The 49,874-nt window shown below is 71.0% G+C and carries 46 protein-coding genes; 24 read left to right on the plus strand and 22 right to left on the minus strand.

Features of this window, described 5'->3' with window-relative positions:
* The coding region (locus tag ACWCQM_RS39030; protein WP_450919825.1) for a DnaB-like helicase N-terminal domain-containing protein at window positions 1-756 on the plus strand (756 nt) is incomplete at its 5' end.
* 61 nt (window positions 757-817) lie between these two features.
* Window positions 818-2,188, plus strand: coding sequence for a DUF317 domain-containing protein (locus ACWCQM_RS39035; protein WP_450919826.1), 1,371 nt, complete (start codon window positions 818-820; stop codon window positions 2,186-2,188).
* Window positions 2,189-2,593: 405 nt separating this feature from the next.
* Here the strand turns inward: ACWCQM_RS39035 and ACWCQM_RS39040 are convergent, their stop codons facing one another.
* Together ACWCQM_RS39040 and ychF are read right to left on the minus strand one after the other, a co-directional pair.
* Window positions 2,594-3,481: a DUF5655 domain-containing protein gene (locus ACWCQM_RS39040; RefSeq protein ID WP_450919827.1), complete on the minus strand. Its 888-nt coding sequence runs from the start codon at window positions 3,479-3,481 to the stop codon at window positions 2,594-2,596.
* Window positions 3,482-3,816: 335 nt separating this feature from the next.
* Window positions 3,817-4,905 carry a redox-regulated ATPase YchF gene (ychF, locus tag ACWCQM_RS39045; RefSeq protein ID WP_073744780.1) on the minus strand — a complete coding sequence of 363 codons (1,089 nt, stop codon included), beginning with the start codon at window positions 4,903-4,905 and terminating at the stop codon, window positions 3,817-3,819.
* A 230-nt stretch (window positions 4,906-5,135) separates the two neighbouring features.
* Between ychF and ACWCQM_RS39050 the strand changes: the two genes are divergently transcribed.
* Entirely contained in the window at window positions 5,136-5,759 is a 624-nt protein-coding gene (locus tag ACWCQM_RS39050; RefSeq protein WP_450919828.1) for a DUF6542 domain-containing protein, read from the plus strand.
* A gap of 143 nt (window positions 5,760-5,902) precedes the next feature.
* Here ACWCQM_RS39050 and ppgK read toward each other — a convergent pair whose 3' ends face one another.
* Together ppgK and ACWCQM_RS39060 are read right to left on the minus strand one after the other, a co-directional pair.
* Window positions 5,903-6,640 (minus strand): polyphosphate--glucose phosphotransferase, encoded by a 738-nt coding sequence (gene ppgK, locus ACWCQM_RS39055; protein ID WP_450919829.1) that lies wholly within the window; start codon window positions 6,638-6,640, stop codon window positions 5,903-5,905.
* A gap of 133 nt (window positions 6,641-6,773) precedes the next feature.
* On the minus strand, window positions 6,774-7,814 hold the full coding sequence (locus tag ACWCQM_RS39060; protein ID WP_450919830.1) for a 4-hydroxy-3-methylbut-2-enyl diphosphate reductase: 1,041 nt from the start codon (window positions 7,812-7,814) through the stop codon (window positions 6,774-6,776).
* Window positions 7,815-7,892: 78 nt separating this feature from the next.
* Between ACWCQM_RS39060 and ACWCQM_RS39065 the strand changes: the two genes are divergently transcribed.
* The 4 genes from ACWCQM_RS39065 (at window position 7,893) to ACWCQM_RS39080 (ending at window position 11,885) form a co-directional block, all read left to right on the plus strand.
* On the plus strand, window positions 7,893-9,236 hold the full coding sequence (locus ACWCQM_RS39065; RefSeq protein ID WP_450919831.1) for an APC family permease: 1,344 nt from the start codon (window positions 7,893-7,895) through the stop codon (window positions 9,234-9,236).
* 74 nt (window positions 9,237-9,310) lie between these two features.
* Window positions 9,311-10,522: an exodeoxyribonuclease VII large subunit gene (xseA, locus tag ACWCQM_RS39070; RefSeq protein WP_450919832.1), complete on the plus strand. Its 1,212-nt coding sequence runs from the start codon at window positions 9,311-9,313 to the stop codon at window positions 10,520-10,522.
* A gap of 40 nt (window positions 10,523-10,562) precedes the next feature.
* The gene (locus ACWCQM_RS39075; RefSeq protein ID WP_073746040.1) at window positions 10,563-10,817 is read left to right on the plus strand and encodes an exodeoxyribonuclease VII small subunit; all 255 of its coding nucleotides are present in this window, start codon (window positions 10,563-10,565) and stop codon (window positions 10,815-10,817) included.
* A gap of 477 nt (window positions 10,818-11,294) precedes the next feature.
* The gene (locus ACWCQM_RS39080) at window positions 11,295-11,885 is read left to right on the plus strand and encodes a malonic semialdehyde reductase (RefSeq protein ID WP_450919833.1); all 591 of its coding nucleotides are present in this window, start codon (window positions 11,295-11,297) and stop codon (window positions 11,883-11,885) included.
* Window positions 11,886-11,954: 69 nt separating this feature from the next.
* On the opposite strand, the gene ACWCQM_RS39085 is transcribed toward ACWCQM_RS39080, so the two are convergent.
* A complete protein-coding gene (locus ACWCQM_RS39085; protein ID WP_450919834.1) occupies window positions 11,955-12,476 on the minus strand; it encodes a DUF4245 domain-containing protein in 522 nt (173 codons plus the stop codon).
* 144 nt (window positions 12,477-12,620) lie between these two features.
* Here ACWCQM_RS39085 and glpX point away from each other — a divergent pair, with 144 nt between their 5' ends.
* Window positions 12,621-13,652: a class II fructose-bisphosphatase gene (glpX, locus tag ACWCQM_RS39090; protein ID WP_030561311.1), complete on the plus strand. Its 1,032-nt coding sequence runs from the start codon at window positions 12,621-12,623 to the stop codon at window positions 13,650-13,652.
* A gap of 106 nt (window positions 13,653-13,758) precedes the next feature.
* Here the strand turns inward: glpX and ACWCQM_RS39095 are convergent, their stop codons facing one another.
* The gene (locus ACWCQM_RS39095; protein ID WP_450919835.1) at window positions 13,759-14,355 is read right to left on the minus strand and encodes a TetR/AcrR family transcriptional regulator; all 597 of its coding nucleotides are present in this window, start codon (window positions 14,353-14,355) and stop codon (window positions 13,759-13,761) included.
* 99 nt (window positions 14,356-14,454) lie between these two features.
* Between ACWCQM_RS39095 and ACWCQM_RS39100 the strand changes: the two genes are divergently transcribed.
* The gene (locus ACWCQM_RS39100) at window positions 14,455-15,387 is read left to right on the plus strand and encodes a zinc-binding dehydrogenase (RefSeq protein WP_450919836.1); all 933 of its coding nucleotides are present in this window, start codon (window positions 14,455-14,457) and stop codon (window positions 15,385-15,387) included.
* Window positions 15,388-15,449: 62 nt separating this feature from the next.
* On the opposite strand, the gene ACWCQM_RS39105 is transcribed toward ACWCQM_RS39100, so the two are convergent.
* Window positions 15,450-15,821 carry a WhiB family transcriptional regulator gene (locus ACWCQM_RS39105; RefSeq protein WP_267073853.1) on the minus strand — a complete coding sequence of 124 codons (372 nt, stop codon included), beginning with the start codon at window positions 15,819-15,821 and terminating at the stop codon, window positions 15,450-15,452.
* A gap of 163 nt (window positions 15,822-15,984) precedes the next feature.
* Window positions 15,985-16,656 (minus strand): DUF1707 SHOCT-like domain-containing protein, encoded by a 672-nt coding sequence (locus ACWCQM_RS39110; RefSeq protein WP_450919837.1) that lies wholly within the window; start codon window positions 16,654-16,656, stop codon window positions 15,985-15,987.
* 191 nt (window positions 16,657-16,847) lie between these two features.
* Between ACWCQM_RS39110 and ACWCQM_RS39115 the strand changes: the two genes are divergently transcribed.
* The 5 genes from ACWCQM_RS39115 to ACWCQM_RS39135 all read left to right on the plus strand — a co-directional run bounded on the left by ACWCQM_RS39115 (window position 16,848) and on the right by ACWCQM_RS39135 (window position 24,904).
* Complete coding sequence (locus ACWCQM_RS39115) at window positions 16,848-18,515, plus strand: fumarate hydratase (protein WP_450919838.1); 1,668 nt, start codon at window positions 16,848-16,850, stop codon at window positions 18,513-18,515.
* Window positions 18,516-18,688: 173 nt separating this feature from the next.
* The gene (locus tag ACWCQM_RS39120) at window positions 18,689-20,092 is read left to right on the plus strand and encodes a class II fumarate hydratase (RefSeq protein WP_450919839.1); all 1,404 of its coding nucleotides are present in this window, start codon (window positions 18,689-18,691) and stop codon (window positions 20,090-20,092) included.
* A gap of 44 nt (window positions 20,093-20,136) precedes the next feature.
* Window positions 20,137-20,856, plus strand: a complete 720-nt coding sequence (gene fomD / locus ACWCQM_RS39125; RefSeq protein ID WP_450919840.1) for a cytidylyl-2-hydroxypropylphosphonate hydrolase — start codon at window positions 20,137-20,139, stop codon at window positions 20,854-20,856.
* 392 nt (window positions 20,857-21,248) lie between these two features.
* On the plus strand, window positions 21,249-23,195 hold the full coding sequence (locus tag ACWCQM_RS39130) for a SpoIIE family protein phosphatase (protein WP_450919841.1): 1,947 nt from the start codon (window positions 21,249-21,251) through the stop codon (window positions 23,193-23,195).
* Window positions 23,196-23,440: 245 nt separating this feature from the next.
* Window positions 23,441-24,904: a catalase gene (locus tag ACWCQM_RS39135; RefSeq protein WP_450919842.1), complete on the plus strand. Its 1,464-nt coding sequence runs from the start codon at window positions 23,441-23,443 to the stop codon at window positions 24,902-24,904.
* A gap of 59 nt (window positions 24,905-24,963) precedes the next feature.
* On the opposite strand, the gene ACWCQM_RS39140 is transcribed toward ACWCQM_RS39135, so the two are convergent.
* Window positions 24,964-27,195, minus strand: a complete 2,232-nt coding sequence (locus ACWCQM_RS39140; protein WP_450919843.1) for a transglycosylase domain-containing protein — start codon at window positions 27,193-27,195, stop codon at window positions 24,964-24,966.
* A 222-nt stretch (window positions 27,196-27,417) separates the two neighbouring features.
* On the opposite strand from ACWCQM_RS39140, the gene ACWCQM_RS39145 reads away from it, so the two are divergent.
* The 5 genes from ACWCQM_RS39145 (at window position 27,418) to ACWCQM_RS39165 (ending at window position 32,326) form a co-directional block, all read left to right on the plus strand.
* Entirely contained in the window at window positions 27,418-28,389 is a 972-nt protein-coding gene (locus tag ACWCQM_RS39145) for an SPFH domain-containing protein (protein WP_267073861.1), read from the plus strand.
* Entirely contained in the window at window positions 28,386-28,661 is a 276-nt protein-coding gene (locus ACWCQM_RS39150) for a hypothetical protein (RefSeq protein ID WP_450919844.1), read from the plus strand. Before ACWCQM_RS39145 ends, ACWCQM_RS39150 begins: the two co-directional genes overlap by 4 nt.
* Window positions 28,662-28,785: 124 nt before the next feature.
* Window positions 28,786-29,310: a PadR family transcriptional regulator gene (locus ACWCQM_RS39155; RefSeq protein ID WP_073744739.1), complete on the plus strand. Its 525-nt coding sequence runs from the start codon at window positions 28,786-28,788 to the stop codon at window positions 29,308-29,310.
* Entirely contained in the window at window positions 29,307-29,993 is a 687-nt protein-coding gene (locus tag ACWCQM_RS39160; RefSeq protein ID WP_450919845.1) for an ABC transporter ATP-binding protein, read from the plus strand. The genes ACWCQM_RS39155 and ACWCQM_RS39160 overlap by 4 nt, the downstream gene beginning before the upstream one ends.
* Window positions 29,990-32,326, plus strand: a complete 2,337-nt coding sequence (locus ACWCQM_RS39165) for an ABC transporter permease (protein WP_450919846.1) — start codon at window positions 29,990-29,992, stop codon at window positions 32,324-32,326. The genes ACWCQM_RS39160 and ACWCQM_RS39165 overlap by 4 nt, the downstream gene beginning before the upstream one ends.
* Window positions 32,327-32,359: 33 nt before the next feature.
* Here ACWCQM_RS39165 and ACWCQM_RS39170 read toward each other — a convergent pair whose 3' ends face one another.
* Complete coding sequence (locus ACWCQM_RS39170; protein WP_450919847.1) at window positions 32,360-33,319, minus strand: LysR substrate-binding domain-containing protein; 960 nt, start codon at window positions 33,317-33,319, stop codon at window positions 32,360-32,362.
* A gap of 132 nt (window positions 33,320-33,451) precedes the next feature.
* On the opposite strand from ACWCQM_RS39170, the gene ACWCQM_RS39175 reads away from it, so the two are divergent.
* Both ACWCQM_RS39175 and ACWCQM_RS39180 read left to right on the plus strand, forming a co-directional pair.
* Window positions 33,452-34,006, plus strand: a complete 555-nt coding sequence (locus tag ACWCQM_RS39175) for a peroxiredoxin (protein ID WP_018100933.1) — start codon at window positions 33,452-33,454, stop codon at window positions 34,004-34,006.
* Window positions 34,007-34,017: 11 nt separating this feature from the next.
* Entirely contained in the window at window positions 34,018-34,551 is a 534-nt protein-coding gene (locus ACWCQM_RS39180; RefSeq protein ID WP_073744727.1) for an alkyl hydroperoxide reductase, read from the plus strand.
* 79 nt (window positions 34,552-34,630) lie between these two features.
* Here ACWCQM_RS39180 and ACWCQM_RS39185 read toward each other — a convergent pair whose 3' ends face one another.
* From ACWCQM_RS39185 to ACWCQM_RS39200, 4 genes are all read right to left on the minus strand, one after another.
* Entirely contained in the window at window positions 34,631-36,028 is a 1,398-nt protein-coding gene (locus ACWCQM_RS39185; RefSeq protein ID WP_450919848.1) for an AI-2E family transporter, read from the minus strand.
* A 133-nt stretch (window positions 36,029-36,161) separates the two neighbouring features.
* Window positions 36,162-36,866, minus strand: a complete 705-nt coding sequence (locus tag ACWCQM_RS39190; protein WP_450919849.1) for an aggregation-promoting factor C-terminal-like domain-containing protein — start codon at window positions 36,864-36,866, stop codon at window positions 36,162-36,164.
* Window positions 36,867-37,255: 389 nt separating this feature from the next.
* On the minus strand, window positions 37,256-38,554 hold the full coding sequence (locus ACWCQM_RS39195) for a PhoH family protein (protein WP_267077831.1): 1,299 nt from the start codon (window positions 38,552-38,554) through the stop codon (window positions 37,256-37,258).
* Window positions 38,555-38,912: 358 nt separating this feature from the next.
* On the minus strand, window positions 38,913-39,674 hold the full coding sequence (locus ACWCQM_RS39200) for an isoprenyl transferase (protein ID WP_267077832.1): 762 nt from the start codon (window positions 39,672-39,674) through the stop codon (window positions 38,913-38,915).
* 208 nt (window positions 39,675-39,882) lie between these two features.
* On the opposite strand from ACWCQM_RS39200, the gene mgrA reads away from it, so the two are divergent.
* Complete coding sequence (gene mgrA, locus ACWCQM_RS39205) at window positions 39,883-40,920, plus strand: L-glyceraldehyde 3-phosphate reductase (protein ID WP_450919850.1); 1,038 nt, start codon at window positions 39,883-39,885, stop codon at window positions 40,918-40,920.
* A 311-nt stretch (window positions 40,921-41,231) separates the two neighbouring features.
* Window positions 41,232-42,410: a winged helix DNA-binding domain-containing protein gene (locus tag ACWCQM_RS39210; protein WP_450919851.1), complete on the plus strand. Its 1,179-nt coding sequence runs from the start codon at window positions 41,232-41,234 to the stop codon at window positions 42,408-42,410.
* 150 nt (window positions 42,411-42,560) lie between these two features.
* Here ACWCQM_RS39210 and ACWCQM_RS39215 read toward each other — a convergent pair whose 3' ends face one another.
* The 3 genes from ACWCQM_RS39215 to ACWCQM_RS39225 all read right to left on the minus strand — a co-directional run bounded on the left by ACWCQM_RS39215 (window position 42,561) and on the right by ACWCQM_RS39225 (window position 44,831).
* Window positions 42,561-43,016: a hypothetical protein gene (locus tag ACWCQM_RS39215; RefSeq protein WP_450919852.1), complete on the minus strand. Its 456-nt coding sequence runs from the start codon at window positions 43,014-43,016 to the stop codon at window positions 42,561-42,563.
* Between the two features lie 103 nt (window positions 43,017-43,119).
* Window positions 43,120-43,956, minus strand: a complete 837-nt coding sequence (locus ACWCQM_RS39220) for a methyltransferase domain-containing protein (RefSeq protein ID WP_450919853.1) — start codon at window positions 43,954-43,956, stop codon at window positions 43,120-43,122.
* A 71-nt stretch (window positions 43,957-44,027) separates the two neighbouring features.
* Entirely contained in the window at window positions 44,028-44,831 is an 804-nt protein-coding gene (locus tag ACWCQM_RS39225) for a prepilin peptidase (RefSeq protein WP_450919854.1), read from the minus strand.
* 105 nt (window positions 44,832-44,936) lie between these two features.
* On the opposite strand from ACWCQM_RS39225, the gene ACWCQM_RS39230 reads away from it, so the two are divergent.
* Window positions 44,937-45,326 carry a DUF192 domain-containing protein gene (locus ACWCQM_RS39230; RefSeq protein WP_450919855.1) on the plus strand — a complete coding sequence of 130 codons (390 nt, stop codon included), beginning with the start codon at window positions 44,937-44,939 and terminating at the stop codon, window positions 45,324-45,326.
* Here the strand turns inward: ACWCQM_RS39230 and ACWCQM_RS39235 are convergent.
* The 5 genes from ACWCQM_RS39235 to ACWCQM_RS39255 all read right to left on the minus strand — a co-directional run.
* Window positions 45,298-46,083, minus strand: coding sequence for a hypothetical protein (locus tag ACWCQM_RS39235; protein WP_450919856.1), 786 nt, complete (start codon window positions 46,081-46,083; stop codon window positions 45,298-45,300). The genes ACWCQM_RS39230 and ACWCQM_RS39235 overlap by 29 nt on opposite strands.
* Before the next feature lie 84 nt (window positions 46,084-46,167).
* Window positions 46,168-47,355: a hypothetical protein gene (locus tag ACWCQM_RS39240; protein ID WP_450919857.1), complete on the minus strand. Its 1,188-nt coding sequence runs from the start codon at window positions 47,353-47,355 to the stop codon at window positions 46,168-46,170.
* A 512-nt stretch (window positions 47,356-47,867) separates the two neighbouring features.
* Entirely contained in the window at window positions 47,868-48,365 is a 498-nt protein-coding gene (locus tag ACWCQM_RS39245) for a hypothetical protein (protein ID WP_450919858.1), read from the minus strand.
* Between the two features lie 65 nt (window positions 48,366-48,430).
* Window positions 48,431-48,790: a DUF7674 family protein gene (locus ACWCQM_RS39250; RefSeq protein ID WP_450919859.1), complete on the minus strand. Its 360-nt coding sequence runs from the start codon at window positions 48,788-48,790 to the stop codon at window positions 48,431-48,433.
* Window positions 48,790-49,874 (minus strand): polymorphic toxin-type HINT domain-containing protein (locus tag ACWCQM_RS39255; RefSeq protein WP_450919860.1); only part of this gene is annotated, 1,085 nt, incomplete at its 5' end. The genes ACWCQM_RS39250 and ACWCQM_RS39255, both read right to left, overlap by 1 nt.

Consider the following 49,874-nt stretch of genomic DNA (forward strand, 5'->3'; position numbering starts at 1 on the left):
CGCCGTCTGGCCGCCGCCGCCCAGCGCCTCACGCACACCGCCGCGGACACCTCACTCCCCCAGCGCGTGGCCGCCACCCTGGACGAGGCTGACGCTGTTTTCACCGTGGTGGACGACATCGCCGCCCGCTTCCCCCCGCATCCCGGATCCCTGCCCCGCACGGCCGCTCCCGCGCCGGTACCGACCGTGGATGAAGAAGCCTCAGACGACGAGCGGCTGCTCCTCGCGACCGTGACCGCCAGCCCCAGCGGCATCGAGCAAATGCGGTGGCTGACGCCCGGCGACTTCACGCACCCGCTGCACGCCGAGCTGTGGCAGTGCCTGACGGCCCTGGACCGGCGCGGCACTCCCATCGACCCCGTGACCGTCCTGTGGGAGGCACAGCACCACGGGCTCCTGCATCCGGGGGCCGACCCGCGCGAGCTGCTGGGGCTCCTGTCCGGGTCGTTCGGTTCCCCCGAACACTGGGGCGAGCGCGTCGTCCAGCGCTCCCTCCTCTCCGCCGCCGACCACGCTGGCCGGATCATCGAGGCGTTCACCGACGACGCGGCCAGCACGCCCTACCAGCTCGTCGTCGGCAGCCGCCGCGCCCTCGCCGACCTGTCAGCCGTGCGTACCCGATGGCGACACGCCACCTCCCCCTCTCCTCAGCCGGCCGACCGGACCCCCCGCGCACGGGCCACGAGAGCCGCAGGCGTGCCCCGCGCCGGCCCCCCGCAGACCACGGCCCCCTCCGCCACGCGCAGTCCCCGCTGACCCCCACCCGCCGGTTGTCGGGCCCTTCGCGTCCCGGCAACCGGCAGGAACGAGACCCCGCATGACAACTCCCTCCATCGACGCCCATGTCCGCCTTGACGTCCACCCTCACCACTCCAGTGCCGTGACCGCCGTCCTGACCGGTTCCCAGGCCCATATCGCCCACGCGGCCCTGGAGGCCGGCAACTGGAGCGCCGTGGGCAACAGCACTCTTGTTCTGGCCCGCATCGATCACGAGGAGCCTTACTGGGCCGAGTGGGCAGCCGAGCAACTGGCCGCTGACGGCATCACCGTCGAGATCACCCCGAAGCTCCGGGAAGCCATGGACGAGGAATGGACCTGGGCCAACTACCCGATGCACTGGTGCACCCGCAGCGAGATCCGCCAGGTCTCCGACGACGCCCAGAAGATCCACGACGACATCCGCCACGGCCATCTCCTCATCCACGCCCACGCCCACGATGGCCACACAACAGTCGCGGTCGGCACATACCTCCACCGGAACGGCAAGTCCGTCTACCTTCACGGCGAGAACCATCTGCGGCAGGTCGCCGACATTTTCGACTCACCCGCTGCAGCCCTGGTCGCCTTCGAAAAGGCCCACGGCGCCGCCATGCGACCCGGCCCAGCTCCCCTGACCGACACCGAGCAGGACACCGCCCAAGCCCGAACCTCATTCGGCCCACCCACCGCCAGAGCTGAGTCTTCGCGCCCGGAACCGGAAACCGTCCCCGCATACGCGGCCGACGCCGGCAACCACGACGCCCTCCTGGAAACCTTTCTCGAAGATCATCGCGACTGGCAGAAGTGGCGCACCTGGTCCGACGACACGACCCACGCCATCCACGAGGACCAGACCCTGCGCATCGAGCACGTCCACGAAACGCAGGCCCGCGAGACCGCCTGGACCATAGCCGCCTACGAGAGCCCCGTCTCCGACCGCATGTGGGTCCTCACCGCTTCCGGCGCCACCCCTGCCCCGGTGATGCGGGAGCTGCTGAACCAGCTCGCCGACGGTGACGGCTTGGACACAGCCATCGGTACCCCGGTGGACGAGAAAATGGTCACCGCGGCCACGCAGCCGCTATCCGACGCCGGGTGGAAGCACACCGTGGATGGGCGATGGATCCGCTGGACATCCCCCGGCGGTGATGCGGGCATCCGCTTCGACGCCTTCACCGCACAGCACCCGAGCCAGAACCTGGCCACATGGACCGTGTGGGCCGGCTCTGATCCGGACAGCCCCATTTGGACCGTCACCGCGTCTCCGCACACCCCCAGCTCACTGCTGGCGGACCTCACCGAGAACCTCGCCCACGGAATCGGCACGCGCAAGACGCCAAAGACATCCCGGCGCATCGCCACGACAACCACCGTGCCTCCCGGCCTTCCACGGGTCTACAAGCACCAGCCGGTCGGCAGGAGCTTGTGACGACCGGCCCATCGCCCAGCCCGGGGCGCCGGGTGCCGCGAAGGCGACCCGGCGTTTTCGACTGGCTGGGCCCAACTCAAGACTCTCGTACCGCCAACGGCGCACTTCAAGTCCCCTTCTCCCACCGCTATGGCGACAGAGCACAGCACTAGAAGGACGGCCTGGACGACCACGGAGCACGCCGACAGATGTTTCAGCGCATCCCCGCCCACAGACGCGCTGACGCGAGCCACCAATGACTGGGGCACGGCCGCGCAACATAGCGCGGGATCGCCGGTTAGCCAAACCGGCGATCCCGCGCATCATTGATAGTCCACCGCCACGTCCCACCCACACGTCGAAAGGCGCCACCCCACGACTGCAGAGCATCCACGAAGCAGCCACGGCCAAGAGGCCGGCAAGCGATCACGCCGCCGCGTAGCTCAACCGGAACAGATCCTGCGCCCGCTCTACGTCCCTCGGTGTACGGAGCTGGACCTCAAGATCGCCCGTCCCGTGGTGACCGAGCCCAGACACGTCCCGGGTAAAACCCGGAACGAGGTTCACGTCCGCCGGGTCGACCTTCAGGTAGACCAGCAGCTTGCTCCGTTGCGGCGGACACAGGCAGGCGAAGTTCCGCAGGCGCTGGTACGCCCGGTACTGCTTGCGATCCACGCGGTTCACGCCGTCTCCGAGCCCGAGCAGTACCTCGTCGACCGCGCCCGCCAGCTCCATCATCGCCGTCTTCCGGACGTCCGCCGCGGCGTGGGTGACAGAGGGACGCCGCGCCCGGCGTGACACTTGCGTGTCGCCGCCCACCGAGGCCACGGTCTCAAGGCCGAGCAGGTCGCTGCCGAAGAGTCGGTAGCGGACCAGGTCGATCGAGCGCCGGTGCTCACGCACGGCATGCACGTCGTAGCGAGTGAAGTCGCCGGCGATGCAGATGAGGCGCGGGCCGCTCCATAGCACCTGGGACGCGGCCGTCACCCCGAGCCGGTCGCGGACCAGGCGCTCGAACTCAGCCCGGTGATCCATCAGCCAAGCCAGGTAGAACAGGCCCTGATGGATCACACCGGCATCTGTGCCGCGCTTGTACTCGACGATGACAGGCGACCCGTTCTCGTCCAGCCCTAGCGAGTCGATCCGACCTCCGTGGACCTGTCCGGTGCGGTGCTCGCTCGCCAGGAACCGCACCCCCAGCAGCATCTCCATGTGCGCCTCGACAAAACCCTGCACATCCGCCTCGACATCAGCAAGATGCGGCGTGACCTCGGTCACGCCGCCTTTTGTGTTGAACAGCTTCAGGCCCGACACCTTCCCCTCCTCGGCTCAGAGTTCATCAACGCCGAGTGAGCACAGGTTTGTTTCCGTGAGCGGCCTCGCGGCCGTGAAAGAAGTGTGTGCGGATCGCTCGACCGCGCACTGTTACCCCTCTTCACGACTGCCGCCACAGGGTCTTGAGGAGCCTCTCCAGGATCCAGCACCGATCCAGCACCGTGCGGGTGATGAGGGGTGACGACAGGTGACGAGGGGTCAGATTATCCAGCACCGATCCAGCACGGGAAAAAACTAGGGGCCCGACTCCGAAGAGTCGGACCCCATCTGACCTGCAGGTTTGCCAGATCATCGACGTGGTGGTATGTCACCCGCTACACATTGAAGCGGAACTCCACGACGTCCCCGTCCTGCATCACATAGTCCTTGCCCTCCATGCGCGCCTTGCCCTTGGCGCGGGCCTCCGCGACCGAGCCGGTCTCGACGAGGTCCTCGAAGGAGACGATCTCCGCCTTGATGAAGCCCTTCTGGAAGTCGGTGTGGATCACACCGGCCGCCTCCGGGGCCGTGGCGCCCTTCTTGATCGTCCAGGCGCGGGCTTCCTTCGGGCCTGCCGTGAGGTAGGTCTGGAGGCCCAGGGTGTCGAAGCCGACGCGGCCGAGGGTGGCGAGGCCGGGCTCTTCCTGGCCCATGGACTGGAGGAGTTCGAGGGCCTCCTCGTCGTCCAGCTCGATCAGCTCGGACTCGATCTTGGCGTTGAGGAAGATGGCCTCCGCCGGGGCGACCAGGGCGCGCTGCTCGTTCTTGAAGTCCTCGTCGACCAGCTCGTCCTCGTCGACGTTGAAGACGTACAGGAAGGGCTTCGTCGTGAGCAGGTGCAGCTCGTGGAGCAGGCGGCCCTTCTCGGTGCCGGCGGTGATGCCCCGGGAGAAGAGGGTGTCGCCCGCTTCCAGGATCTTCTGGGCCTCCTCGACGGCGGCGAGGACCGCGACCTTGTCCTTCTGGAGGCGGGACTCCTTCGTCAGGCGCGGTACGGCCTTCTCGACGGACTGGAGGTCGGCGAGGATCAGCTCGGTGTTGATCGTCTCGATGTCGTCCTTCGGCGAGACCTTGCCGTCGACGTGGACGACGTTCTCGTCCTTGAAGGCCCGGATGACCTGGCAGATGGCGTCGGACTCGCGGATGTTCGCGAGGAACTTGTTGCCCAGGCCCTCGCCCTCGCTCGCGCCCCGCACGATGCCCGCGATGTCGACGAAGTCGACGGTGGCGGGGAGCAGCTTCTGCGAGTTGAAGATCTCGGCGAGCTTGTCCAGGCGCGGGTCGGGGACGCCCACGACGCCGACGTTCGGCTCGATGGTGGCGAACGGGTAGTTGGCCGCCAGCACGTCGTTCTTGGTCAGGGCGTTGAACAGGGTCGACTTACCGACATTCGGCAGGCCGACGATTCCGATCGTGAGCGACACTTTGGCGACTTCCTGAAGTGAGGAGAGGGGGCTGTGCGGGCGGGCCGCGCGTGGACCCGATTCTCCAGTTTACGGGCGGGGCGGCGCTGCCCGTCACGGGTGCGGGGGCGGGACGGTCCCGGGGCCGAACGGTTGTCTTTCGGCCGTGTGGCATCGAACGCAAGGCCAAGGTCATCCAAAGGGCGTGTCCCGCACCCGCGAGGGGCCGTCCCGCGACCTAGGTTGTCGGGGTGGAGCAGCACAGGACACGTACCCCGCAGCGCAGGCAGCCCTCCCCGGCCCCGCCCGCCCCGCCCGTCGGCCTCGGCGAGGCCACGGCGGCGGCCGGATATCCGGTGTCGGTGGCTGTCGCCCCCGCGCCGGCGACGGGGCAGGGGGTCTCCGGGCCGCGGGCCGGTGGCGTCGCGCCCGTGGTGCTGGCACTGCGCCGCTTCCCCAACCCCAGGCTGACCGGCATCGGCGCCGGGCTCTTCGCGGCCCTGACGATGTTCCTGCTGGCCTGCCTGGACCGGCTGCTACTGGGCGCCTCCGAGACGGTGTACGGGGTGCTGTTCCTGCTGGTCAGCGCCCTGACTGCCTACTGGGTGCGGCCCGCCGACCTGGTGACCGCCCCGATCATCGTGCCCATCGCCTTCGCGGTCGGCGTGATCCCCGTCGCCGGGGGCACGGGCGGCTTCGGCGGGCAGACCATGGCGGTCGTGACCGCGCTCGCCGTCCATGCCGGCTGGCTGTACGGGGGCACGCTCATCGCCGGTCTGATCGCCTCCGTGCGGAAGGTCCGGCAGATGCGGGAGCGGCAGCGGCACCTGGTCAGGGCCGACCGCGCCGCCGCCGCCCGCCGCCCGCGTCCGTAGGGCCACCGGGGTCACTGCCCGCCGCATGCGGACGTAGAGCCACCGAAGCCACTACCCGGCGGCCCGGGGTCGCTGCCCCGCCGCATGCGTACGGGGTCACTGCCCGGCGCCCCGGGGCACGGGTTACTTGCCGGCGCCCCGCGTCACTTCCCCGCAGCCGCCATGGCCGCGCCCACGATGCCCGCGTTGTTCTGCAGCTCCGCCGGGACCATCTCGGCCCGTACGTGTTCGATCAGCGGCAGAAACTTCTCCGCCTTGCGGCTGACGCCGCCGCCGATGATGAAGAGCTCGGGCGAGAACAGCATCTCCACGTGCACCAGGTACTTCTGCACCCGGTGCGCCCAGTGCTGCCAGCTCAGGTCCTCGTCCTCCTTGGCCTTCGTGGAGGCGCGCTTCTCGGCGTCGTGGCCGTGCAGCTCCAGGTGGCCGAGCTCGGTGTTGGGCACGAGATGCCCGTCCGTGAAGACCGCGCTGCCGATGCCCGTACCGAGGGTCAGCATGATCACCGTGCCCTTGCGGTCACGGCCCGCGCCGAAGGTCATCTCGGCGATGCCCGCCGCGTCGGCGTCGTTGAGGATCGTGACGCTCTGCCCGATGCGGTCGCTGAGCAGCGCCCGGGCGTCCGTGTCGATCCAGCCCTTGTCCACATTGGCGGCGGTCCTGGTGATGCCGCCGGTGACGACTCCGGGGAACGTGATGCCGACCGGCCCCTGCCAGTCGAAGTGGCCCACGACCTCGGCCACACCGTCGGCCACGCTCTGGGGCGTGGCCGGGTGAGGTGTCAGTACCTTGTGGCGCTCCCGCGCCAGCTCTCCGCGGTCCAGGTCAACGGGCGCACCCTTGATCCCCGAACCGCCGATGTCCACACCGAAGATCTCCATGCGATCCACGGTACGGGCAGGTGGCGCGTATCACTCCCCGGAGGGGGCGATCCGGCGGAAGCTCCCGGGGCGCCCGGCCGGTTGCCCGGCCTCGATGCCCCGGGGCGTACGCCCGTCCGCCCGGCTGTTCCGCCTATTCGGCGGAGAGCGCGGCGGCCTCGGCGCGCAGGTCGCGGCGGAGTTCCTTGGGGAGGGAGAAGGTGATCGACTCGTCGGCCGTCTTCACCGTCTCCACGTCCGCGTAACCGCGCTCCCCGAGCCATTCCAGGACTCCGTCGACCAGGACGTCGGGAACCGAGGCGCCCGAGGTGAGGCCGACCGTGGTGACGCCTTCCAGCCATGCCTCGTCGATCTCGCTCGCGAAGTCCACCAGGTGGGCGGCAGGCGCGCCCGCGTCCAGGGCGACCTCGACCATGCGGATCGAGTTGGAGGAGTTCTTCGAGCCGACGACGATGACCAGCTCGGCGTCCTCGGCCAGCTTCTTCACGGCGATCTGGCGGTTCTGCGTGGCGTAGCAGATGTCGTCGCTCGGCGGGGAGAGGAGGTTCGGGAACTTGTTCTTCAGCGCCCCGACGGTCTCCATCGTCTCGTCGACGGAGAGCGTGGTCTGGGAGAGCCAGACGACCTTGGACTCGTCGCGGACCTCGACGTTGGCGACGTCGTCGGGGCCGTCGACCAGCGTGATGTGGTCGGGGGCCTCACCGCTGGTGCCGATGACTTCCTCGTGGCCCTCGTGGCCGATCAGGAGGATGTCGTAGTCCTCCTTGGCGTAACGCACGGCTTCCTTGTGGACCTTGGTGACCAGCGGGCAGGTCGCGTCGATCGTGGCGAGCTTGCGCTCGGCGGCCTCGGCGTGGACGGTCGGGGCGACTCCGTGCGCGGAGAACATCACGATGGAGCCCTCGGGCACCTCCGCGGTCACGTCGACGAAGATCGCGCCCTTCTTCTCGAGTGTCTGCACGACGTACTTGTTGTGCACGATCTCGTGGCGGACGTAGACCGGGGCCCCGTACTGCTCCAGGGCCTTCTCGACGGCGATCACGGCGCGGTCCACGCCCGCGCAGTATCCACGGGGCGCGGCGAGCAGGACACGGCGGTTGTCACTGCGGCGCGGAGCGCCTCCGCTGGGGGCGGCGGCGGATGACGGGCTGGGCGTTGCAGTCATGCGTCCCATCGTAAGGCCGTATCGAACAGGCGCCGGATCGACGGGGTCGGGAGACTGAGGCGTAGCGCAGACAGCGACGGAGGGTACATGACCGGCAGCAGGACCAACGAGGGCAGGCTGCACCGCACACTCGGGTTCCGGGACCTGGTGGTCTACGGGCTTCTGTTCATCGCCCCCATGGCGCCGGTCGGCGTGTTCGGCACGCTGGACGCCAAGTCCGACGGGGCCGTGGCACTGGTCTATCTCGTGGCGACCGTGGTCATGGCCTTCACCGCCTTCAGTTACGCGCAGATGGTGCACGTCGCGCCGCTGGCCGGGTCGGTCTTCGCGTACGCCCGCAAGGGGCTGGGGGAAGGGCCCGGGTTCATCGCCGGCTGGATGGCGATGCTCGACTATCTGCTCATCCCGGCGGTCGCCTACCTCTTCTCCGGGATCGCGATGAACGCGCTCGTCCCCGAGGTGTCGCGGTGGGTGTGGACGGCGATCGCGGTCGTGGTGACGACCGCGCTCAACCTCTGGGGCGTCCGGGCTGCGGCCAGGGTGGGCTTCGCGGTGCTCGCCATGGAGATCGTGGTGCTGCTGGTGTTCGTGGTCTCGGCGGTGGTGGTGCTGGCCAGGGACGGGGCGCAGCGCGGCTGGCTGACGCCGCTGACCGGGGACTCCGGGTTCTCGACGACGGCGGTGCTGGGAGCGGTGTCCGTCGCGGTGCTGTCGTATCTGGGCTTCGACGCGATCGCCTCCTTCGCCGAGGAGGTGACGGGCGGTTCGGCGAAGGTGGCGCGGGCCGTGCTGTTCTGCCTGGTGCTCGCCGGGGTGCTGTTCGTGGTCCAGTCGTATCTGGCGGCTCTGCTGGAGCCGGTGAGCTCGGCGGAACTGGCGGCCGATCCGGCGTTGCAGGGCTCCGCCTTCTACGACGCGGTGGACGCCTCGGTCGGGACCTGGCTGCACGACCTGGTGGCCGTGAGCAAGGCGATCGGGGCGGCGTTCGCGGCGCTGGCCGGGCAGGCGGCGGCCGGGCGGCTGGTGTTCGCCATGGCACGGGACGGCCGGCTCCCCTCGTTCCTGTCCCGGGTCGACGGACGGTCCGGGGTGCCCCGGGTCGCGATCGCGGGTGCCGCGGTGGTGACCCTGGTGGCGGCGGTGTGGGCGGCCCGGCGCGACGACGGGCTGGACCATCTGGTGTCGGTGGTCAACGTCGGCGCGCTCACCGCGTTCGTGCTGCTGCACGCGTCGGTGGTGGGCTGGTTCGCCGTACGCCGCATGGAGGGGCCGCCGAGTTGGTGGCGCCATGTGCTGATGCCCGTGGTGGGCGCGGCCATCCTGGTCGCGGTGATCCTGGAGGCGACGACGAGCGCGCAGCTGGTCGGGTTGTGCTGGCTGGGGATCGGGCTCGTGGTGCTGGCGGTGCAGTGGGGGCGGCGGGCGGCGTGACCTTCTGTCCGGGCGGCGGGGCGGCGGGGCGGCGGGCCGCCTGATTGTCGGTCGCGGCCGTTACGCTCGCCCGTATGGCTCTCACTACGTCCCCGGAAGCCCCGCTGCCCGTCGGCGACGTGTCACGCCTGATCGGCGGCTGGATCGACCGGCTCGGCGCGGTCTGGGTCGAGGGCCAGATCACCCAGCTGTCCCGGCGGCCGGGCGCCGGGGTGGTCTTCCTGACGCTGCGCGACCCGTCGCACGACATCTCGGTGAGCGTGACCTGCTTCCGGCAGGTCTTCGACCGGATCGCCGATGTGGTGACGGAGGGCGCGCGGGTCGTCGTCCTCGCCAAGCCCGAGTGGTACGCCCCCCGGGGGCAGCTCTCCCTGCGGGCCACGGAGATACGGCCGGTGGGCATCGGCGAGCTGCTGGTGCGGCTGGAGCAGCTGAAGAAGTCGCTGGCGGCCGAGGGGCTCTTCGCCCTGGACCGCAAGAAGCCGCTGCCGTTCCTGCCGCAGCTGATCGGGCTGGTCTCCGGGCGGGCCTCCGCCGCCGAGCGCGATGTGCTGGAGAACGCCCGGCGCCGCTGGCCCGCGGTGCGCTTCGAGGTGCGCAACACCGCGGTGCAGGGTGTGCACGCGGTGAACCAGGTGGTCCAGGCGGTCAAGGAGCTGGACGCGCTGCCCGAGGTGGACGTGATCGTCGTCGCCCGCGGCGGCGGCAGCGTGGAGGATCTGCTGCCGTTCTCGGACGAGGAGCTGATCCGCACGGTGGCCGCGTGCCGTACGCCGGTGGTCTCCGCCATCGGGCACGAGCCCGACTCGCCCCTGCTCGACCTGGTGGCCGATGTGCGGGCGTCGACGCCGACGGACGCGGCGAAGAAGGTCGTACCGGACGTGGGCGAGGAGCTCGACCGCGTGCAGCAGCTGCGGGACCGGGCGCTGCGGACCGTCCGGGGGCTGATCGACCGCGAGGAGCGGGGGCTGGCGCAGGCGCTGGGCCGCTCCTCGATGGAGCGGCCGCAGCGGATGGTGGACGAGCGCGAGGCGGAGGTCGACGCGCTGGTGGGGCGCAGCCGCCGCGTGCTCGGCCATCTGCTGGACCGCGCCGACTCCGAGCTCGCCCACACCCGGGCCAGGGTGGTCGCGCTGTCGCCCGCGGCGACGCTGGAGCGGGGTTACGCGGTGCTCCAGCGGCCGGACGGCCATGTGGTGCGCTCCCCCGCGGATGCCGGGGTGCCGGGCGGCGAGCTGCGGGCGCGGGTCTCGGAGGGCGAGTTCACCGTACGGGTCGCGGAGTGAGGGGCCCGTACTGTCGGAGCCCCCGCATAGGGTGGAAGGCATGACGGACGACGGGACGACGACGGCTGCCGCGACGGGCACGCTCGGCTACGAGCAGGCGCGGGACGAGCTGATCGAGGTCGTACGCCGCCTGGAGGCGGGCGGCACGACGCTGGAGGAGTCGCTGGCCCTGTGGGAGCGCGGCGAGGAGCTGGCGAAGGTGTGCCGGCACTGGCTGGAGGGCGCGCGCGCCCGGCTGGACGCGGCGCTCGCCCGCCCCGAGGAGCCTGCTGCGGACGGCGGCGGCACGGACTGAGCAGCGCGCGGGCCGCCTTTTCGGGCGGCCCCGCACGCGCCCTGCAACCCGGGCCCACATGCGCCCTGCGGCTCGTGCCCACACGCGCTCGGCGGGCCGGGCCCCGCGCCCGCCAGGTGATCCGGCCGCGCGAGCGGTTCCGTGCGGCCCGGCCCCGCACGCGGTTCCGTTCGGCCCGTATCCGGCACGCGCAGATGCCCGTGGTCCCGCACGCGCCGACGCCCGGGGTCCACACGCGCCGATGCCCGGGCCCCGCAGGCCCGACGCCCCGGCCCCGCACGCGCCGACGCCCACGGCCCGCAGGCCCGATGCCCCGGCTCAACGAGCGCCCCTCACCCGGCCCCATGTGCGCCCCGTGACCCGGCGCGCTTGTGCCATGGATCACTCCGAGGCCGATTTAGTTGAACCTTAATCTATTTCTCGGTTACGGTGATCACATCGCTTGACCCCCGCATCCATCCGGAAGGTACCCCCCAGATGTCCCTCGTCCTTGACCCCGCCGCCCAGGACCTCCTCTTCCGCGAGGCCCGCACCGCGAACACGTTCACCGACGAGCCGGTGACCGACGAGCAGGTCCAGGCGATCTACGACCTGGTCAAGTACGGCCCCACCGCCTTCAACCAGTCGCCGCTGCGCGTCGTCCTGGTCCGCTCCCCCGAGGCCCGTGAGCGCCTGGTCGCGCACATGGCCGAGGGCAACCGCCCGAAGACCACGACCGCCCCGCTGGTCGCGCTCCTCGTCGCGGACCACGAGTTCCACGAGGAACTCCCGGCACTCCTGCCGCACTTCCCGCAGGCCAAGGACGCCTTCTTCTCCGAGCGCCCGGTCCGCGAGCAGTCCGCCGCGCTGAACGCCGCGCTCCAGGCCGCCTACTTCATCATCGGCGTCCGCGCCGCCGGCCTGGCCGCGGGCCCGATGACCGGCTACGACGCCGCCGGCATCGAGAAGGAGTTCCTGGACGGCGACCACAAGCTGCTCATGGCCGTCAACATCGGCAAGCCGGGCGAGGACGCCTGGTTCCCGCGCCTGCCGCGCCTCTCCTACGACGAGGTCGTCACCACCGTCTGATCCGCACGCTGTACGACAGGAAGGCCCGCGGCGCCGAGCGCCGCGGGCCTTCCTGTCGTCACGGGGCCCTCAGGAGGCCGTCTTCAGCGCGGCGGCCATCTCCGCCAGCCGCTCGGTCGGGGCCGAGCCCGTGACCACCGTGGTGACACCCTCGGCGTGCAGCACGAGGGCGTCGTACTTCGGGCCCTCCCAGCGCTCCCACTCCTGGCCCGCCACCTCATGGGTGCGACCGGTGTTCCTGGCGTTCTGGCTGACCTCGGGGACGTACTTCTTCGCCGGGTTCGTGGACTGCTCCACCGCGACGTACTTGCCGTCGGGGTCGAGGAAGCCCAGGTGCCACCCGGCGCCCGACTGACCCTCGTACGACACGGAGGTCGGCTTCCAGTCCTTCGACAGTCCGGCCGGGGCCGCCACCGGATACGGGGCGGCGCGACGGGCCGTCGCGAGCTCGACCCGGTAGTCGACCGCCTTGATGGGGTCGAGCTTGTCGTCGTGCGGAATGAAGAGGTAGACGACGCCCGCCACTGCGGTGATCACGAGCATCGACAGGAACATGTCCCGGACGGTCTGCTTGCCTCGCATGCTTGCCACGGACTCAATGGTGGCATGAGCCTCCGAGCGCCCCGCCAGCGGGCATCCGCTCATTCGTGACCCGGTCTGCTCATTTTATCGACCTACCGATAGAGTCACAGCACCCTCTTTTCCGGTCGTCGTCGTACAGAAAGGTGCGCTCCGATGTCCGAGCATCATCTGCCGTCCCAGCTCGAGGTCTCTCCGGAGGCCCCCGACCGCAACCTGGCCCTGGAGCTGGTCCGGGTGACCGAGGCCGCCGCCATGGCCGCCGGGCGCTGGGTGGGCCGCGGCGACAAGATCGGCGCCGACGGTGCCGCCGTGAAAGCCATGCGCACGCTCGTCTCCACGGTGTCGATGAACGGTGTCGTCGTCATCGGTGAGGGCGAGAAGGACGAAGCCCCCATGCTGTTCAACGGCGAGCGCGTCGGCGACGGCACCGGGGCCGAGGTCGACATCGCCGTCGACCCGATCGACGGCACCACGCTCAACGCCAAGGGCATGCCGAACGCGATCGCCGTGCTGGCGGCCGCCGACCGCGGGGCGATGTTCGACCCGTCCGCGGTCTTCTACATGGACAAGCTGGTGACGGGGCCCGAGGCGGCGGACTTCGTCGACATCAACGCGCCCGTGGCGGTGAACATCCGGCGCGTCGCGCGGGCGAAGAACTCCACGCCCGAGGACGTCACCGTGGTCATCCTGGACCGCCCCCGCCACGAGGGCATCGTCAAGGAGATCCGGGAGACGGGCGCCCGGATCAAGTTCATCTCCGACGGCGATGTGGCCGGCTCGATCATGGCGGCCCGCGAGGGCACCGGCGTCGACCTGCTGATGGGCATCGGCGGCACGCCCGAGGGCATCATCTCGGCGTGCGCCATAAAGTGCCTCGGCGGTGTCATCCAGGGCAAGCTCTGGCCCAAGGACGAGGCCGAGCGGCAGAAGGCGCTGGACGCGGGCCACGATCTGGACCGGGTGCTGTCGACCGACGACCTGGTCAGCGGCGACAACGTGTTCTTCGTGGCGACGGGGATCACCGACGGTGAGCTGATGCGCGGTGTGCGGTACCGCGCGGAGACGGCGACCACCGAGTCGATCGTGATGCGCTCCAAGTCCGGCACGATCCGGACGATCTCCTCGACCCACCGGCTGTCGAAGCTGCGCGCCTACAGCGCCATCGACTTCGACCGCGCCAAGTAGTACGGGCGCCATGACCGCGTGACCGTGGGGGCCGCCCGGGCAGGGCGGCCCCCACGGTCATGACAGCCATGCCCCCACCGAGCCACGGCCGGCCCCACTCGCGCGCTCAAGCCTCCAGGGCGAGAGCGGAGTCCATGGACGACCAGGACCGGCGCAGGAGCGCCGGCAGTTCGCCCGGTACGCAGTCGGGCAGCCACTCGTCCAGCGTGCAGCGCCAGGCGGCCACGAAGCACTCGGTGAGGAGCCGCAGTTCGAAACGGTTCCCCGTGTCCAGCCGGTGCGCGATCTCGGCCTGGACCTCGGCGCAGTGCCGCAGGGAGTACCCGTCGAGCGCGGGCGAGTCGGCGATCAGCCGGAGGGTGAGCGGGAAGCGCCGGTACCAGTCCTCGTCCATGCGCTCCAGCGTGGTCAGCATCGCCTCGAGAAAGACGTCGGCCAGCCGCCCGGTCCTCTCCATGCGGTCCAGCACGTCCAGGTAGACGTCCCAGAGCTGCCTGGCCGCGGTGTGCGCCACCTCCTCCTTCGACCGGAAATTGCGGAAGAAGGTCCGCCTGGACACCTCCACCTGCTCCAGCAGCGCGTCCAGCGGGGTGCTGTCGAATCCACGTTCGCCGAAGAGTGTGACGGCGGTGTCGGCCAACTCGTGGCGCGTGCGCAACTTCTTGCGTTCGCGCAGCGTGGCGGGCTGTTCAGGGCTGATCACCGGATCGACTCTACCAAGCACGCCGGATGCGCGCATATGCTCTACTGAGGCAAGTGCCACAGTGTGGCACTTCACTCCGCCTCGCGAAGGGGACCTCCTGTGCGCGCACTCGTCGTCGACCACACCTCGCCCGGACATCTGTCACTGACGGATGTCCCCGACCCGCGGCCCGCACCCCACGAGGCGCTCGTGCGGGTCGAGGCGGTCTCGCTGAACTTCGGCGAGGTCCATACCGCGACCGGTCCGGAGTTGCCGGACGGCACCGTGCCCGGCTGGGACGCGGCCGGCGTGGTCGTACGGGCGGCCGCCGACGGCTCGGGCCCGGCAGAGGGAGCGAGGGTCGTCACCCTCGGCGAGGCCGGCTGGGCCGAACTGCGCGCCACACCTGCCACCCTGCTCGGCACCGCGCCGAAGGACGCCGACCCCGGAGCTCTGAGCACCGCACCCGTGGCCGGGCTGAGCGCCCTGCACGTGCTGCGCCGGATGGGCTCACTGCTCGGGCGGCGCGTGATAATCACCGGCGCTTCCGGCGGCGTGGGCCGTTACGCCGTCCAACTGGCCGCCCGTGCGGGCGCAGACGTCGTCGCCATCAGCCGGAACCCGGCACAGGCGGACGGCCTGCGGGCCCTGGGCGCCCACGAGGTGCACCCCGAACCGGCCGCCGTGCGGCAGCCGGTGTCGGCCGTCCTGGACAACGTCGGCGGACAGCACCTCGTCGACGCCTTCGCCTCCCTGTCGGCAGGCGGCACCCTGTTCAGCGTGGGCCGCTCCGCCGAGAGCGACGTGGTACTGCCACCGGATGCCCTGCTGGGCAACGAAGGACGTCACGACAGGTCGATCCGGACCTTCTTCCTCCTCGGCGACCCCACCACCGACTTCTCCGCGGACCTGACCTGGCTGGCCGGAGAACTGGCGGCGGGCCGCCTCGATCCGGGCATCAGCTGGCGCGGCCCCTGGGCTCGCCACTCCGAGGCCGTGCGGCTGCTGCTCGACCGACGGCTCCACGGCAAAGCCGTCCTCGAAGTCGGGTGACGGAGGGTGGCCGGCGGCAGGTGACGGCCGGCGGGCGACAGGAGGCAGGCGACGGGCGGAGGTCAGCCTGCCGCGGCTATGCGCTCCGCCGGGGCCGCCGCCTTGAGCTCCATGTCGCGCCTGCGGCGCCGGGCGAGCACCACGCGGCGTTCGGCGGCGGTCAGGCCGCCCCACACGCCGTAGGGCTCGGGCTGGATGAGCGCGTGCTCCCGGCACTCCACCATCACGGGGCACCTCGCGCAGACCTGCTTCGCCGCCTCTTCGCGGGACAGCCGGGCAGCGGTCGGCTCCTTCGACGGGGCGAAGAACAGCCCGGCTTCGTCCCGGCGGCACACCGCCTCCGAGTGCCAGGGCCCCGCCTGGTCCTCCCGCACGGGGGTGCGCTGGGACGGAACGGCGGCGACCTGCAGGGGCTGATGCGGCGAATGCAGCACGGTCCACTCCTGACGACGGCTTGGGCTTCGTGAGCGCGAGGCGATGCAGCCTTCCCTACCCGCTGTACGCACGCCTATGCACTGAGTGGCGCCGCTGTCGGCCTCGCACAAGGCCGCCGAATCACCATCTGGCCGGAATTCGATTCTTGCCGGCCGGCCGTCGTCAGTGGCCCAGATGCTTGCGCAACTGCTTCTGGAGATTGGCAACGAGCTTTCCACGCTTGGGTTTTGCCTCGACGCTGCCGAGAATCGAATAGCCGTTCACGAAGACGACCGGTGCTTCCGGGTCTGCGGATTCCAGTGTGTCGACCTCGAAATTGCCGAAAATCCCCGTCCCGCTGCCGCGCAGCGAGATGTTCTCGGGCACTTTGATGTCGACACTGCCGAAGAGGGACGTCGCGTTGATGACCGTCAGCCGCTGACCGAACAGCGCCTCGGTCAGATCGATCTCGACGCTGCCGAAGAGCGCGAACGCGTTCGTACGACCGGCGACCCGCCAACGGCCCTTGCGGGTGGAGCCGCTGAAGACGGCGACCAGGTTCTCGGCAGGACCGGCGGGCACGTCGGCCCCGCTCATCCGGTGCGCGGCGGGCTGCTGGGCGGCGCCGCCCTGCACCGGCAGGTCCTGCACCAGGGGCTCCAGCTCGCCGACGGTCTTGGCGCGGTAGACCAGGTCGACCCGCTCGGCGTGCTCCTCGGCGGTCAGCCGGCCCTCGGCCATGGCGTCGCGCAGGATGTCCGCGATCCGGTCGCGGTCCGCGTCGGACGCCCGGATTCCGGTCGGCGCGGGTCCGGTGGGAGCGACGGGCTGCTGAGGCTGCTTCTCGAGGTCCACCGGACCAGCGTACCCAAACGCGATAGATCGCGACTAGTACCCCGGCAGGCCCGCCCCGATCCGCACCGAAGAAATCGAGCCACTCCGGGTGAGCCTTACCTCACAGGTTCGGCCCGTCCATCGCGTTCTACCCTGGTTGCTGCGCTGCCCAAGGGTGGACAGCCGCTGTCGCCGAGTGAGGAATGGCCGTAATGCCAGAGTTTGCGTACTCCGATCTGCTCCCTCTGGGAGAGGACACCACGCCGTACCGGCTGGTGACCGCCGAGGGCGTCTCGACCTTCGAAGCCGACGGCCGTACGTTCCTCAAGGTGGCTCCGGAGGCTCTGCGCACCCTCGCGGCCGAGGCCATGCACGACATCTCGCACTATCTGCGGCCCGCCCACCTGGCGCAGCTGCGCCGCATCGTGGACGACCCGGAGGCCTCGTCCAACGACAAGTTCGTCGCGCTGGACCTGCTGAGGAACGCGAACATCGCCGCCGCGGGCGTCCTTCCGATGTGCCAGGACACCGGTACGGCGATCGTCATGGGCAAGCGCGGGCAGAACGTCCTCACCGAGGGCGGTGACGAGGAGGCCCTCTCGCGCGGCATCTTCGACGCGTACACCAAGCTCAACCTGCGCTATTCGCAGATGGCCCCGCTGAACATGTGGGACGAGAAGAACACCGGCTCGAACCTCCCGGCGCAGATCGAGCTCTACGCGACCGACGGCGGCGCGTACAAGTTCCTCTTCATGGCGAAGGGCGGCGGCTCGGCCAACAAGTCGTTCCTCTTCCAGGAGACGAAGGCCGTCCTCAACGAGGCCTCCATGATGAAGTTCCTGGAGGAGAAGATCCGTTCGCTGGGCACGGCGGCCTGCCCGCCGTACCACCTGGCGATCGTGGTCGGCGGCACGTCGGCGGAGTTCGCGCTGAAGACCGCGAAGTACGCCTCCGCGCACTACCTGGACGAGCTGCCCTCCGAGGGCTCCCCGACCGGCCATGGCTTCCGGGACAAGGAGCTGGAGGAGAAGGTCTTCGAGCTGACGCAGAAGATCGGCATCGGCGCCCAGTTCGGCGGCAAGTACTTCTGCCACGACGTGCGCGTCGTGCGCCTCCCCCGGCACGGCGCCTCGCTGCCCGTCGCGATCGCCGTGTCGTGCTCGGCCGACCGCCAGGCCACCGCGAAGATCACCGCCGAGGGCGTCTTCCTGGAGCAGCTGGAGAAGGACCCGGCGCGCTTCCTGCCCGACACCACGGACGAGCACCTCGACGAGGCCGGTGACGTCGTACGCATCGACCTCAACCGCCCGATGGACGACATCCTCGCCGAGCTGACCAAGTACCCGGTCAAGACCCGGCTCTCGCTGACCGGCCCGCTCGTCGTGGCGCGTGACATCGCGCACGCCAAGATCAAGGAGCGGCTCGACGCGGGCGAGGAGATGCCGCAGTACCTCAAGGACCACCCGGTGTACTACGCGGGCCCGGCGAAGACCCCCGAGGGCTACGCCTCCGGCTCCTTCGGCCCGACGACGGCCGGCCGCATGGACAGCTATGTCGCGCAGTTCCAGGCGGCGGGCGGCTCCAAGGTGATGCTCGCCAAGGGCAACCGCTCCAAGCAGGTCACGGACGCGTGCGACGCGCACGGCGGCTTCTACCTCGGCTCGATCGGCGGCCCCGCCGCGCGCCTCGCGCAGGACTGCATCAAGAAGGTCGAGGTCGTCGAGTACGAGGAGCTCGGCATGGAGGCGGTCTGGAAGATCGAGGTCGAGGACTTCCCGGCGTTCGTCGTCGTCGACGACAAGGGCAACGACTTCTTCACCGAGCCCGCCCCGGCACCGACCTTCACCAGCATCCCGGTGCGCGGTCCCGGCCTGGGCTGACCGTCCCCGGCAGTGATCCCAGGGGTGCCCGGCCGCCGGCCGGGCACCCCTGGGGCGTTTCCGCCGCGTCCGACGCGCCGGAGGCCTCCGCCCGGGTACGTTCCGGTACGGACGGCGCCGGGGGAATACGTGGAACACCCCGCGTGCTCATCTGCATCAGGAGGTTGGAACACATGGACGGATCGGCCGGGGAAACGACGTATCGCGTCGAGCACGACTCGATGGGCGAGGTGAGGGTCCCCGCGCACGCCAAGTGGCGGGCGCAGACGCAGCGGGCCGTGGAGAACTTCCCCATCTCGGGGCAGCGGCTGGAGCGGGCGCACATCGAGGCGCTGGCACGGATCAAGGCGGCCGCCGCCAAGGTCAACGCCGAACTGAAGGTGCTGGACCCGGACATCGCCAAGGCCGTCCAGGAGGCGGCGGCCGAGGTGGCCGCGGGAAAATGGGACGAGCACTTCCCCGTCGACGTGTTCCAGACGGGCTCCGGCACGTCCTCCAACATGAACACCAACGAGGTGCTGGCCACGCTCGCCACCGAGCGGCTGGGGCGCGAGGTCCACCCCAACGACCACGTCAACGCCTCGCAGTCCTCCAACGACGTGTTCCCCTCGTCCATCCACATCGCCGCGACCGCGGCCGTCACCGCGGACCTGATCCCGGCGCTGGACCATCTGGCCGCCTCCCTGGAGCGGAAATCAGCCGAATTCGCGGACGTCGTGAAGTCGGGCCGTACGCACCTGATGGACGCCACGCCCGTCACCCTGGGCCAGGAGTTCGGCGGTTACGCGGCTCAGATCCGGCACGGCGTCGAGCGGCTGCGCTCCTCGCTCCCCCGGCTCGCCGAACTCCCTCTGGGCGGTACGGCGGTGGGCACCGGCATCAACACGCCGCCCGGCTTCTCGGCCGCCGTGATCGCCGAGGTCGCCCGCACCACGGGCCTCCCGCTCACCGAGGCCCGCGACCACTTCGAGGCGCAGGGGGCCAGGGACGGGCTCGTGGAGGCGTCCGGCCAGCTCCGCACCGTCGCCGTCTCCCTCACCAAGATCTCCAACGACCTGCGCTGGATGGCCTCGGGCCCACGCACCGGGCTGGCCGAGATCGCTCTGCCCGACCTCCAGCCCGGCTCGTCGATCATGCCGGGCAAGGTCAACCCGGTCATCCCCGAGGCCGTGCTGATGGTCGCCGCCCAGGTGACGGGCAACGACGCCACGGTCGCCGCGGCGGGGGCCGCGGGCAACTTCGAGCTCAACGTGATGCTTCCGGTGATCGCGAAGAACCTGCTGGAGTCGGTGCGGCTGCTCGCCAACGCCTCCCGGCTGCTGGCCGACCGCACGGTCGACGGCATCACGGCCGACGCCGAGCGCGCCCGGCGGTACGCGGAGTCCTCGCCCTCGGTCGTGACCCCGCTGAACAAGTACATCGGTTACGAGGAGGCGGCGAAGGTCGCCAAGAAGTCCCTGGCCGACGGCACGACCATCCGGGAGACCGTGCTGGCCGGAGGGTACGTCGAGCGCGGCGACCTGACCCGGGAACAGCTCGACGAGGCCCTCGACGTGTTGCGTATGACCCGGCCGTGACCTTTTACGGCGCGTGACGTCGGGGTCGTCCCTAAGATCTCTTCATGACAGCGACGGAAGCGGGTACGGGAGCAGGCACCGGGGCGGGTGCGGGGGACGGCGGGCGCTGGGCACCGGGAGACCGGATCCTGTGGCGTTACCGGGCCAACGGCGGGCCCGGGGCCGAGGGTGGCGACGCGGTGCACATCTGCCGGCCCGTCACCGTCGTCCAGGACACCGACGAGCTGCTGGCCGTGTGGATGGCGTCCGGCACCGAGTGCGTGAGACCCGTCCTCGCCGACGGCACCCAGGTGCACGCCGAGCCGCTGGCCACCCGCTACACGCGCCCGCGCACGACGGTGCGCTCGCGGTGGTTCGGCTCCGGCGTGCTCAAGCTCGCCCGGCCGGGTGAACCCTGGTCGGTCTGGCTCTTCTGGGACCGCGGCTGGCTCTTCCGCAACTGGTACGTCAACCTCGAGGAGCCCCGCTCACGCTGGTCCGGAGGGGTGGATTCCCAGGACCATTTCCTCGACATCTCCGTGCGCCCCGACCACAGCTGGGAGTGGCTGGACGAGGACGAGTTCGCCCAGGCGCAGCGGGTCGGGCTGATGGACGCGGCCACCGCCGCGCGGGTGCGCGAGGCCGGTCTGGCGGCCGTCGAGGTGATCCAGCGCTGGGGCCCGCCGTTCAGCGACGGCTGGGAGCACTGGCGGCCCGACCCCCGGTGGCAGGTGCCCCCACTGCCGGATGACTGGGACCGCACCCCTGCCCCCGCGCCGTCGTGAGACCCTTGATGCACCCCAGGGGGGCAAACGTAGGATCGCCCTCCATGAACCGCTGCGCCGGACACTCCACCGGACCGCTTCACCGCAACCGGCGTGAACGGCCAGGGAACTGACCACCAGTCACCAGATGTATCGCTTGAGTCACACCGGTCACGAAGCCGGGTGGACACGCGGTCGGACGAACCACTACGAGGGGGTGGAGACGTGCTCGCCTTCCGCTGCCCCGTCGCCGGGAGACGCCGCGCCGGGCCCCCGGGCGGCCGTTCGGTTTCGGCCCCTTTTCCGAGGGCATCCGGTGACAGCCGTTGTTCTCATCGCGCTCGCCGGGGCACAGTGGCGCCCCACAAGGTGATTGCCTCATACAACCGGCCCGGACGGACGGAACCCCACGCGTGACGGAGCATCCCACCTCCCACGAAGGCCGGCAGCCCCTCGCTGCGCGGCCGCAGGAACGCGCCCGGCCCCGGCAGCAGGAGGCCCCGCCGGGCGCCGCTGCCACCGCCGCGATCCCCGGCCCCTCCCGGGTACCCGGCACGGCCGCCAACGCGGCGAACCCGGTCCCGAACAGCGCGCCCGTGCCGGGCACGGACCCCGCCGCACCCGGAACCGACCCCCAGGCGGTCAGCCGACGCGAGGGCGACCGGCTGCGGTTCGTCGGCGCCGCGACGCGCCGGATCGCCCGGGGCATAGACCTGGACGAGATCGTGCTGGGTCTGTGCAGGGCAAGCGTGCCCACGTTCTCCGACGCCATACTCGTCTACCTCCGCGATCCGCTCCCGGTGGGCGACGAGCGGCCCGTCAGCCCCTTCGTGCTGCGGCTGCGGCGTACCGACAGGCTGCGGCTGACCGACGAGGAGAGCGACAGCGGGCCGGAGGGCGAGCGGCTGCGGCTGTCCGTCACCGATGCCCAGGCGGGGCTGCTGCCCGCCGCCGACCTCTGCGAGATCCGGGCGGGCGGCGCGCTCGCCGAGGTGCTGCGCGGGGTGCGGCCGGTCTTCGGGGACTCCGCCGCGGCCCGTGTCGCCCTGCCGGAGCTGCTGGGGGCGGGCCATGCCGTGCCCACCGGCCACCGCGCGATCCTGGCGCCGCTGCGCGGCAGGCGCCGGGTGATCGGCGCCGCCGTCTTCCTGCGCGGCACGGAGCGCCCCCCGTTCGAGGCCAACGACCTCCTGGTCGCGGCGCAGCTGGCCACGCACACCGCGCTCGGCATCGACAAGGCCGTGCTGTACGGCCGCGAGGCCTACATCGCCGACGAGCTCCAGCGCACGATGCTGCCGGATTCACTGCCCCAGCCCACCGGCGTACGCCTGGCTTCGCGCTATCTCCCGGCCGCCGAGACGGCCCGGGTCGGCGGGGACTGGTACGACGCGATCCCGCTGCCCGGCAGCAGGGTCGCCCTGGTCGTCGGTGACGTGATGGGCCACTCCATGACGTCCGCGGCGATCATGGGCCAGCTGCGCACCACCGCCCAGACCCTGGCGGGCCTCGACCTGCCTCCGCAGGAGGTCCTGCACCATCTGGACGAGCAGGCGCAGCGGCTCGGCAGCGACCGCATGGCGACCTGCCTGTACGCGGTGTACGACCCGGTCGCGCACCGGATCACCATCGCCAACGCGGGCCATCCGCCGCCCGTTCTGCTGCACCTGGGCGGCCGTGCCGAGGTGCTGCGGGTGCCGCCCGGGGCGCCGATCGGGGTGGGCGGGGTCGACTTCGAGGCCGTCGAACTGGACGCGCCGGCCGGGGCCACGCTGCTCCTGTACACGGACGGCCTGGTGGAGTCCCGGATGCGCGACGTCTGGACGGGCATCGAGATCCTGCGGGAGCGGCTCGCGGCCACCGCGCAGCTGACCGGGCCCGATCATTCGCCGCCGCTGGAAGCGCTCTGCGACGACGTGCTGGACATGCTCGGCCCGGGCGACCGGGACGACGACATCGCGCTGCTGGCCGCCCGCTTCGACGGGATCGCGCCCAGCGATGTCGCGTACTGGTATCTGGAGCCGGAGGACGCGGCGCCGGGCCGGGCCCGCAGGCTGGCCCGCAGGGCGCTCGGCCGGTGGGGTCTGGACGACCTGTCGGACGAGGTGGAACTGCTGGTCAGCGAGGTGGTGACCAACGCCGTGCGGTACGCGGAGCGACCGGTGACGCTGCGGCTGCTGCGTACGGACATCCTGCGCTGCGAGGTCGGGGACGACTCCCCGCAGCTGCCCAGGCAGCGGCGGGCGCGGGAGACCGACGAGGGCGGGCGCGGGCTGTTCCTGGTGAACCGGCTGGCCAGGCGGTGGGGGGCGACGCGGCTCTCCACCGGCAAGGTGGTCTGGTTCGAGATGGCCACTCCGTAGGGGCCCGGGCCTGCCGTTGGGCCAGGGCCGGCTGTGAGGGGCCCGGGCCGTGGGCGCCCGCCCGCTGATGGGCGTCCACGCCGGGGCGCGCTGATGGGCGTACACGCCGGGGCGTCCGCACCCCTGGGGCGATTCGTCCTGTCCTCGGTGGATTCACGTGTTGCCGACATCGTGTCGGCGGAGTTGACTTCATTCGTGAACGAAGCGACCTGACCGATACCCCCCACTCCGACGGGAGGACGCTCGTGACCGAGGAAGCCCAGAAGGTTCCGTACACCACGAACAACGCCGGGATCCCGGTGGAGAGCGACGAACACTCGCTCACGGTGGGATCGGACGGCCCGGTGCTGCTCCAGGACCACTACCTGATCGAGAAGATGGCCCAGTTCAACCGTGAACGGGTCCCCGAACGGGTGGTCCACGCCAAGGGCTCCGGCGCCTACGGCACCTTCGAAGTGACGAACGATGTCAGCCAGTTCACCAAGGCGGACCTCTTCCAGCCGGGCAGGCGCACCGAGATGCTGGCCCGCTTCTCCACGGTCGCCGGCGAGCAGGGTTCGCCCGACACCTGGCGCGACCCCCGTGGATTCGCACTGAAGTTCTACACCGAGCAGGGCAACTACGACATGGTCGGCAACAACACGCCGGTCTTCTTCGTGCGTGACCCGATGAAGTTCCAGGACTTCATCCGCTCCCAGAAGCGCCGCCCCGACAACGGCGTGCGCGACCACAACATGCAGTGGGACTTCTGGACCCTGTCGCCGGAGTCCGCCCACCAGGTCACCTGGCTGATGGGCGACCGGGGCATCCCGAAGACCTACCGCCACATGAACGGCTACAGCTCGCACACCTATATGTGGGTGAACGCGGGCGGTGAGCGGTTCTGGGTGAAGTACCACTTCAAGACCGACCAGGGCATCGACTTCTACACGCAGGACGAGGCCGACGCGATGGCCGGGATCGACGGCGACGTCCACCGCCGCGATCTGTTCGAGTCGATCGAGCGGCGCGAGTTCCCGAGCTGGACCCTGAAGGTCCAGATCATGCCGTTCGAGGACGCGCCGGACTACCGGTTCAACCCGTTCGACCTGACCAAGGTGTGGCCGCAGGGCGACTACCCGCTGATCGAGGTCGGCCGGATGACGCTCGACAAGAACCCCGAGGACTTCTTCGTCCACATCGAGCAGGCCTCGTTCGAGCCGTCGAACATGGTGCCCGGCATCGGTCCGTCGCCGGACAAGATGCTGCTCGGCCGGCTCTTCTCGTACCCGGACACCCACCGGTACAGGATCGGGCCGAACTACCAGCAGCTGCCGCCGAACCGGCCGCGCTCGGCCGTGCACTCGTACGCGAAGGACGGGCCCATGCGGTACGAGCCGTCGCGCACGGGCGCCGTCTACGCGCCGAACTCGTACGGCGGCCCCGCCGCGGACACCGAGCGCTACGGCGACCCGGCGGGCTGGGCCACGGCGGGCGAGATGGTCCACGAGGCGTACAAGCTGCGCAGCGCGGACGACGACTGGGGCCAGCCGGGCACGCTGGTGCGCGAGGTCATGGACGACGCGGCGCGTGAGCGGCTCGTCCGCAACATCTCCGGCCATCTGCTGGACGGGGTGAGCAAGCCGGTCCTGGAACGTGCGCTGCAGTACTGGCGCAACGTGGACAAGGACGTCGGCGACCGTGTCGCGAAGAAGGTCAACGGCGGCTGACGCCGGACGCACGTGAGGGGCGGGTGCCGGCCGGCACCCGCCCCTCACGGGTCGTGTCGCTACTGCCCGAAGAGTCCCTCGGCGCCCGGCCGCTCGCCGGGCGGCTGGTCCCCGTCGTCGGGGTCCTTGGTCGTGCTGGGCACGCCGCTCGGCGTCGTGGAGGGGGTCTCGCTCGGCGTCTCCACCGGCGGCGACTCCTCGCCGGGCGTCTCGCTCGGCGTCGCGGAGGGGGTCTCCGGCTCCTCGGACGGGGTCTCGGACGGTTCGGCCGTCTCGGTCGGCTCGGCCGAGGGCGTCTCGGTCACGGCCGTCTCGCCGCGCTCGACACCCTCCAGGTCGAAGGTGGCGTCCGAGCCGCCGCCGAGTGCGCCGAGCGTGTAGTCGGCCCAGATCCTCGCGGGGAATCCGCCACCGTTGGCCCGGCCGGAGTTCGCCGTGCCGGTCAGGCTGACCTGGCCGCCGCCCTCCTTGGTGGACTCGCCGAACAGGGCCACCGCGGTGGCCAGCTCCGGGGTGTAGCCGGTGAACCAGGCGGCCTTGTTGTTCTCCGAGGTGCCGGTCTTGCCCGCGGCGTCGTAGGCGGAGGTGTTGGCCTCACGGCCGGAGCCGACGTCGACGACCTCGGTCAGGGCCTTCGTCACGGTGTCGGCGGACGCCCTGCTGATCACCTGGCCGCCCACACCGTCGACCGGCTCCATGGTCCGGTCGCGGTTCGAGGCGGACTTCACGATGGTCGGGGTGACCTTCTTGCCGTGGTTGTCGAGGGTGGCGTAGACCCCCGCCATGTCCCAGGTCGACGCGTTCATGGTACCGAGCGTGATCGCGGGCCGTTCGGGGAAGTTCTTGTCGGGCACGCCGAGGGCGAGCGCGGTCTTCTTCACGGCGCTCGGGGTGACGTCGACGACCATCTGCGCGAAGACGGAGTTGATCGACTTGTCCATGGCCCGCTGGACGGTCGGGTTGTCGTAGCTGACGTCGTCCTCGTTCTCCGGGGCGAACGGGGTGTCGCTGCCGACGACCGGGCGCTTGCTCGTACCGTCGTAGACCGTGTTCAGGCCGATCAGGTCGCCGTTCTGGGTGGTCGAGCCGTTCTCCAGCGCGGAGGCGAGCACCAGCGGCTTGAAGGTGGAGGCCGGCTGGTAGTCCTGGCGGGTGGCATTGTTGTACCAGTGCTCGGTGGCGCCGACGCCGCCGTACATCGCGACGACCTTGCCGGTCTTCGGGTCCACGGAGGTGGCTCCGGCCTGGACGGTCGCGTCGACCTTGTTCTTCTTGCGGTCGAGCTGGCTCTCCAGCTCGCGGTCGACCGACTTCTCCAGCTGCTTCTGCTTCTTCTTGTCGATGTTGAGGGTGATCGTCCAGCCGCCGGCCTCCCGCATCTCCTCGGTGATGCCCTGCCGCTCCATCTCCTGGTTCGCGGCCTCGACGAGGTAGCCGGTCTGGCCCTCCATGCCGGGGGCGGCCTTGGGGGCGTCCGGGACGGGGAACTTCATCGTGTCCCGCTCCGCCTGGTCGAGCCAGCCCTCGTCGACCATGTTGTTCAGGGTGTAGGCCCAGCGCTCCTTGACCAGCTTCTTGCCGGTCGGGGAGGCGACCGCCCAGTCGTACTGGCTGGGGGCCTGGAGGAGGGCCGCCAGATAGGCGCCCTGGGAGGTGTCGAGATCCTTGGCGTCGACGCCGTAGTACGCCTGGGCCGCCGCCTGGATGCCGCTCGCGCCGCGCCCGTAGTACACCGTGTTGAGGTACCCGGCGAGGATGTCGTCCTTCTCCATGCGCTGGTCGACCTTGAGCGAGATCACCAGCTCCTTGAGCTTGCGGGTGACCGTCTGGTCCTGCGTGAGGTAGTAGTTCTTCACGTACTGCTGGGTGATCGTGGAGCCACCCTGCTTGCCCTTGCCGGAGAGCGTGTTGAGCAGGCCGCGGGCCGTGCCCTTGAGGTCGACGCCCTGGTCCCGGTAGAAGGACTTGTTCTCGGCGGCGACGAAGGCGTGCTGGACGCTCTTCGGCACGACGCCGAGGTCGACTATCTCCCGGTTGACCTCCGAATTGCTGCGGGCCAGGAGCGTGCCGTCGCTGTACTTGTAGACGTTGCTCTGCTTCTCGGCCTGGGCGTTGGCCTCGGGCACGTCCACGTACACGTAGAGCACCGCGAAGGCACCCATCCCGAGCAGGCAGAGTCCGAAGAAGGTGCCCAGGATCTTCCGCCAGGTGAAGAGCCCGCGTATGCCGCCGCTCCTGGCGCCCCGGCGCGCTCCCCGCCCCTGGGCTCGTCGCGCATCCGCTCGACCCATCGCTGTGGTGCTCCCGTTCTTCCGCTCGTACCGCTCCGGTCAGACCTGCCAGCTAACACCGAAAGCCCGGACAAATGGCAAGCGATCCGGTCTTTTCCGGACGTGAGAATCAGCACCCGGTCCCTAAGGAACCGACTCGCGAAGGGTGCGCAAGGTTGCGAGATCCGTTAATGTGAAATCACATTGCTAGCGCGGCGCTATGCCGTACGAAACGGGGGACCCATGTCCGCACCACACGACCTTCCCGGCACCACCGGCCCCGGCGCCGACCTGGCCCCGGATGCGCCCGAGATGCCCGAACCGCAGGTCAGGGAGACGACCGCCCACTCCATCCCGGGTGGCCTCGGGCTGCTGCTGACCGTCCTCGGAGTGTTTCTCGGCGTGGCCCTGGCCATCGTCGGCGGCGTCCTCGGCTCGAACGGGCACAACGGCGCGGGCATCCCGCTCTTCATCCTCGGACTGCTCCTGGTGATCGCCTCCTTCTTCTGCATGAGCGGTGTGAAGATGGTCGCTCCGGGCGAGGCACGGGTCATCCAGCTCTTCGGGCGTTACGTCGGCACGATCCGCGCGGACGGCCTGCGGTGGATCAACCCGCTGACGTCCAGCCGCAAGATCTCCACCCGGGTCCGCAACCACGAGACGGCCGTCCTGAAGGTCAACGACGCCTACGGCAACCCGATCGAGCTCGCGGCGATCGTCGTCTGGAAGGTAGAGGACACGGCCCAGGCGCTCTTCGAGGTCGACGACTTCCTGGAGTTCGTCGCCACCCAGACCGAGGCCGCCGTACGGCACATCGCGATCGAGTACCCGTACGACGCCCACGAGGAGGGCGGCCTCTCCCTGCGGGGCAACGCCGAGGAGATCACCGAGAAGCTCGCGGTGGAGCTCACCGCGCGGGTGCAGGCGGCGGGCGTGCGCATCATCGAGTCCCGTTTCAGCCACCTCGCGTACGCCCCCGAGATCGCGTCCGCGATGCTCCAGCGGCAGCAGGCCGGCGCTGTCGTGGCGGCCAGGCAGCAGATCGTCGAGGGCGCGGTGGGCATGGTCGAGATGGCGCTGACCCGGATCGCCGAGCAGGACATCGTCGAGCTCGACTCCGAGCGGAAGGCGGCGATGGTCAGCAACCTGATGGTGGTGCTGTGCGGCGACCGCGCGGCGCAGCCGGTCCTGAACACGGGCACGCTCTACCAGTGACGGACGAGACGACGCCTCCCCCCGGCGGCGAGCGGCCGGCCCGGCGCGGCCCCGCGCGCAAGCAGATGCTGCTGCGCCTGGACCCGGCGGTGCACGACGCGCTGGCCCGGTGGGCCTCGGACGAGCTGCGCAGCGCGAACGCGCAGATCGAGTTCCTGCTGCGGCGGGCGCTGGCCGAGGCGGGCCGCCTGCCGGGGGGCACGGCCCCGATCCCGAGGCGGGGGCGGCCCCCGAAGACCCCGCCCCCCGAGGTCCCGGAGCCCCGGGAGTGACGCGGGCCGGGGGTTCTTGAAGGCCTCGGGGAGGGGGACCTTCGAGGACCCCCGCGAGGCGGGCCCCCGGGAGCCCTCCGACCCGTATACACGCCAGGTATACACACCGTGTACAGTGCCTCGCATGTCAATCGGTCACACCCTCCTCGGGCTCCTGGAGTCCGGCCCCCGCCATGGTTACGACCTCAAGCGCGCCTTCGACGAGAAGTTCGGGCACGACCGGCCGCTGCACTACGGCCAGGTCTACGCGACCATGTCCCGCCTGCTCAAGAACGGGCTCGTCGAAGTCGACGGGGTCGAGACCGACGGAGGGCCCGAGCGCAAGCGGTACGCCATCACCGACGCGGGCATCACCGACGTCGCCACCTGGCTCGCGCAGCCCGAGAAGCCCGAGCCGTACCTCCAGTCGACCCTCTACACGAAGGTCGTCCTCGCCCTGCTCACCGGCCGCAGCGCGGCCGATCTGCTGGACGCCCAGCGGTCCGAGCACCTGCGCCTGATGCGCATCCTCACGGACCGCAAGCGCAAGGGCGACCTCGCCGACCAGCTGATCTGCGACCACGCCCTCTTCCATCTCGAAGCCGACCTGCGCTGGCTGGAACTGACCGCCGCGCGGCTCGGCAAGCTCGCCGAGGTGGTCGCCCCGTGACTCCCGAGGGTTCCCTCCTCGTCGCCCAGGACCTGCACAAGGCCTACGGCTCGACCCCGGCGCTGGACGGCGCCTCGTTCTCCGTGCACCCGGGCGAGGTCGTCGCCGTCATGGGGCCCTCGGGCTCCGGCAAGTCGACCCTGCTGCACTGCCTCGCCGGGATCGTCACCCCCGACACCGGCACCATCACCTACGCGGGCCGGGAGCTGTCCGCGATGTCCGACGCCGGGCGCAGCGCACTGCGCCGCAGCGATTTCGGCTTCGTCTTCCAGTTCGGTCAGCTCGTCCCCGAGCTGACCTGCCTGGAGAACGTCGCCCTGCCTCTCCGTCTCGAAGGGGTCAGGCGCAAGGAGGCCGAGCGCACCGCTCTGGGCTGGATGGAGCGCCTGGAGGTCGAGGCCCTCTCCGGCCAGCGGCCCGGTGAGGTCTCCGGCGGCCAGGGCCAGCGCGTCGCCGTGGCGCGCGCCCTGGTCGCCTCCCCCAGGGTGGTCTTCGCCGACGAGCCGACCGGGGCACTGGACTCCCTGAACGGCGAGCGGGTCATGGAGCTGCTCACCGAGTCGGCCAGGTCCGCGGGAACGGCCGTCGTCCTGGTCACCCACGAGGCGCGCGTCGCCGCGTACTCGGACCGCGACATCGTCGTACGCGACGGCCGCTGCCGCGGTCTGGAGTACGCCGTATGACCTGGCTGCGCGATCTCGGCCTCGGCATACGCTTCGCGGCGGCGGGCGGCCGCGAGGGCTGGGCGCGGACCACGCTCACCGCCGTCGGGGTGGGGCTGGGGGTGGCGCTGCTGCTCGTGGCCTCGTCCGTGCCCCATCTGCTGGCGGAACGCTCCCATCGCGACCTCGCCCGCGAGGAGAGCGCGGCCTCCTACCAGGAGAAGGCCTCGCGGTCCGACACCACCGTGCTGCGGATCAGCGCGGAGACCGAGTACAGGGGCAAGGCCGTCGGCGGCTTCCTGATGCGTCCGGAGGGCGCGCACCCGGTGACCCCGCCCGGGGTCGGGGCACTCCCCGCCCCCGGAGAGATGGTGGCCTCCCCCGCCCTGAAGGAGCTGCTGGCCTCGCCCGAGGGCAGCCTCCTGCGGGAGCGTCTCCCGTACCGGATCACCGCGACGATCGGTGACGCGGGCCTGCTCTCCCCCGGGGAGCTGTACTTCTACGCCGGCAGCGGCACCCTGACCTCCGCCACCGGCGGCCATCGGGTCGACGGTTACGGGGACCGGGTCAAGGACGAGCCGCTCGCGCCCGCCCTCGTGGTCCTGGTGATCATGATCTGTGTGGTCCTGCTGGCGCCCGTCGCCATCTTCATCGCCACGGCGGTGCGCTTCGGCGGCGACCGCCGCGACCGCAGGCTCGCCGCCCTCCGCCTGATCGGTACGGACATCCGGTCGACCCGCAGGATCGCCGCGGGCGAAGCCCTGTTCGGCTCGCTGCTCGGGCTGCTCGCGGGAGTGGTCTTCTTCCTCGTGGGCCGCAGGTTCAGCGGCTACGTCGAGGTGTGGAACTACAGCGTCTTCCCGTCCGACCTGGCGCCCGCGCCGTGGATGGCGGCACTGATCGCCGTCGCGGTGCCGCTCTGCGCCGTGCTGGTGACGCTGGTCGCCATGCGCGCGGTGATCGTCGAACCGCTGGGCGTCGTGCGGCAGTCGGCCGGCCGGCCGCGCCGCCTCTGGTGGCGTCTGCTGGTGCCGGTTCTCGGGCTGGCCGTCCTGGGAGTGACCGGCAGGGTGCACGAGGGCGGCTTCGTCGACCCGTACCCCATCGCGGCCGGCGCCGTCCTGGTCCTCGTCGGGCTCGCCCTGCTGCTGCCCTGGCTGGTCGAGGCGTGCGTACGCCCGCTGCACCGGGGCCCGTTGTCCTGGCAGCTCGCCGTCCGCCGGCTCCAGCTGAACAGTGGCGCCGCCTCCCGCGCGGTCAGCGGGATCGCCGTCGCGGTGGCGGGTGCCGTGGCCCTGCAGATGATGTTCGCGGCGATGGGCGACGAGTTCTCGCACATGACGGGACAGGACCCCTCACGCGCCCAGTTCCACACGTACTCGGAGAAGGTCAGCGGGGACGCCGCCGTCCGGACCATCGAGGAGTTCCGGTCCACGAAGGGCGTCGAGGCCGTCATCGGCACGGTCGAGGCGTATGTGACGAAACCCGGGACGTACGAGGAGGACGAGGTCACCCCGACCACCTCCCTCAGCATCGGCGACTGCGCGACCCTGAAGGAGCTGGCCGAGATCCGCTCCTGCGCGGACGGTGACGTCTTCGTCGTCCACCCGAGGGGCGACAAGGAGATGAGCGACTGGATGGACGAGACGGCGCGCAAGGGGAAGGAGATCGAGCTCAACCCGGACATCGGCATGGTGCCGGGCGCGAAGCCGATGCGCTGGACCCTGCCCGCCGACGCCCCGACCGTGACCGCGGCGCCCGACCCGCTCGGCGAGGAGCACTGGGGAATCATGGCGACGGTCGGCGCCATCGACCCGCGCACGCTGCCGAACGCCCAGACCATCGCTCAGATCAAGGTCGACGAGGGCGTGGAGGACGTCGCCGAGTACGTGCGCAACACCGCCGCCCGGATCGACCCGGGCATGCGGGTCGCCACCCTGACCTCGGTGACACGCGACCGCCAGTACGAGAGTGTCCAGACCGGGCTGCGGCTGGGCGCTCTGGCGACCTTGCTCCTGATCGCCGCCTCGATGCTGGTGTCCCAGCTGGAGCAGCTCCGGGAGCGCAGGCGGCTGCTGTCGGTCCTGGTCGCCTTCGGCACCAGGCGGGTCACACTCGGCTGGTCGGTGCTCTGGCAGACGGCCGTCCCCGTGGCCATCAGCCTCCTGGTCGCGGTGGCGGGCGGTGTCGGGCTCGGCGCCGTCATGACGTGGATGCTGGCCAAGACGGTGACGCGGTGGTGGGTGTTCCTGCCGATGGCGGGCGCGGGCGCGGCCCTCGTCCTGGCGGTGACCCTGCTCTCGCTGCCCCTGCTGTGGCGCATGATGCGCCCGGACGGCCTGCGCACGGAGTGAGCACGCGCGGGGTGAGCGCGTCGGCGTACGCGCTCACCCCTCCGCGTGCACCCGCACCGGCAGCGTCCCCAGGGCCCCGCGCAGCGCGGCCGCGAGCTCCTCGAACTCCTCGTGGCGGGCCGAGCCCGTGCGCACGGCCAGGGCGACCCGCCGGGAGGGCGCGGGGTCCATGAAGTACCCCGTGGACAGCGCCTCGTTGCGCCCGGTCTCCACCGTCACCGCCGTACGCGGCAGCAGCGTCACCCCGAGCCCTCCGGCGACCAGCTGCACCAGCGTGGAGAGCCCGGCCGCGGTCGTCGTCACCGGCGTCCCCCGCGTACGCCCCGCCTCACGGCAGATGTCCAGGGCCTGGTCGCGCAGGCAGTGCCCCTCGTCGAGCAGCAGCAGCGGAAGGTCGCGCAGCGTCTCGCGCGGCAGCGCCACACCCCCTGCGAGGCGGTGCTCCTTCTCCATCACGAGTACGAAGTCCTCGTCGAACAGCGGCAGTTCCGTGACCCCGGGCACGCCCAGCGGCACGGCGAGCAGCAGCAGGTCCAGCCGCCCGGCGGCCAGCCCGTCCAGCAGCGAGGAGGTCTGCTCCTCGTGGACCTGGAGGTCGAGCTCCGGGTAGCGGTCGTGGACCAGCCTGAGCACGGTCGGCAGCAGATAGGGCGCCACGGTCGGGATCACGCCGAGCCGGAGTATCCCGGTGAACGGCGCGCGCACCGCCTCGGCCTCCTCCATCAGCTCGCCGAGCGCCTCCAGCACCGCCCGGCTCCGCACCGCGAGCCGCTCCCCGGCGGGCGTGAGCAGCACCTTGCGCGTCGTACGCTCGATGAGCTGGACACCGAGTGCCACCTCCAGCGCGGACACCGCCCCGGAGAGCGCCGGCTGACTCATCCCGATTGCCGCCGCGGCGTCCCGGAAGTGCAGATGCTCCGCCACGGCCGCGAAGGCGCGCAGCTGCGAGAGGCTGGGCTGCTTGCCCCTAATGGCCTGATTTACATACGCCACTGATAGGCACCTCCGATCATCCGGACCAAGTGTAGCTATTTCCGTGATCAATGCACTGTGTGCCAAGGTGGGGACTGTCCAACCCCCAGGAACGCCCCCAAAAGGGGATTTCCTACGCAGCAAGGAGTGCGCGTGCTCACTGTCGGTGACAAGTTCCCCGAGTTCGACCTGACCGCTTGTGTGTCGCTGGAGAGCGGCAAGGAGTTCGAGCAGATCAACCACAAGACCTACGAGGGTCAGTGGAAGATCGTCTTCGCGTGGCCGAAGGACTTCACCTTCGTGTGCCCCACCGAGATCGCCGCCTTCGGCAAGCTGAACGACGAGTTCGCCGACCGTGACGCCCAGATCCTCGGCTTCTCGGGTGACTCCGAGTTCGTGCACCACGCCTGGCGCAAGGACCACCCGGACCTCACCGACCTGCCCTTCCCGATGCTGGCCGACTCGAAGCACGAGCTCATGCGTGACCTCGGCATCGAGGGCGAGGACGGCTTCGCGCAGCGCGCCGTCTTCATCGTCGACCAGAACAACGAGATCCAGTTCACGATGGTGACCGCCGGTTCCGTGGGCCGTAACCCCAAGGAGGTCCTGCGGGTCCTCGACGCCCTGCAGACCGACGAGCTCTGCCCGTGCAACTGGACCAAGGGCGAGAACACCCTCGACCCGGTCGCGCTCCTCTCCGGCGAGTGAGCTGATACGACATGGCACTCGACGAACTGAAGTCCGCCATACCGGACTTCGCCAAGGACCTGAAGCTGAACCTCGGCTCGGTCATCGGCAACAGCGAGCTTCCCCAGCAGCAGCTGTGGGGCACCGTCCTGGCCTGCGCGATCGCCTCGCGCTCGCCGAAGGTGCTGCGCGAGCTGGAGCCCGAGGCCAAGGCCAACCTCTCCGCCGAGGCGTACACCGCGGCGAAGTCGGCCGCGGCGATCATGGCGATGAACAACGTCTTCTACCGCACCCGGCACCTGCTGTCGGACCCCGAGTACGGCAACCTCCGTGCGGGTCTGCGGATGAACGTCATCGGCAAGCCGGGCGTGGAGAAGGTCGACTTCGAGCTGTGGTCGCTCGCCGTCTCCGCGATCAACGGCTGCGGCCAGTGCCTGGACTCCCACGAGCAGGTGCTGCGCAAGGCCGGCGTCGACCGTGAGACCATTCAGGAAGCCGTCAAGATCGCTTCGGTGATCCAGGCGGTCGGCGTGACCCTCGAAGCCGAGGCCGTGCTCGCCGAGTAGTACCCCCGCATACGAGAGGGCCCCGAGGACGACCGACCGTCCACGGGGCCCTTCTCATGTCCCGTTCCGCACCCGCGTCTCACTTCTCCGGCCCGGCTCCCGCATCCGGCCGCCCACCGGTGTCCGCCGCCTCATCGGCCGGGCGGGCACCCGGCGGCGGCGTCGGAGCCATGGCGGAGAGCGCGGTGGCACCGTGCGGCCCCGGCCCGTGGAGATCCGCCTGTGCGTGCCCGTACGAGCGCAGATAGCCGACCACCGTGTTGGTCACCGCGACGAGCGGTACGGCGACGACGGCACCGCCGATGCCCGCGACCATGCCTCCGGCGGCGACGGAGAGCACGACGGCCAGCGGATGGACGCGCACGGCGCGGCCGAGGATGAAGGGCTGGAGGATGTGGCCCTCGATCTGCTGCACGGCGAGCACCACGATCAGCACCATCAGCGCGGTGAACACGCCCTGGGTGACGAGCGCGACGACCACCGCGAGCGCTCCGGAGATGACGGCGCCGACCAGCGGGATGAAGGCGAAGAGGAAGATGAAGACGGCGAGCGGCACCGCCATCGGCACATCGAGGAAGTAGATCCCGAGCCCGATGAAGATCGCGTCGATCAGCGCCACGATGACCGTGCCCCGCACATAGGCGGTCAGCGTCCGCCACGCCCGCGGGCCGGCGCCCGCGACTCCCGGACGGGCCTGGGAGGGCACGAGCTTGAGGACCCACTGCCAGATGCGCTTCCCGTCGTACAGCAGGAAGAGCGTCGAGAACATCGCCAGCAGCAGCCCGGTGAGCACCTCCACCATCACGGTGACGCCCTGGAGGCCGGCCGAGGTGATCTCCTCCGTGTTGGTGCCGATGGTGTCGCTGAGGTTCTTCGCGATGTCGTTGATCTGCGACTCGGTGACATGGAACGGGCTGTCCAGGAGCCAGCGCTTCAGCTCGTCGATACCGTCGCGGACCCGGTCGGAGAGCGTGTCCAGATTGTCCATCACCTGCCAGACGACGAACCAGCCCACCAGCCCCATGACGACGAACCCGAGCACGGCGGTGACCGCGGTCGCCAGGCCGCGCGGCAGCCCGAGGCGCTTGAGCCGTACGACGGTCGGCTGGAGCATCGCGGTCACCAGCAGAGCCGCGGCGAAGGCGAGGACGACCAGCTGCACGGCGCTGATGATCCGCATCAGCACCCAGAGCGTGCCCGCCAGGACCAGCAGCCGCCAGCCCGCCTCCGCCGCCACCCGCATCCCCCAGGGGATCGCGGCAACCGGTTCGGGCCGGGGGGCGGCGACGGCGGGGGCGTAGGAAGGCGGGCGCGGCACCTGGGCGGCGGCCACCGTGGAGAGTGTCGACGAGGACACGTCCTTGGCGGCGTCGACGTCGGCGCGCCGCTCGTCCTCGGCGCGGCGTTCTTCCAGGCGCGCCCCGATCTCGGTCAGTTCGGCTCCCAGCCGACCGAGCCACCCCGGAAGTCTCGACATGGCTTTTCCCTTCCCCCATCCGCTCCCCGCACGCCCCCGGGGGCGGTCCGGGTCCGACCGTACACGCGTGAAGCCCCGCACCGTAGGAGACGGTGCGGGGCTTCACGGAGTTGAGAGCGAACCTCGCGGGGTTCTAGTACCAGTGGTTGGCCTGCCAGAACGACCAGGCGGCGCAAGGGCTGCCGTAGCGGTCGCTGTTCATGTAGCTGAGGCCCCACTTGATCTGGGTGGCCGGGTTGGTCTGCCAGTCCGCGCCCGCCGACGCCATCTTGGAGCCGGGCAGCGCCTGCATGATGCCGTAGGCCCCGGAGGACGGGTTGGTCGCCTTGTAGTTCCAGCCCGACTCGCGCTCCACGATGTTGCTGAAGCACTGGAACTGGTCGGCCGGCATCATGGCGCGAGCCATGGCCTGGACCTCGGCGACGCTGTAGGAGCTCTGCGTCGAGAACGAGGAGGCGCTCCGGACGGAGTCACGGCTCGCGCGATCGGCCGCTTCCTTGGCCTCGCGCTGCTCCTCCAGCTTGTCCTCGGCCGCCTGCTTCTTCGACTTGGCGTCCTTGGCGGCCTGGATGCGGGCCGTCTCCTCGGCCGACTTCTTCGCCGCAGCCTCGGCCGCGGATGCCTGGGCATCGGCCTGCTGCGTCAGCGAAGCGGTCTGCACCTGGGCCTGCTGGCCCGCGGGGATGTCTGCGAGCAGCGTGGTGTCGGCTGCGGCCGCCTCGAAGTTGTTGTCGTCGACAGCGGCAGTGCTGCCCGACGCAACGCCCACGACGGCGCCTACGGTGGTTACCGCCGTGGCAGATGCCACTGCGAACCCCCGGACCGAGATCCGGCTCACACGGTGTCCTTCCAGCATCGCCCGCTTAGGTGACCTCGCGGGCGCAATCGTGCCCCTGACACTGGCCTCCCTACTGCATGGGTCACGGGAGGCACGGGCCCGGTGGGCGGCTTCCTCTCGGAAGCGCCGCGTGGTGCTCGCGGGCGGCATACGGACGGCGATTGTTGAGTTGTGTGGTGCGGGGCGCCTTTGGAGGTGCCCAAGTGCCGTATGCGGGGCCTGACGGAAGCAAGACTCTGCCGGAAGGACACGGCGCGTTGCAATTCTGTGTTGCGTGTGAAAGCTCACACCTCGTTTGGCGCACAACTTTTTCGGAAATGACGGCGCAACACGATGCCGCCCGGCTAAGCTCCTTCGCTCGCCGGGCGGCATCTATGGTGTGTACCGGGTCAGATATGCCCGTCCTCCAGCATTTCGGTCACGAGCGCGGCGATCTGCGAGCGCTCGGAACGGGTGAGGGTGACATGCGCGAAGAGCGGATGCCCCTTCAGTTTCTCGACCACGGCGACGACTCCGTCGTACCGGCCGACCCTGAGGTTGTCCCGCTGCGCCACGTCGTGCGTGAGCACCACACGCGAATTCGCCCCGATCCGGGACAGCACGGTCAGAAGGACGTTCCGCTCCAGGGACTGCGCCTCGTCCACGATCACGAACGCGTCGTGGAGGGAGCGGCCCCGGATGTGGGTGAGCGGCAGGATCTCCAGCATCCCGCGCCCCAGCACCTCTTCGATGACCTCGCGCCCGGCGACCGCCGACAGCGTGTCGAACACGGCCTGCGCCCAGGGGCTCATCTTCTCGGCCTCGCTGCCGGGGAGATAGCCGAGCTCCTGCCCGCCGACCGCGTACAGCGGCCGGAAGACCATCACCTTCTTGTGCTGCCTGCGCTCCAGCACGGCCTCCAGGCCCGCGCAGAGCGCCAGGGCGGACTTGCCGGTGCCCGCCCGGCCGCCCATGGACACGATCCCGACGTCCGGGTCGAGGAGCAGATCGAGCGCGATGCGCTGCTCGGCGCTGCGGCCGTGGATGCCGAACGCCTCCCTGTCCCCGCGCACGAGACGGACGTTGCCCTCGGCCGTGACCCTGCCGAGCGCCTTGCCTCGCTCGGACTGGAGGACCAGACCGGTGTGCACGGGGAAGTCGGCGGCCTCCGGGACGTACAGCGTCTCCTCGCTGAAGAGCAGGTCGACCTGTTCGGCCGCGAGGGAGAGCTCCGACATCCCGGTCCAGCCGGAGTCGGTGATGGCGAGTTCGGCGCGGTACTCCTCGGCGAGGAGGCCGACCGAGGACGCCTTGATGCGGAGCGGCAGGTCCTTGGAGACGACCGTGACGTCGTAACCCTCGGCCTGGAGATTGCGTGCGACCGCGAGAATCCGTGAGTCGTTGTCCCCCAACCGGTAGCCGGCGGGCAGTACGCCGGGGTCGGAATGGTTGAGTTCGACACGGAGCGACCCGCCCAGGTCCCCGAGCGGGATCGGGGCGTCCAGCCGGCCGTACCGGACCCGGAAGTCGTCCAGCAGGCGCAGGGCCTGCCGGGCGAAGTATCCGAGCTCCGGGTGGTGCCTCTTGGCCTCCAGCTCCGTGACCACCACGATCGGCAGCACGACTTCGTGCTCGTCGAAGCGGGCCATGGCGTTGGGGTCGGCCAGCAGGACGCTGGTGTCGAGAACATAGGTGCGCCGGTCGGGCATGCGGCGCTTAGTGCTGGTCACGGAAGGACGTACCCCCTCGGACGAGGTCGGGGAGCGCGACGAGCGTCGCGGAACCCCCGAAGGGAGAGGACGGACCGGGTTCGGGCCCCGTGCGCGGGCCGAACTCCGGCCCTCCGCGTCGGCCGCATGTCGTGCGGTCCTTCGTGTGCAAAGGGCCTCCCGGGCGAGCGGGCTGGGCGCCGCTCACTTGGTTGCGACGTCCGCCTGGTTGCTGACCGGACATCGACCTGAGAGCTGTATTCCCTCGAACACGCGAAGCCATGCCCCGGCCTGCGAGAAGGTGCGTCCCGCCCGGCCGCCGGACCCCCGGGCCCCCGGCCCCCTCGTCCTCGTGCCGTCAGGCCCCGTAACGCCGGTGGCGCGCCGCGTAGTCACGCAGGGCGCGCAGGAAGTCGACCTTGCGGAAGGCCGGCCAGAAGACCTCGCAGAAGTAGTACTCCGAATGGGCGCTCTGCCAGAGCATGAAGCCCGAGAGGCGCTGCTCCCCGCTGGTGCGGATCACGAGGTCCGGGTCGGGCTGTCCGCGGGTGTAGAGGTGCTCGGAGATCAGGTCCGTCGAGACGACCTCGGCGAGCTCCTCGAAGGTCGTGCCCTTGGAGGAGTGCTCCAGCAGCAGGGACCGCACGGCGTCGGCGATCTCCTGGCGTCCGCCGTAGCCGACGGCGACGTTGACGATTATCCCCCCGACGCCCGCCGTGGCCTCCTCCGCCTCCTTGAGGACGGTCTGGGTCCGCGCGGGCAGCAGGTCGAGCGTGCCGACGTGGTGGACGCGCCAGCGCCCGTCGGCCGCCAGCTGGCGCACGGTGTTCTCGATGATGCCGAGCAGCGGGATGAGCTCCGCCTCCGGCCGGTCGAAGTTGTCCGTGGACAGCAGCCAGAGGGTGACGACCTCGACCTGCGTCTCGCTGCACCAGCCGAGCAGCTCGGAGATCTTGTCCGCCCCTGCCTGGTGCCCCTCCACGGCGGAGCCGCCGGACGCCTTCGCCCACCGCCGGTTGCCGTCGAGGATGACTCCGATGTGCTTGGGCACCTGTTCGTGATCCAGGCGGCCTTCCACCCGGCGGGCGTAGAGCCCGTACACCAGGTCGCGCAAGTTCACTGAGTTCACCCTCTCGGTTCCGTACGGGCCCGAGGCCCGCCCTCCCCCCTCGACGGGGGTCCGGGGCCGCCCCCCGGGGGATCACCGTGCGGTCCGCGCACCGCGCTCACGCGCCGCGGATCGGCATGTCCCGAAGCGGCCACATTACTGCGGACGGGTCACGGGGGCCCAACCCGGCCTGTCACAAGTCCGTGATAAGGAGTGAAACGTGACTGATTCCCTCTCCTACCTCCCCGACGCGTCGCGCTACGACTCCATGGAGTACCGCCGCACCGGCCGCAGCGGGCTCAAGCTGCCCGCCGTCTCGCTCGGCCTGTGGCACAACTTCGGCGACGACCGCGGCCTGGACTCGCAGCGGGCGATTCTGCGCCGTGCCTTCGATCTGGGTGTGACCCACTTCGACCTGGCCAACAACTACGGCCCGCCACCCGGCTCCGCCGAGCTGAACTTCGGAAAGCTCCTCCGCCAGGACTTCGCGCCGTACAGGGACGAGCTCGTCGTGTCGACGAAGGCGGGCTACCGGATGCATCCCGGCCCGTACGGCGAGTGGGGCTCCCGCAAGTACCTGCTGAACTCCCTCGACGCCTCGCTGAAGCGGATGGGCCTCGACCACGTCGACATCTTCTACTCCCACCGCTTCGACCCCGCCACTCCGCTCGAGGAGACGATGGGGGCGCTCGCCTCGGCCGTGGGCCAGGGCAAGGCGCTGTACGCGGGCGTGTCCTCCTACAACGCGGTGCAGACCGCCGAGGCGGCCCGCATCCTCAAGGAGATGGGGGTGCCCGCCCTGATCCACCAGCCGTCCTATTCGATGGTCAACCGCTGGATCGAGTCGGACGGGCTGCTCGACGCGCTGGAGACGGCCGGCATGGGCTGCATCTCCTTCGCTCCGCTCGCCCAGGGGCTGCTCACGGACAAGTACCTGTCGGGCATTCCGGAGGGTTCGCGGGCCAGCCAGGGCAAGTCGCTGGACCCGGGCCTGCTGTCCGACGAGATGGTGCGCCGGCTGCGCGGGCTGAACGACATCGCCCGGGGCCGCGGCCAGTCCCTCGCCCAGCTGGCGCTGAACTGGGTGCTGCGCGACAGCCGTATGACGTCGGCGCTGATCGGTGCGTCGAGCGTGCGGCAGCTGGAGCAGAACGTGGCGGCGCTCACCGCACCGGCGCTGAGCGCCGAGGAGCTGAAGGAGATCGACACCTTCGCCGTGGACACCGCGAGCACCAACATCTGGGCCAACCGGGGCTGAGACGCCCTTGGGAGCCGCCCGTTTCCGTGCGCCGTCCGGTGCGCGGGGGCGGGAACACCGGCCGTCGCACACAGGGCCCGCACATCCGCTCCACACCCCGGGCACAAAAAACGGGCCGGTCCGTGGGGGGGGGTTACGGACCGGCCCGAGGGGGGGTTTCCACCATAACCCTTCGTAAGTGATGCTGCGTGCCACGCCACGAAATAATTACTCTCCGAGTTCGCCGGAATGCGCTGCGGAGACAGGTTCCGGCCGTGTCGGGTGCGCCGTAGCGGACAGGATGCGTCCTGTTGACGTCCTAGGTTCGGCATATGACGACACGAGCCCGCACCGCCACCGTGACCTGGTCCCAGGCGAACGCCCGCAGGCTGGAGCGGCAGTACCTCTCCGACGGCGTCCCACCCTCCGGTGCTGCCGCCCCGGGTGTCACCGGTGCCGTCTCCGCGATGCTCGGGGCGCACGCGCAGGTGCTGTCCGCCGCCGAGCTCTCCATCGGGCTCCGGGTCCCCGGAATCACCCGTACGGACGTGCGTACGGCGCTGTGGGACGACCGGAGCCTCGTCAAGACCTTCGGGCCGCGCGGCACCGTGCATCTGCTGCCCGCCGAGGAACTCCCGATGTGGACCGGCGCCCTGTCGGCGATGCCGTGGGATGCCGGCCGCTTCCCCAAGGACGCCCGGATGACCCCCGGACAGGTCGAGGCCGTCGTGGCGGCCGTGGCCGATTCGCTGACCGGTGCCGAGCTCACGGTCGACGAGCTCTCCCAGGAGGTGATCGCCCGCACGGGCCCCTGGGCGGGCGATCCGGTGATGCCTGCCTTCCAGGGGTGGTGGCCCCGCTGGCGCCAGGTGATGCATCTGGCGGGCCACCGCGGCGCCCTCCGCTACGCGCCGAACCGCGGCCGGAAGGCCACGTACACCAACCCCGGGACCAGCCCGCTGCCCGGCCCGGAGGCGATGGCGGAGCTCGTACGACGCCATCTGCACGCCTACGGTCCCGCGACCCCGGGCCACTTCGCCCGGTGGCTCGCGGCGCCGGCCGGCTGGGCCGGGAAGCTCTTCGAGGATCTGGCCTCGGCCGGCGCGATCGAGGAGGTCGCCTTCGAGGGCACCGGGCCGGCCTGGGTGGTGGCGGGCGACACCCGGTTCCCCTCGGAGGCACCGCGTGGGGTACGGCTGCTGCCCTACTTCGACGCGTTCGCCATCGCCTCCATGCCCCGCGAGCTGCTCTTCCCCGGCGCGGCGTACGAACGCGCGCTGGCGGGCGGCCAGGCGGGCAACTTCCCTGTGCTGCTGGTGGACGGCGTGGTCGCGGGGGTGTGGCACCAGCGGCGCTCGGGGAAGCGGATCGCGGTGACGGTGGAGCCGCTGACCGCCCTGGGCGGCGCCCGGACCCGGGAGCTGGAGGAGCGGGTGGCCCGGGTCGGCGAGGTACTGGAGGGGACCCCGGAACTGACGGTGGGGCAGGTGACGGTGGGCGGGCACGCGTAGCGGCGGGCCGGGCCGCCGCCCCTCGCCACGGAGGCCTGTGCGGGGCCGTGACGCCGCCCCTCACCTCAGGGCCCGCTCCCCTCACCGCGGAGGCGCATGCGGCGGGGCACGCTCGGAGGCCCATGCGGCCCGGCCCCGCTCCCGCTCGCCTCAGCGGCGCACGAAGCGGATGGCCACGGTGTCGCCGCCCTTGACCACGAAGTCGCCGTTCTCGCACCGGAACACCGCTTCGTACACCTCGCCGTGCTCGTCGCGCAGCTCCTGCGTGCCGATGACCGTCCACGCCCCGCCGTACGGGGGCAGCGGCAGACGGCTCAGCTGCTCGAACTGCCACTGGCCCGCGGGCACGCACCAGTCGGGGAGACCGGGCCAGGCGCCGGAGGTGATGTTCAGCGTGTGGTCGGACGCACAGGTCAGCAGGACGGACTGCCCGCCCTCCAGCACGAATTCGACGGCTTCCGGCTCTCCCGCGCGGCCCTCGGGCCGGTAGAACAGGCCATGGACGGCGATGATCCGCGCCCCCGTGAGCCAGTCGGCCTTCCCCTGCCTCGTCCGGCCCGCCGGCGGGCTGATCTCGTCGCCCGGCGTTTCCCTTCCCACCGACATGACCTGCTCCTTCGTTGTGCGCTCAACCACCAGGGTCGCACTACTCATGGGTAGGACGGAGGGGCAGGTGATGCCGTTGCATGCGGCTCCTGTGAAGTAACCGTCAGCGTAGGCCTGTTGACGGATAATCCGGTTTGCGTGCCTCGACGAGGAACCGGGAGCTGTGGGCGACGAACGGTCCTTCCTCCTCGATGAGCCGGTGCAGGGAGCGGAGTCGGGGCAGGTGCTCCGCGACGGTGAATCCCGGCACCATCCAGATGACCTTGCGCAGGAAGTAGACGACGGCGCCGATGTCGTGGAACTCGATGCGCAGGCGCTCGGCGCGCAGGTCCGTCACCTCCAGCCCGGCCGCCTCCGCCTCCCGGCGCGCGCGTCCGGGGTCCCGCGCGTCGCGCTCCTCCGGGGTGCGCGGGCCGAGGAAGTACTCGATGAGCTCGAAGACGCTGGCGGGGCCCACCTGTTGGGAGAAGTACGTACCTCCAGGGGTCAGCACCCGGGCGATCTCCTCCCACCAGGTCGTCACCGGGTGCCGGCTGACGACCAGGTCGAAGACCCGGTCCCCGAACGGCAGCGGCGGTTCCTCCCCGCACGCGACGACGGCCGCGCCGCGCGGGTGGAGCAGCGCGGTGGCGCGGGCGATGTTCGGCGGCCAGGACTCGGTGGCCACGGTCAGCGGCGGCAGCACGGGCGCGGAGGCGAGGACCTCGCCTCCGCCGGTGTCGATGTCCAGCGCGGCGTTGGCGCGCGCCAGGCGGCCCGCCATGGCGCGTGCGTACCCCCACGAGGGCCGCTCCTCGGTGGCCCGGCCTTCGAGCCATGAGAAGTCCCAGCCCTCGACGGAGACGGTGTCGGCCTCCGCGACGAGGGCGTCGAAGCGCTCGTCCGACGTGGAGGAGGCGGAGGAGGACGAGGGGCCGGAGGGCGCGGACGAGGAGGTCATCGGGGAAGCGTGGCAGCCTCCCGCCGCCCCGCGCGACCCGATTTCCCGCACATCCGTGCGCACGGTGACGCTCAAGCGGCGAGGCCTCCGAACAGCAGACCGACGAGCGCTCCGGCGATCATGAAGGGGCCGAAGGGGATGCCCGTCTTGCGCCCGGCCCTTCGCAGCAGCATCAGTCCGGCCCCGTACAGCGCGCCGAAGAGGAAGCCCGCGAAACCGCCCGCGCACAGCACCGCCCAGCCGTACCAGCCGAGGGCCACGCCCAGCGCGAGGGCGAGCTTCACATCGCCGAAGCCCATGCCGGTGGGGTTGATCAGGAAGAGCAGGAAGTAGAAGCCGCCGAGCGCCCCTCCTCCGAGAAGGGCGGAGGTCCAGGAGCCGCCGTGCTCGGGCAGCAGGGCGGCGCACCCCAGGAGCACGGCCGCCGCACCCGCGAGGGGCAGGGTCAGCCGGTCGGGCAGCCGGTGGACCCGGCGGTCGATGACGGCGAGGAGTACGGCGACGGGCGCCAGCAGCAGCCAGACGGCGGCCTCGGGCCGGAGGCCGGTGGCGGCGGCGAGGGCCGCGCAGGCGAGCACGGTGACGGCCGGGGCGACGACTCCGGGGGCGTAGCGGCGCGGCCGGGCCGGTGCCGGGCGTGCCCCGGGGTCCTCGGGTGCCGGGGCGCCGGGCAGCGCGGGGACGGTCACGGCGCAGGTCGCGCACCGGGTCGTGCCGAGCCAGCCGCGTGCGGGTCCCGTGAACGCGTGCCCGGCCGGGCAGGCGTCCCGCCAGGGCTCCTCGGGCTCCACGGAGAAGCGGTAGGCGGCGCGCGGGAGCAGCAGTCCGGCGGCGGCGCCCCAGAGCACGGCGACCGCGATGAGGGTGGCGTCCACGGCGCCGACCCTAATCCGCCCCGTGCGGCGGGGTCTTGGGCCCTGGGGCCCACTGCGAGCCGTTCCGGACCCAGAGCGCGCCTCGGAGGTCTACGGTCTGTGCCCATGGGGAAATGGCGCGACGGCAGCGGAACACTGACGGTCGGATCGGGCGAGGGCGTGCGGGAGGTGCCGCTGCGGATCGCCGCCTCCTACCGGGCGCGGACGCGGGGGCTGCTCGGTGTGGACGGCGTCGACGGGGCGCTGTTGATCACGCCGTGCGGGAGTGTGCACACCTTCCGCATGCGGTTCACGATCGATGTGGCCTACCTGGACCGGAAGTTCAACGTCCTGGCGGTCCGCACGATGAAGCCGGGCCGCCTCGGGCTGCCCCGGCTCCGCGCCCGTCATGTGGTGGAGTCGGAGGCCGGGGCGATGGAGCGGTGGGGGCTGCGGCCGGGGACCCGGGTGCGGGTCTCCGCGCCCGTCACGGAAGTTTCGCCGCCTGTGCGGTGACGAGCGCGGCGGGGACCTCCGGGGTCGTGGCCGTGAGGAAGTTCGCCGCGTAGAACGTGACGACCGTCGAACCGGTCCGTACGAGGTGGAAGACGAGCGGGACCTTGGCCCCGGCCAGGCTGCCCGTCACCTGGTAGGCGAACGAGTCCTGTCCCGCCCGGGGCGCGGGCAGGGCCTTGACCGCCGTGTAGGTGGACGGCCCGTCCTCGCTCGTCGCGCGGAACCCGCCGGCGCAGGCCTTCACTGCTGCCCGGACCGAGCTGAGCAGTTCCTCGGCACCGCCGGCGGGGTGGGAGGTGAGGATCTCGGTGACGACGGTCTGGTCGTCCTTGCCCTCCTCGGTGGTGTCCATCGCCGTACGGAAGACGGTGGCCGCGGGGGCGGGTTCGGGCGAGCCGTTGATGATCGCGGTGATCGGCCGGCACGCCTCGTCCTCCGACTCCTCGGTGCCGCGTTCGTCGGCGCCCTCCAGCGGGGCGATCGCGTAGTCCGGCAGCTCGCCCGTCTTCAGGGCCACCTCGGCGAGTTCGGTCTCGGTGAGCGTCCTGCCGCTGCTGCTGGGCTTCGGGGCGGCGGGGGAGGCATCGGGCGCGGCGGTCGCGGTGCCGCCGCCGGATTCCGTGCCGGGGTCCGCCTTCTGCGAGGCGGCGGCCTTCTTGTCCGGCCCCTTGTCCTCGCCGCCCTCCGGGCCGCAGCCGGTGGCCGCCAGGCAGAGGACGAGCGCGCTCGCCGCCACGACAGTGGTACGTACCTTCATCGCTCACCGCTCCTGACCCGCTGTGCACCGGATCAGCACGCTAACAACCGGGATGCCCCCGGCGCGTGGGTCCGTGGGCCCAACTCACGGCGGCCCCGGCCCCAGCAGCGTCCATGCCCCGTAGGCGGCTGAGCCGAGGGCCAGAGCGGCGACGACCGTGCCCGTGCGCGCCGTCGTACGCAGCCGTGCCAGCGCGACGGCCGGCGGCAGGAGCAGCGGGAAGGCGGGCATCATCAGGCGCGGCCGTGAGCCGAAGTAGCCGGAGCCGATGAGCGAGATGACGACGATCCCGATGCCGTAGACGAGCACGGGCAGCGGCTGGCGCTGCCGCACGCACAGGAGGACGAGCCATCCGAGCAGCCCGAGGGCCGCGCACAGCCCCAGGGCGGCCGGCAGCGGCAGACCGAGGATGAACGCGGCGAGCGCCCGGCCGCCGTCGATGCTGTTGCCCCACTGCGCCTGCACCTCGAAGTACGCGAGGGGGCTGCCCTGCCGTACGCCGACGAACACCACGTACGCCAGCCAGCCCAGCGGCGCCAGGCAGACCCCGAGCAGCATGCGCGCGTTGCGCCGGAGCAGGCCCTGCCGGCCGCCGCGCCTGTGGTCGCGTACGAGGACGGCGGCGGCGGTGAGCGCGAGGGCCGCGATGAGCGCGGCTGCCGAGGGCCGGGTCAGCCCGGCGAGCACGCAGAGCGCGCCCGCGGTGATCCAGCGGCCCCTGAGCACGGCGTACAGGGACCAGGCGGCGAGCGCGGTGAACAGGGTCTCGGTGTACGCCATCGACTGCACGAACGCGGTCGGGTACGCGCCCCACAGCGCGGCCAGGAGCACCCCGGTGCGCCGCCCGTGCAGCCTGGCCCCGACGGCGAAGATCCCCCAGGCCGCGAGGAGCCCGGCCAGCCAGGCGACCGCGATTCCGGCGCTCTGGAGGGTGAGCGGGGTGACCGTGGCGAGGCCGCGTTCCAGGGCCGGGAGGAGCGGGAAGAACGCCAGGTCGGGGTGGACGGTGCCGTCGGGGAGGGTGGCGGTCCAGCCGTAGCCGTTCTCGGCGATCCGCTGGTACCAGACGGAGTCCCAGCGCCCGCCCAGCAGGTGCGTCGCGTCCTTCCCCGCGGCCGAGGCGGCCACCCAGAAGACGAGGAGCCCGACAGCCCGGACCGCCGCGTAGGCGCCCAGCGCGGGGGCCGCGACGGCGAGCTGTGCCGCGGCGCGGTGCCGGGTGCTGCGCGGTTCGGGTGCCGCCGGGCGGAGGCGCGTCTGCTGATCGGGCATGCGGCCGATTATGGTCCCGCGACCGTACGGGCCACCAAGCCGGGCCGGGCGTGGGACGGCTCTCGTGGTGGAGGTCACCAAGCCGGGCCGGGTGGGGGCGCTGGTCGCGTCGTGCAGGTCACCAGGCCGGGCCGGGCGGGGGCGCTGGTCGCGTCGTGCAGGTCACCAGGCCGGGCCGGGCGGGCGCGGGCGCTGCTCGCGGGTGCGGGCGACCAAGCCGGGCCGGGCGCGGGCGCTGCTCGCGCGTGCGGTCATCGTCAGTTGCTCAGCCGTGGGCACGCGCCGTCACCTTCCGGTTGCGGCCCGGCCCGGCGCCGTGGGGGTGCGCCGGGACGGGCGTCGATCACCTGCAGCGCAGACGATATTGACCCGGCGGTCACCCGTCTTGGGCCCAGGGGCCCAACCCAGGACCTCAGCCGGCCCGGCCCGCCGGGATCCCGGCCGCGGACTCTGCCGCGATGCGCCGGAGCCTCTTCGTTCCGGCCGTGCTCGGCCAGCAGGCCCACCCCTCCTCACACTCCCCGCCCCTCCTGGCGCTCCTCGGGCGAGAGCTCGGTGAGCACCTCGACCCGGGCCGTCGGCAGGTGCTCCATCGGGGCCTCGACGGCGTCGACGACGAGCACCGGGGGCTCTTCCTCGCCCTCCAGCAGACGCGCCCTGGCCACCCGGCCGTCCGGCCCGACGGCCCAGTACGCCGACGGCCGCGCTCCAGGCGCGGGATACAGGACGGTCGTACGGAGCCGGGCCGCGAGGCGCGCGGCGGCGTCCGCCTCGGACGGCGGCGACGTCACCCCGTCCGACACGGAGACGTCCCAGGCGAGCGCCAGGTCACCGGCGACGAGGTGGTGGGTGCAGAGCACCGGTGCGTCCCAGTTCCGGTCGTCCGTCCGCCCCGTGACCTCGCCGGCCACGTCGACGTCCTCGGTCTGCGCACCGAGAGCGGCGGCCAGCGCCGACGCCATGGTGTGCGGTGCCGGCGCGTGCACGGTGAGGAAGGTGTAGAGCGTCACCGGCGAACAGTCCTGCCCTCGTGCTGCCGGTACCGCTCCGGCCTGGCCAGGCCCGGCCCCGGAGGTCACCCGGAAGGCCGGACGCGCGTGAACTTCGCCGCCATCACCGGACCGAGCTCCTCGACGATCGCGTGCCCCGGCTTGCCCGGGAACGGCAGGTACTCCAGGAACGAGGTGTCGATCACCTCGTCGATGCCGGGCACTCCGCGTGCGCTCTGCTCCTCCAGGAAGGTGAGGGTCCGGCGCCAGTCGGGGGCGTCGGCATCGGCTCCGAGGTAGGACTGCACGGTCTCCTGGGTGACGTCCCAGAAGAACACGTGGGGCAGCACGGTGCCGTTCTCGTTGAACACGTGCGACTCGTAGAGATCCTCGAACTCGGGGATCTGCGCGACCAGGTCCTTCACCAGCTGTACGTCTGCGGTCATCAGCACTCATCCAGCCCGGGGTAGTTCTTGTGGCCCTTGTACTTGCCCAGCTGAGCATCGTCGATCGCCTGGATCAAGATCTTCGCGATCTTGATGTCCTTGGGGCTGCGGATCACCTGCTCCTTCTTGCCGCCCTTGAGCCGGATCTCGTCCTTGGTGAGGAAGTTCTGCAGCGAGGCGCGGAGCTGGGCCGTGCTGCGCACATGGTTCTTGCCCTCGACGCCGGGAGCCCCGTTGACCTCGGCACTCGCCGCCGCCATCGCGCTGCCGTCACCGACGAGTTCCGCGTTGCCCACCCCGTGGTACAAGGCGTCCACGATCTTCTGGAGCCGCGCGTTGTCCACTGCCGGGATGCTCGCCGGGCCGTCGTTGTTGTGGACCAGCAGCCCGGAGCGGTCGGCCACCACGTAGTAGGTGTGGATGCCCGCGACGGTCAGGTCGTGCGTGGTGCGGCGCTGCGTGTAGCGGGACACGGACGCGACGGTCACGGAGGACCCGTCCGGGGCGCGGAGCTCGGCGCCCGGCTCGATGTCACCGGCGTCGACCCAGCGGTGCTGGTCGACGAGCCAGAAGGGATGCGTGTCGGTGGCCGTGACGAGAGCAGGTCCGTGGCCGGCCGTGAGGGTGAGCCGGGTGAAGTCCTTGTCGTCGTACGTCGTGATCGCCTGCTGGACCTTCCGCACCCCGGTGAGCCCGGTGTACGGATCGGTCGCGAACACCTCGTCGCCGACATCGACCTTCTCGATGGCGAGCTTCCGGCCGTCGGCCAGGAGCACGGGGGTGCCGGGCAGGAAGCTGTGCCGGGCGGGACACGCGGTCGGCTTGTCGTCCGGTTTGTCGTCCTTCTTGGGCGGGTCCTTCTTCTCGGCGTCGAGCTTCTTCTTCGCGTCCGCGAGCTTCTTCTCGGCGTCCGAGACCTTCTTACGGTTCTTGATCAGATTCTTCAGACCGTCATACAGATCCCCGCCATGCTTCTTCAGCTTCTTGATCAGCTCGACGGCCTTCTTCCACTTCCACGGCGCCCCGTACTTCGCCGCGAGCTTCCCGACCGCACCACCCACCAGACTCAACAGCACATTGATCA

This window comes from Streptomyces sp. NPDC002125, assembly GCF_053593715.1.

Bases quoted from the DNA above. Each gene is read 5' to 3' on its own strand.
- ACWCQM_RS39195 (WP_267077831.1), bottom strand. From the start codon at position 38,554: ATGCCCGACCGGCGCACCTATGTTCTCGACACCAGCGTCCTGCTGGCC.
- ACWCQM_RS39185 (WP_450919848.1), bottom strand. From the start codon at position 36,028: ATGTCGAGACTTCCGGGGTGGCTCGGTCGGCTGGGAGCCGAACTGACC.
- ACWCQM_RS39155 (WP_073744739.1), top strand. From the start codon at position 28,786: ATGTCAATCGGTCACACCCTCCTCGGGCTCCTGGAGTCCGGCCCCCGC.
- ACWCQM_RS39230 (WP_450919855.1), top strand. From the start codon at position 44,937: ATGGGGAAATGGCGCGACGGCAGCGGAACACTGACGGTCGGATCGGGC.
- glpX (WP_030561311.1), top strand. From the start codon at position 12,621: ATGTCCGAGCATCATCTGCCGTCCCAGCTCGAGGTCTCTCCGGAGGCC.
- ACWCQM_RS39115 (WP_450919838.1), top strand. From the start codon at position 16,848: ATGCCAGAGTTTGCGTACTCCGATCTGCTCCCTCTGGGAGAGGACACC.
- ACWCQM_RS39165 (WP_450919846.1), top strand. From the start codon at position 29,990: ATGACCTGGCTGCGCGATCTCGGCCTCGGCATACGCTTCGCGGCGGCG.
- ACWCQM_RS39140 (WP_450919843.1), bottom strand. From the start codon at position 27,195: ATGGGTCGAGCGGATGCGCGACGAGCCCAGGGGCGGGGAGCGCGCCGG.
- ACWCQM_RS39235 (WP_450919856.1), bottom strand. From the start codon at position 46,083: ATGAAGGTACGTACCACTGTCGTGGCGGCGAGCGCGCTCGTCCTCTGC.
- ACWCQM_RS39080 (WP_450919833.1), top strand. From the start codon at position 11,295: ATGTCCCTCGTCCTTGACCCCGCCGCCCAGGACCTCCTCTTCCGCGAG.
- ACWCQM_RS39180 (WP_073744727.1), top strand. From the start codon at position 34,018: ATGGCACTCGACGAACTGAAGTCCGCCATACCGGACTTCGCCAAGGAC.
- ppgK (WP_450919829.1), bottom strand. From the start codon at position 6,640: ATGGAGATCTTCGGTGTGGACATCGGCGGTTCGGGGATCAAGGGTGCG.
- ACWCQM_RS39065 (WP_450919831.1), top strand. From the start codon at position 7,893: ATGACCGGCAGCAGGACCAACGAGGGCAGGCTGCACCGCACACTCGGG.
- ACWCQM_RS39035 (WP_450919826.1), top strand. From the start codon at position 818: ATGACAACTCCCTCCATCGACGCCCATGTCCGCCTTGACGTCCACCCT.
- ACWCQM_RS39210 (WP_450919851.1), top strand. From the start codon at position 41,232: ATGACGACACGAGCCCGCACCGCCACCGTGACCTGGTCCCAGGCGAAC.
- ACWCQM_RS39075 (WP_073746040.1), top strand. From the start codon at position 10,563: ATGACGGACGACGGGACGACGACGGCTGCCGCGACGGGCACGCTCGGC.
- ACWCQM_RS39240 (WP_450919857.1), bottom strand. From the start codon at position 47,355: ATGCCCGATCAGCAGACGCGCCTCCGCCCGGCGGCACCCGAACCGCGC.
- ACWCQM_RS39250 (WP_450919859.1), bottom strand. From the start codon at position 48,790: ATGACCGCAGACGTACAGCTGGTGAAGGACCTGGTCGCGCAGATCCCC.
- xseA (WP_450919832.1), top strand. From the start codon at position 9,311: ATGGCTCTCACTACGTCCCCGGAAGCCCCGCTGCCCGTCGGCGACGTG.
- fomD (WP_450919840.1), top strand. From the start codon at position 20,137: ATGACAGCGACGGAAGCGGGTACGGGAGCAGGCACCGGGGCGGGTGCG.
- ACWCQM_RS39120 (WP_450919839.1), top strand. From the start codon at position 18,689: ATGGACGGATCGGCCGGGGAAACGACGTATCGCGTCGAGCACGACTCG.
- ACWCQM_RS39215 (WP_450919852.1), bottom strand. From the start codon at position 43,016: ATGTCGGTGGGAAGGGAAACGCCGGGCGACGAGATCAGCCCGCCGGCG.
- ACWCQM_RS39145 (WP_267073861.1), top strand. From the start codon at position 27,418: ATGTCCGCACCACACGACCTTCCCGGCACCACCGGCCCCGGCGCCGAC.
- ACWCQM_RS39060 (WP_450919830.1), bottom strand. From the start codon at position 7,814: ATGGGACGCATGACTGCAACGCCCAGCCCGTCATCCGCCGCCGCCCCC.
- ACWCQM_RS39220 (WP_450919853.1), bottom strand. From the start codon at position 43,956: ATGACCTCCTCGTCCGCGCCCTCCGGCCCCTCGTCCTCCTCCGCCTCC.